The sequence below is a fragment of the Streptomyces zagrosensis genome, from assembly GCF_014203645.1.
GTDB classification, from domain to species: Bacteria; Actinomycetota; Actinomycetes; order Streptomycetales; family Streptomycetaceae; genus Streptomyces; species Streptomyces zagrosensis.
Window position 1 is genome coordinate 403,701 of the sequence record NZ_JACHJL010000005.1, and the last position, 53,574, is coordinate 457,274.

The 53,574-nt window shown below is 70.6% G+C and carries 44 protein-coding genes and 1 pseudogene (1 of these 45 cut by a window edge); 17 read left to right on the plus strand and 28 right to left on the minus strand.

All coding sequences use genetic code 11. From position 1 onward, the window contains the following. Positions 1 to 689: the end of a serine/threonine protein kinase gene (locus FHS42_RS13015; protein WP_184572264.1), read on the plus strand. The gene continues 949 nt to the left of window position 1, outside the view; the window shows 689 of its 1,638 coding nt (coding positions 950-1,638); its start codon lies off the left edge, out of view; it ends in the stop codon at positions 687 to 689. Positions 690 to 703: 14 nt separating this feature from the next. Further along, a complete protein-coding gene (locus FHS42_RS13020) occupies positions 704 to 979 on the plus strand; it encodes an FXYD domain-containing ion transport regulator (protein WP_246494613.1) in 276 nt (91 codons plus the stop codon). 127 nt (positions 980 to 1,106) lie between these two features. Here the strand turns inward: FHS42_RS13020 and FHS42_RS13025 are convergent, their stop codons facing one another. From FHS42_RS13025 to FHS42_RS13060, 8 genes and pseudogenes are all read right to left on the minus strand, one after another. Then, entirely contained in the window at positions 1,107 to 1,925 is an 819-nt protein-coding gene (locus FHS42_RS13025) for a TrmH family RNA methyltransferase (RefSeq protein WP_184572268.1), read from the minus strand. A 42-nt stretch (positions 1,926 to 1,967) separates the two neighbouring features. Then, on the minus strand, positions 1,968 to 3,260 hold the full coding sequence (gene cobA / locus FHS42_RS13030; RefSeq protein ID WP_184572270.1) for a uroporphyrinogen-III C-methyltransferase: 1,293 nt from the start codon (positions 3,258 to 3,260) through the stop codon (positions 1,968 to 1,970). A 227-nt stretch (positions 3,261 to 3,487) separates the two neighbouring features. Further along, positions 3,488 to 5,671, minus strand: a pseudogene (gene cobT, locus FHS42_RS39385) (nicotinate-nucleotide--dimethylbenzimidazole phosphoribosyltransferase); the annotation flags it as partial. A gap of 4,824 nt (positions 5,672 to 10,495) precedes the next feature. Then, positions 10,496 to 11,860: a precorrin-6y C5,15-methyltransferase (decarboxylating) subunit CbiE gene (gene cbiE / locus FHS42_RS13040; protein WP_376772577.1), complete on the minus strand. Its 1,365-nt coding sequence runs from the start codon at positions 11,858 to 11,860 to the stop codon at positions 10,496 to 10,498. A gap of 76 nt (positions 11,861 to 11,936) precedes the next feature. Continuing rightward, positions 11,937 to 12,575: a GNAT family N-acetyltransferase gene (locus FHS42_RS13045; protein WP_184572274.1), complete on the minus strand. Its 639-nt coding sequence runs from the start codon at positions 12,573 to 12,575 to the stop codon at positions 11,937 to 11,939. 143 nt (positions 12,576 to 12,718) lie between these two features. Next, a complete protein-coding gene (locus FHS42_RS13050; RefSeq protein WP_184572276.1) occupies positions 12,719 to 13,564 on the minus strand; it encodes a MetQ/NlpA family ABC transporter substrate-binding protein in 846 nt (281 codons plus the stop codon). A gap of 192 nt (positions 13,565 to 13,756) precedes the next feature. Next, on the minus strand, positions 13,757 to 14,551 hold the full coding sequence (locus FHS42_RS13055; protein WP_184572279.1) for a methionine ABC transporter permease: 795 nt from the start codon (positions 14,549 to 14,551) through the stop codon (positions 13,757 to 13,759). Next, the gene (locus FHS42_RS13060) at positions 14,548 to 15,624 is read right to left on the minus strand and encodes a methionine ABC transporter ATP-binding protein (protein ID WP_184572291.1); all 1,077 of its coding nucleotides are present in this window, start codon (positions 15,622 to 15,624) and stop codon (positions 14,548 to 14,550) included. The genes FHS42_RS13055 and FHS42_RS13060 overlap by 4 nt, the downstream gene beginning before the upstream one ends. 665 nt (positions 15,625 to 16,289) lie before the next feature. On the opposite strand from FHS42_RS13060, the gene FHS42_RS13065 reads away from it, so the two are divergent. Then, a complete protein-coding gene (locus FHS42_RS13065; RefSeq protein WP_184572293.1) occupies positions 16,290 to 16,658 on the plus strand; it encodes a hypothetical protein in 369 nt (122 codons plus the stop codon). Positions 16,659 to 16,872: 214 nt separating this feature from the next. Beyond that, positions 16,873 to 17,259, plus strand: a complete 387-nt coding sequence (locus FHS42_RS13070) for a hypothetical protein (RefSeq protein WP_184572396.1) — start codon at positions 16,873 to 16,875, stop codon at positions 17,257 to 17,259. Between the two features lie 198 nt (positions 17,260 to 17,457). Here FHS42_RS13070 and FHS42_RS13075 read toward each other — a convergent pair whose 3' ends face one another. After that, positions 17,458 to 18,051 (minus strand): GNAT family N-acetyltransferase, encoded by a 594-nt coding sequence (locus FHS42_RS13075; protein ID WP_376772578.1) that lies wholly within the window; start codon positions 18,049 to 18,051, stop codon positions 17,458 to 17,460. 955 nt (positions 18,052 to 19,006) lie between these two features. After that, positions 19,007 to 20,152: a glycerophosphodiester phosphodiesterase gene (locus FHS42_RS13080; protein WP_184572297.1), complete on the minus strand. Its 1,146-nt coding sequence runs from the start codon at positions 20,150 to 20,152 to the stop codon at positions 19,007 to 19,009. A 253-nt stretch (positions 20,153 to 20,405) separates the two neighbouring features. On the opposite strand from FHS42_RS13080, the gene FHS42_RS13085 reads away from it, so the two are divergent. Next, positions 20,406 to 21,074, plus strand: coding sequence for a lysophospholipid acyltransferase family protein (locus tag FHS42_RS13085; protein WP_184572299.1), 669 nt, complete (start codon positions 20,406 to 20,408; stop codon positions 21,072 to 21,074). Between the two features lie 166 nt (positions 21,075 to 21,240). Here the strand turns inward: FHS42_RS13085 and FHS42_RS13090 are convergent, their stop codons facing one another. From FHS42_RS13090 to FHS42_RS13105, 4 genes are all read right to left on the minus strand, one after another. Next, a complete protein-coding gene (locus FHS42_RS13090) occupies positions 21,241 to 22,836 on the minus strand; it encodes an MFS transporter (RefSeq protein ID WP_184572301.1) in 1,596 nt (531 codons plus the stop codon). Continuing rightward, a complete protein-coding gene (locus FHS42_RS13095; protein ID WP_184572303.1) occupies positions 22,836 to 23,381 on the minus strand; it encodes a TetR/AcrR family transcriptional regulator in 546 nt (181 codons plus the stop codon). The genes FHS42_RS13090 and FHS42_RS13095 overlap by 1 nt, the downstream gene beginning before the upstream one ends. 175 nt (positions 23,382 to 23,556) lie before the next feature. Then, positions 23,557 to 24,984 carry an argininosuccinate lyase gene (argH, locus tag FHS42_RS13100; RefSeq protein ID WP_184572305.1) on the minus strand — a complete coding sequence of 476 codons (1,428 nt, stop codon included), beginning with the start codon at positions 24,982 to 24,984 and terminating at the stop codon, positions 23,557 to 23,559. Positions 24,985 to 25,093: 109 nt separating this feature from the next. Beyond that, the gene (locus tag FHS42_RS13105; protein WP_184572307.1) at positions 25,094 to 26,287 is read right to left on the minus strand and encodes an argininosuccinate synthase; all 1,194 of its coding nucleotides are present in this window, start codon (positions 26,285 to 26,287) and stop codon (positions 25,094 to 25,096) included. A 212-nt stretch (positions 26,288 to 26,499) separates the two neighbouring features. Here FHS42_RS13105 and FHS42_RS13110 point away from each other — a divergent pair, with 212 nt between their 5' ends. Further along, positions 26,500 to 27,801 (plus strand): MFS transporter, encoded by a 1,302-nt coding sequence (locus tag FHS42_RS13110; RefSeq protein ID WP_184572309.1) that lies wholly within the window; start codon positions 26,500 to 26,502, stop codon positions 27,799 to 27,801. 28 nt (positions 27,802 to 27,829) lie between these two features. On the opposite strand, the gene FHS42_RS13115 is transcribed toward FHS42_RS13110, so the two are convergent. Continuing rightward, positions 27,830 to 28,195, minus strand: coding sequence for a DUF488 domain-containing protein (locus FHS42_RS13115; RefSeq protein ID WP_184572311.1), 366 nt, complete (start codon positions 28,193 to 28,195; stop codon positions 27,830 to 27,832). 50 nt (positions 28,196 to 28,245) lie between these two features. Between FHS42_RS13115 and FHS42_RS13120 the strand changes: the two genes are divergently transcribed. Further along, the gene (locus tag FHS42_RS13120; RefSeq protein ID WP_184572313.1) at positions 28,246 to 28,854 is read left to right on the plus strand and encodes a pyridoxamine 5'-phosphate oxidase family protein; all 609 of its coding nucleotides are present in this window, start codon (positions 28,246 to 28,248) and stop codon (positions 28,852 to 28,854) included. Between the two features lie 165 nt (positions 28,855 to 29,019). On the opposite strand, the gene FHS42_RS13125 is transcribed toward FHS42_RS13120, so the two are convergent. Next, entirely contained in the window at positions 29,020 to 29,421 is a 402-nt protein-coding gene (locus tag FHS42_RS13125; protein ID WP_184572315.1) for a hypothetical protein, read from the minus strand. Positions 29,422 to 29,713: 292 nt separating this feature from the next. After that, positions 29,714 to 30,427 carry a hypothetical protein gene (locus tag FHS42_RS13130; RefSeq protein WP_184572317.1) on the minus strand — a complete coding sequence of 238 codons (714 nt, stop codon included), beginning with the start codon at positions 30,425 to 30,427 and terminating at the stop codon, positions 29,714 to 29,716. 543 nt (positions 30,428 to 30,970) lie between these two features. On the opposite strand from FHS42_RS13130, the gene FHS42_RS13135 reads away from it, so the two are divergent. From FHS42_RS13135 to FHS42_RS13145, 3 genes are all read left to right on the plus strand, one after another. Continuing rightward, a complete protein-coding gene (locus FHS42_RS13135) occupies positions 30,971 to 31,417 on the plus strand; it encodes a nuclear transport factor 2 family protein (RefSeq protein ID WP_184572319.1) in 447 nt (148 codons plus the stop codon). Positions 31,418 to 31,661: 244 nt separating this feature from the next. Further along, complete coding sequence (locus tag FHS42_RS13140; protein ID WP_184572321.1) at positions 31,662 to 31,982, plus strand: nuclear transport factor 2 family protein; 321 nt, start codon at positions 31,662 to 31,664, stop codon at positions 31,980 to 31,982. A gap of 101 nt (positions 31,983 to 32,083) precedes the next feature. Beyond that, positions 32,084 to 35,476, plus strand: coding sequence for an AfsR/SARP family transcriptional regulator (locus tag FHS42_RS13145; RefSeq protein WP_184572323.1), 3,393 nt, complete (start codon positions 32,084 to 32,086; stop codon positions 35,474 to 35,476). Positions 35,477 to 35,571: 95 nt separating this feature from the next. Here the strand turns inward: FHS42_RS13145 and FHS42_RS13150 are convergent, their stop codons facing one another. The 11 genes from FHS42_RS13150 to argC all read right to left on the minus strand — a co-directional run bounded on the left by FHS42_RS13150 (position 35,572) and on the right by argC (position 45,342). Beyond that, positions 35,572 to 35,889, minus strand: a complete 318-nt coding sequence (locus FHS42_RS13150; protein WP_184572325.1) for a branched-chain amino acid transport AzlD family protein — start codon at positions 35,887 to 35,889, stop codon at positions 35,572 to 35,574. Beyond that, positions 35,886 to 36,596: an AzlC family ABC transporter permease gene (locus FHS42_RS13155; RefSeq protein ID WP_184572327.1), complete on the minus strand. Its 711-nt coding sequence runs from the start codon at positions 36,594 to 36,596 to the stop codon at positions 35,886 to 35,888. The genes FHS42_RS13150 and FHS42_RS13155 overlap by 4 nt, the downstream gene beginning before the upstream one ends. After that, positions 36,593 to 37,498 carry a branched-chain amino acid aminotransferase gene (locus tag FHS42_RS13160; RefSeq protein WP_312866854.1) on the minus strand — a complete coding sequence of 302 codons (906 nt, stop codon included), beginning with the start codon at positions 37,496 to 37,498 and terminating at the stop codon, positions 36,593 to 36,595. Before FHS42_RS13160 ends, FHS42_RS13155 begins: the two co-directional genes overlap by 4 nt. Beyond that, positions 37,495 to 37,950, minus strand: coding sequence for a nuclear transport factor 2 family protein (locus tag FHS42_RS36985; RefSeq protein ID WP_246494618.1), 456 nt, complete (start codon positions 37,948 to 37,950; stop codon positions 37,495 to 37,497). Before FHS42_RS36985 ends, FHS42_RS13160 begins: the two co-directional genes overlap by 4 nt. After that, entirely contained in the window at positions 37,947 to 39,212 is a 1,266-nt protein-coding gene (locus tag FHS42_RS13165; RefSeq protein ID WP_184572332.1) for a DUF6421 family protein, read from the minus strand. The genes FHS42_RS36985 and FHS42_RS13165 overlap by 4 nt, the downstream gene beginning before the upstream one ends. Beyond that, positions 39,209 to 39,778, minus strand: coding sequence for a type 2 periplasmic-binding domain-containing protein (locus FHS42_RS13170; RefSeq protein ID WP_184572334.1), 570 nt, complete (start codon positions 39,776 to 39,778; stop codon positions 39,209 to 39,211). The genes FHS42_RS13165 and FHS42_RS13170 overlap by 4 nt, the downstream gene beginning before the upstream one ends. Before the next feature lie 330 nt (positions 39,779 to 40,108). After that, positions 40,109 to 40,666 (minus strand): arginine repressor, encoded by a 558-nt coding sequence (locus tag FHS42_RS13175; protein ID WP_184572336.1) that lies wholly within the window; start codon positions 40,664 to 40,666, stop codon positions 40,109 to 40,111. Positions 40,667 to 40,687: 21 nt separating this feature from the next. Beyond that, complete coding sequence (locus FHS42_RS13180) at positions 40,688 to 41,893, minus strand: acetylornithine transaminase (protein WP_184572338.1); 1,206 nt, start codon at positions 41,891 to 41,893, stop codon at positions 40,688 to 40,690. Beyond that, positions 41,890 to 42,936, minus strand: coding sequence for an acetylglutamate kinase (gene argB, locus FHS42_RS13185; protein WP_184572340.1), 1,047 nt, complete (start codon positions 42,934 to 42,936; stop codon positions 41,890 to 41,892). Before argB ends, FHS42_RS13180 begins: the two co-directional genes overlap by 4 nt. Beyond that, positions 42,933 to 44,153, minus strand: coding sequence for a bifunctional glutamate N-acetyltransferase/amino-acid acetyltransferase ArgJ (gene argJ, locus FHS42_RS13190; RefSeq protein ID WP_184572342.1), 1,221 nt, complete (start codon positions 44,151 to 44,153; stop codon positions 42,933 to 42,935). The genes argB and argJ overlap by 4 nt, the downstream gene beginning before the upstream one ends. 160 nt (positions 44,154 to 44,313) lie before the next feature. Further along, positions 44,314 to 45,342 carry an N-acetyl-gamma-glutamyl-phosphate reductase gene (argC, locus tag FHS42_RS13195; protein WP_184572344.1) on the minus strand — a complete coding sequence of 343 codons (1,029 nt, stop codon included), beginning with the start codon at positions 45,340 to 45,342 and terminating at the stop codon, positions 44,314 to 44,316. Between the two features lie 231 nt (positions 45,343 to 45,573). On the opposite strand from argC, the gene FHS42_RS13200 reads away from it, so the two are divergent. The 7 genes from FHS42_RS13200 to FHS42_RS13230 all read left to right on the plus strand — a co-directional run bounded on the left by FHS42_RS13200 (position 45,574) and on the right by FHS42_RS13230 (position 53,234). After that, complete coding sequence (locus FHS42_RS13200) at positions 45,574 to 46,416, plus strand: TnsA-like heteromeric transposase endonuclease subunit (RefSeq protein WP_184572346.1); 843 nt, start codon at positions 45,574 to 45,576, stop codon at positions 46,414 to 46,416. Next, positions 46,416 to 47,249 carry a hypothetical protein gene (locus tag FHS42_RS13205; RefSeq protein WP_184572347.1) on the plus strand — a complete coding sequence of 278 codons (834 nt, stop codon included), beginning with the start codon at positions 46,416 to 46,418 and terminating at the stop codon, positions 47,247 to 47,249. Before FHS42_RS13200 ends, FHS42_RS13205 begins: the two co-directional genes overlap by 1 nt. 9 nt (positions 47,250 to 47,258) lie before the next feature. Beyond that, positions 47,259 to 48,452 (plus strand): DDE-type integrase/transposase/recombinase, encoded by a 1,194-nt coding sequence (locus tag FHS42_RS13210; RefSeq protein ID WP_184572349.1) that lies wholly within the window; start codon positions 47,259 to 47,261, stop codon positions 48,450 to 48,452. Further along, positions 48,449 to 49,693: a TniB family NTP-binding protein gene (locus FHS42_RS13215; RefSeq protein ID WP_184572350.1), complete on the plus strand. Its 1,245-nt coding sequence runs from the start codon at positions 48,449 to 48,451 to the stop codon at positions 49,691 to 49,693. The genes FHS42_RS13210 and FHS42_RS13215 overlap by 4 nt, the downstream gene beginning before the upstream one ends. Before the next feature lie 12 nt (positions 49,694 to 49,705). Continuing rightward, complete coding sequence (locus FHS42_RS13220; protein WP_184572352.1) at positions 49,706 to 51,562, plus strand: TniQ family protein; 1,857 nt, start codon at positions 49,706 to 49,708, stop codon at positions 51,560 to 51,562. Between the two features lie 91 nt (positions 51,563 to 51,653). Continuing rightward, positions 51,654 to 52,169 carry a putative immunity protein gene (locus FHS42_RS13225; RefSeq protein WP_184572353.1) on the plus strand — a complete coding sequence of 172 codons (516 nt, stop codon included), beginning with the start codon at positions 51,654 to 51,656 and terminating at the stop codon, positions 52,167 to 52,169. Between the two features lie 174 nt (positions 52,170 to 52,343). Next, on the plus strand, positions 52,344 to 53,234 hold the full coding sequence (locus FHS42_RS13230; RefSeq protein WP_246494620.1) for a GNAT family N-acetyltransferase: 891 nt from the start codon (positions 52,344 to 52,346) through the stop codon (positions 53,232 to 53,234). Positions 53,235 to 53,574 lie beyond the last annotated feature (340 nt).

The following is a 53,574-nucleotide window of genomic DNA, read 5'->3' on the forward strand; positions in this document are numbered from 1 at the left end:
AGCCCCGCAGGCCCGCCACCCGGGGCGACGCCCCTCGGGGGGCCGGGGCACGTGGTCCCGGAGCGCGGACGGGGCCGGGCCCGGTCGCGGGCCCTGCGCGCGGCGGCTCGCCGTCTCGTACGGGTTCGCCCGTACGCCCCGGCGCTCGCGCGAAAGGCACCACCGCGTCCCGTACCGGAAGCAGCACCGCGCCCCGAACCGGGGGCGGGTCGGCCGCGCGCGCCGGCGGTGGGACCCGGCAGTCCGCGGCCCGGTCTGCGAGCGGCCCCGGTGCGCGGGCGAGTGGCGAGGGCGGGACGCGTTCGGGCGGCCGGGGGCCCGACGCGCGGGGCGCGGGGCGGCCCGGCTCGCGCGGCGGCAGGCCAGCGGGGCGCGGCACGTCCACCGGGCGTCGTCCTGGGCCGAGCCGCCGCATGATGCGTCAGCGACTTATCGTTTTTGTCGTGGTGACGCTGCTGGTGGCGCTTGGTATCGCCGCAGCGCAGGGTTGTCAGGGGCCCGCCCATGGGCTCGCCCCGACCGGCGCCGTACCCGTCTCATCGACCCCGGCCAGCGCACGGCAGGACGCCCCGCCGACGCTGCCGTACGAAGCGCCGCAGGGCGACGGGGCGAACCGTTCCGGCGCGCCTTCGGCCGCTGCTGGCGCCCCCGATCGCGCCGGCGCTGCCCAGCGCGCCGAACGGTCATGAACCGGAAAACGCCCGTGCCACGTGACGAGCACGACCCGTTAGACGAGCACCCGCAGGCGCCGTGGTGGTGGGGCATCGGCCCAGTTGGGGCCGCCCTTTTGTGCATCGCCGGGATCGCCTGGGCGCTGTGGGAATTCCTTGGGTCCGGCGCCGCGGACGACTCTGCGGCCGGCTATCAGGGGAGCAAAGTCGTCGCCATCGGGCTCGTGCTCCTCGGCGCGGCCGTCCTGAAACGCCTTCGCAGCCGTCGTTCGCGTGCGCACGAGGCAACGGACCGGCAGCACAGCTAGGCCGTTTCGTTGAGGTCATCGGGTGGGCCCCACAGGCCGCTGGGAGCGCCACCGGGTAGCGGGCCGTCCCCTCTTCCACGCCCTCGGCGGCTCCCGCACGCCCTCGGCGGCGTACGAGCGCCGGGCGTCAGCCGGCCGGGCGGCCCGTGGCGACCGCGTAGAACGCGACGGCCGCCGCGGCTCCCACATTCAGCGAGTCCACACCGTGCGCCATCGGGATGCGGACCCAGGCGTCAGCGGCTGCCAGGGCGTGCCGGGTCAGCCCTGCGCCCTCGGCGCCGAGCAGCAGGGCTGCGCGGTCGAGCCGGTGTGGCGCCGCCTCATCGATCGAGGTGGCCTTCTCGTCCGGGGTGAGCGCGAGGAGTCTGAAACCCGCCTCGCGCACCGCCGTCAGATCGCGCGGCCAGCTCTCCAACCTGGCGTACGGCACGGAGAACACGGCGCCCATGGACACCTTGACGGACCGCCGGTACAGCGGATCGGCACAGTCGGGCGACAGCAGCACCGCATCCATGCCCAAGGCCGCAGCGCTGCGAAATATCGCGCCGGTGTTGGTGTGATCGTTTACAGATTCCAGGATGGCCACTCGGCGTGCGGTCGCCAGCAGTTCGGCGGCGGACGGCAGTGGCTTGCGGGCCATGGAGGCGAGGGCGCCGCGGTGTACGTGATAGCCCGTCACCTGCTCGGCGAGCGCGGGATCGACCGCGTACACCGGGGCCGGAATCTCGTCGATGATGTCGCGCATGGCATCGATCCACTTGGCCGACAGCAGCATCGAGCGCATCGCGTAACCGGCTTGCAGGGCGCGCCGAATAACCTTTTCGCCCTCGGCGATGAACAGCCCTTCGGCGGGCTCGCGTCTGCGGCGCAGCTCGACGTCGGTCAGTCCGGTGTAGTCGGCGAGGCGCGGATCGGCTGGGTCGTCGATGGTGAGGAGTTCGGCCACGGGGAGATATTGCCTTGTCTGGTCCGGTGACGGGCTTTCGTGTTACGTCAGGCGTGCGGGGCCGACCGCGACCACATTTCCGATGACGATGACGGCCGGGGGCCGCACGCCCTCGGCCTTGGCCCGTTCGCCCACGGTGCCCAGCGTGGCATCGACACGGCGCTGGGCGGCCATGGTGCCCTCCTGGACGATGGCGACCGGAGTGTCGGCGGGGCGGCCGTGGGCGACGAGCGCAGCCGCGATCGCGCCGATCTTCTCGACGGCCATCAACAGCACCAGGGTGCCGCGCAATCTGGCGAGCGCGGCCCAGTCCACGAGCGACCGCGGGTCGTCGGGGGCAACATGGCCGCTGACCACGGTGAACTCATGAGCTACACCACGGTGGGTGACCGGTATGCCAGCCGCGCCTGGAACGCTGATGGAGCTGGAGATGCCGGGCACCACCGTGCACGGAATGCCAGCCTCCGCCAGTGCCTCGGCCTCTTCCATACCCCGCCCGAAGACGAACGGGTCGCCGCCTTTGAGCCGGACCACCGCCTTGCCCGCCTTGGCGTGCTCGATCAACGCCTGGTTGATGGCCTCTTGCGCCATAAAGCGGCCGTACGGGATCTTCGCCGCGTCGATCACCTCGACGTGCGGCGGCAATTCGTCCAACAGGTCGCGCGGCCCCAGCCGGTCGGCGATGACCACGTCCGCCGCAGCCAGCAGCCGACGTCCGCGCACGGTGATGAGATCCGGGTCGCCGGGGCCACCTCCCACCAGCGCCACGCCGGGCAGCGCCGCTTCCGCCGACCCGGAGCCCGCCATACCCGCCGTGCTCGCCGCACCGGGCGTCGTTGCGCGGCCAGCGGCCGGCCGGTGGCGCGGGGCGGCCAAGGTGCCATCGCGTAGGCCCTCGATGACCGCGTCCCGCACGGCGGCAGAGCGGCGCGGGTCACGTCCGGTGAGGACGGCGACAGTGACTCCGTCGCTGCGTCCGGTAGCGGGAGTCCAGGCGGTGGCAGCCTCGGCGTCGTCGCTGCGTACGCACCACACCCGGCGGGCCTCGGCCTCGGCGGATGCCGCCGTGTTGGCCACCGGGTCGTCGGTGGCGATCAGCGCGTACCAGGCGCCGGCGAGGTCGCCGTCCTGGTAGCGGCGCCGCTCCCAGCGGATCTCACCTCCGTCAGCCATGGCCTCGACGGAGGGAGTGGCCGACGAGGAGATGAGGGTGATGTCCGCGCCCGCTGCAATGAGCGCCGGGAGGCGGCGCTGTGCCACCTGGCCGCCGCCGATGACGACGACGCGCCGTCCGCTCAGTCGCAGCCCTACGGGATAAGCGGGGTTCTCGGACATGACGGTACGGCTCCTCGTACGGCGGCGGGCGCCGCTACTGCGCTGAAGCGGCTGGTCAGGGTGGGCGCGGGCCCTGCGCACACCTTACGGGGGTGTACGGGCGCCCGCGTGGGCGACGGTTGCGGTACAGGTCAGGGGCGAGGGCGGGGCGGACACATCAGACGTTCCAGGGAGCGCGCGGCCCTGCGACGTATCAGGAGTCGCGCGGCATCCGGCCGCACCCTCGATCAGTTCTTCTCCGTCACACCCGCCGCGTCGAACGTCGCCACCTCGTTCATGGCCCGTGCGGCGCTTTGCACCACCGGCAGGGCCAGCAGTGCCCCGGTTCCCTCGCCAAGACGCAGGTCGAGATCGACGAGCGGGCGCAGCCCCAGCTTGGTGAGGGCCGCGACGTGCCCGGGCTCCGCGCTGCGGTGGCCCGCGATGCACGCCGCCAGCGCCTCGGGGGCGATGGCCCGAGCGACCAGCGCCGCAGCGCCCGCGCTCACCCCGTCGAGGATGACCGGCGTACGCAGCGACGCGCCACCGAGCAGGAAGCCCACGAGCGCGGCGTGCTCAAGACCGCCAACCGCCGAGAGCACACCGATCGGGTCAGTGGGATCCGGCTGGTGCAGTTCGATGGCGCGGCGTACGACGTCCACCTTGCGGGCCAGCGTCTCGTCGTTGATACCGGTGCCGCGGCCGGTGATCTCAGCCGGGTCGGAGTCGGTGTAGACGGCGATGAGGGCGGCGGACGCGGTGGTGTTGGCGATGCCCATCTCGCCTGTGAGCAAAGCCTTGTTGCCCGCAGCGACCAGGTCCCGGGCCGTCTCGATACCCACTTCGATGGCGCGCAGCACCTCCTCGCGGGACATGGCGGGCCCGGTGGTGAAGTCGGCCGTGCCCGGTCGCACCTTGCGCGGCAGCAGCCCCGGAGAGTTGGGGAGTTCGGAGGCCACCCCGACGTCCACCACGCAGACCTCGGCGCCCACCTGGTTGGCGAACGCGTTACACACCGCGCCGCCGCCCAGGAAGTTGGCCACCATCTGCGCCGTCACCTCCTGCGGCCATGCGGTGACGCCCTGGGCGTGCACCCCGTGGTCCCCCGCGAAGATCGCCACGGCGGCGGGCTCCGGGATCGGCGGCGGGCACTTCCGGGACAACCCGCACAACTGCGCCGAAATGATCTCCAGCATGCCGAGCGCGCCCGATGGCTTGGTCATGCGCTTCTGGCGTTCCCACGCCTCGCCCAGCGCCTTGGCGTCCAACGGCCGGATGCCGCGCAGCGTCTCCTGGAGCAGGTCGTGCGGCTGCTCACCGGGCAGCGCGCGGCGGCCGTACGTCTCCTCGTGGACGACCCACGACAGCGGTCGCCGCTTGGACCAGCCGGCCTGCATGAGCTCGGGCTCGGCCGGGAACTCATCGACGTAACCGACGCACAGGTACGCCACGATCTCCAGGTGCTCGGGCAGCCCGAGGGCACGCACCATTTCGCGCTCGTCGAAGAAGCTCACCCAACCCACGCCCAGGCCCTCGGCCCGCGCGGCGAGCCACAGGTTCTCGACCGCGAGCGCGGAGGAATACGGCGCCATCTGCGGCTGGGTATGCCGCCCGAGGGTATGCCGCCCGCCGCGGGTGGGATCGGCGGTCACCACGATGTTGACCGGGGTGTCGAGGATCGCCTCGATCTTCAGTTCCTTGAACTGCTTGGCGCGCGCCTTCGGAAGCGACTTCGCGTACGCATCACGCTGCCGCACCGCCAACTCGTGCATCGCGCGCCGAGTCTCGGCCGACCTGATGACAACGAAGTCCCACGGCTGGGAGTGGCCAACGCTGGGCGCGGTGTGCGCGGCCTCCAGGACACGCAGCAGCACCTCATGCGGAATGGGATCGGTACGGAACCCGTTGCGGATGTCCCGGCGTTCCCGCATGACCCGATGCACGGCGGCCCGCTCGGCCTCGGCATACCCCGCGGCGGCGGGCCGCGGCGGCGCACCAGTGGCCACGTCGTTCTTTATGGGTTCCACGGGCTCTACGGGCTCCGCCGGCTCTACGGGCTCCGCCGGCATCAACTCGGTCGTGCCCTCCGCCTGCTCCACCAACTCCTCGGCGGCATCGGGGTCGGAGGCGGGATGCGGCAACGCCACGGCGGGGCCCACCGGGGCGGGGGCCCCATCGGCCACGGGAGCAGGCGCGGCAGCGGCCGGGCTGGCGGCGGACTGCGCCGTTTCGGGCTGGGCCGTTTCGGACTGCGCGGGGGCGGGGGCCGTGGGAGCGGTGACGGTGGACGCCACGGCAACCACTGTGGTGGCCGCCGGGGCGGGCCCCGTGGCGGTGACCGGAGCGGGGCCGGTGGGAGCGGCCGGGGCGGTGGCCACCGGGACCGCGCCTGGCGTGCCATCGGGGCTGCCCGCCTGGGCGGCGGCCCCGGCGTTGGCAGCCCGCGCGACGGGGATACCGCCCTGCACCGCGGCGACGGGGGCGCCCGCTGCGCCAGGAGCCGCTTCCGCACCGGACATCGGGCCCTGGCCGGGGGGCGTGCTGGGACTGAGGGTCGGGTCCGTGGCGGGGGCTGTGTCCGTAGCGGGAGCTGTGTCCACGCCAGGCGTCGGGTCCGTACTAGGCACCGGGACCGGTTCGGGGTGCGGGTGGGCGCCGCCGGTCGCCTCGATGTCTTGCGGGGCGGTGGTTACCTGAGCGGCGGCGGAGTCCGGTGCCGCAGCCGATTCCTGCGGCGCGGCGGTCATCTGCGGTGTGCCTGCGGTCTGCGGCGTACCGGCGGTGCTTTGGGCGGTGGGGGCAGCGAGAGCCGGCCCGGCCGGGGCCGCTGCGGGCTGGGCCACGGACGACTCCTTGGCCTGGGGGGTGCCCGGGGCCTGCGGAGCCGTCGGGGCCTGCTCGCCCCCCTGCGTCCTCGGTTGCGCCGGGGCGCTGCCGCCGGCAGGAGTGGCGCCCGCGGCCTGGTGGCCCGCGGGGGGCTGCGCATCGTTCGGCGCGCCCTCCCCAGTTTGCGGGGGTTGCGAGGTGTGTGGTGCCTGCATGGCCTGTGCTCCGTCCGTAGCAGCCGGTGTGTCGGAGCCCGAGGGCGCGGCGCTGTTCTGCGCCCCGCTCTGGGCCGATGGCTGCTGGCCAGCAGGCTGGGGCGCGGGGGCGCCCGCCGCGACACCTGCCGTGGCCTGATCTGAAGTTGCTGGTTCTGGCGCCCCCGCCGGGTGGGCTGGGGCCGTGGTGCCGGAGGCTGCGGTGTCCGCGACGGCCGGAGCGTCCACGCCCGGCTGCGCAGCGGGAGCCGCTGCCTGCCCCGCAGGCGCCACGGTCCGTACCGCGGTGGCCGCGGCCGGCTGGTCCTGCGCGACAGCCTGGGCACCCCCGGGCGCGGGCGGCGCGGCCTTCGGCGCAGCCACCTTCCCCTCGCTGGGCGCGTTCTGCGAGCCCTTGGCCCCGGTCGTCGGAGCGTCCGCCGTTGCGGGCGCAGCGGCCATGGCCACCTTGCCGCCCGTCGCACGCGTGGCAGTCGGGCCGCCCTTGCCTGGCTTACGGCCATCGCCCACCGGGCCGGACGCGGCCGGACGCGCCGCCGGTACGGCCGAGCCGTTTTGGCCCGCGCTCGTCTCGCCAGCGCTCCCAGCTGCGGCCGTTACCTCGGCAGCCTGTTCACCCGTGGCCGCGTCGCCGGCACTGTGCACAGCGCTCTCAGCAGGAACATTCGGCGCGGCGCTCGCGTCCGCAACGCCTCGACCCGCGGTCACCTCCGCGGCGTTCTGGGCAGCGCCCGGCTCGGTGGCCTCGGCGGAGGTGGCCTGCGGCTGACCCACGGTCGTGGCGGGACTGGCTTCGGGCTGCCGCTCGGCTGCCTGCGGCTGTCGCTCGGCAGCGGACGGCACGCTCTCGGCCGGTGCGCCCGCGGCCGGTTGGTCCTGCGCCGGTGCCACGGGTACGGGAGGCGTCTCGGCGGTGGGCTTCGCCGGCGCAGCGGCGGGCTTGGCTCCCGTAGCGGTCCGTCGAGGCTTCGCCACGATAGACCGGCCCTTCACCACGGGCCGCGCCGCCGGCACGGCCTTGACCAGTACCGGGGGCGCCTCCTGCTGCTGCCCGAGTTCCCCGGGCTTCGCTGACGCTGCGTCGGCGCCCTGCACATCGGCGGTGCCCTCAGCGGCCTGGACCGGCGCCGGGCCCGCGGGCGCGGCGCCATTGGCGACGGCTGCCGTCGCGTCGGAGGGTGCGCTGTGCTCGGACTGGGGTGCGTTCTCGGCAGGCAGTGGTGCGTCCTGTTCGGGCTGAGCGGGCTGAGCGGCTGGGGTTGGTCCAGGCTGGGCGGCGGTCGCCTGGCCTACGGCCGGGTCGGCGGCGGTTTCACCAGGCGTTGCGGCCTGCTGCGCCGGGGCGCTTGGGCCCGCCGAAACGACCGCTTCCGCCGAAACGACCCCGTCCGCCGGGGTGATCTCTTCCGCCGGGGCGGCCGAGGGCGCGCCGGCTGCCTGGCTGTTGGTGGCCATCGGCTGCGGAGCAGCGCCGGCCTCGCCGGGCGCCGCATCAGCGGGAGCGTCCGGTTCGGCGGCTGATGACTCGGCGGTGGTCGGCTGAGCGGCGGCCGGCTCGGCGGGGGCAGGCTGCCGTACGGGCCCTGTGGGGCTGTGTACGGCCGGCGAGTTAGCGGGCGTCGGCTGCGCGCCGGTAGTGGCTCGCGTTACGCCGCCCGTACCCGCATCGGCGTGGCCATCGGTATCCAGGGGCGCGCCCGGCCCGGCGGCAGCGGCGTCGGCGCGTACCTGAGTGGCGGGGTCGGCGGGCGCCGCGGTTGCGGCGGCAGCCTCGGCAGCGGCCTGTGGCTCTGTGGTCGGTGATGGTTCCGCGGGGGCCTGGGGCTCGGCGGCGATTGGCTGGCCCGCAGGGGTCTTCACGACCTTGCGCCGCCTCCCCGTACCCGAGGGCACGTCGCTGGCGTCAACCGGGCCAGCCACGGTCTCGACCGTGGCCGCACGCCGCGGCCTGCGCCGGCTCCCGGTCGCCCCACCCGACTGTTCCTCTGGTCCAAAAACCGCCTCGTCGCCCACGGCCGCCTGCGGCGCGCCGGTGGGCTGAACCTCGGATTGACCGGTGGCCGCCTGGGCGGTGACCGGCTGAGCGGTGACCGGCTGGGCCGCATCGGCGCTCGGGGCTGCGGGCGTCGCCAAGGCGTCAGCATCCGAGGTCTCTTCAGCAGGGGTCGCGCCGTCCTCGGGAGTGTTCTCCGTCTTCGGTGGCGGGGTGGCAGCGGCGGCCTGCGGCTGAGCTGCCGCGTCGGCGGCCTTCGCGGGCCCGTCCGTCGTCCGCTCACTCGGCATGGCGGCCGGTGCGGGTGACGACGCCGATACGGGTGCTGCTGCCGATACGGGTGCGGTCGCCGGTACGGGTGACGAAGCGGCAGCGGCGGGCTGCTGTGGGGTCGCGGTGCCATCGGCGACTATCGCGACGCCGGGAGCCGGTTCGAGCGGGGCCGCTGGGCCTTGGGCCTGCCGCGGCTGGCTGGCGGCCTGTTGCCAGGTAGCGCCGCCGTCCAGTGCTACGGGCTGCGCAGCGGACGCCGGCTGAGTCGGTGACGGTGCCTGCGTCGCGCCGGCGGTTGCTGGCGGTTGCGCTCCGGTCGCCTGCGCCGGTACGAAAACGGCAGCCCCGCCCGGCCCCCGGGCAGGGGTCGGCTCCGTGGTGGCGGCCTCCTCCGGCTGCGTACCCTGCGCGGCCTCCACCTCGGCGGCTTCTGTCACCGGCGAGCCACCGGTCGGCCCGGCGCTCTGCGCTGTGACGGGTGCTTCAACGGTCATGGGCTCATGCGCCACGGCGGGTTGCCCGGCCGCATCGGCGGTGCCGCCGCCGGGGGTGGGCTGCGCCACCGGGCCCGCCACCGGGCCCGCCACCGGGCCAGCGACCGGCGGCCTGCCCACGACGCGCGGCGCCTCGTACCGCGGCGGCTTGGGCCGGCTCTGCGCGGGCAACGGCTGCGCCTGGGGCGGCGTGGCTCGCCCCGTCTGCTGCGCGCCAGCAGCCTGCGGGCGGGCGACCGTTTCTGCTGGGGCATCGGTGCCTGGCTGGGGCTGCGGGTGCCAGGGCGCGGAGAGCTGGGGCCCGGCCACGGCTGCGGGGTGACCAGCGGGCAGTACGGAACCATCGCTGATGCCTGCGACGCCCGCGACATCGAGGTATTCGGGCCCGCTCGCGATCGGCTCTGCCGTCCGCAATGGCCCCGGCTCCGCTGCGGCAGCCGAGCTGGTCGGCGCCCGGCCCGGGGTCTGTGGGCCCGCGTTCGATGCGGGGCCCACGGGGGCGCCCGCAGCCGGGCCCCGGTCGGCGAGTGACCGTACGATGCCGCCGGTCTGTTCCACAACCGGCGGGCCCATGTGGAGGGGGCGCCGCACGGGCCCGGCCTGGCCGGCAGCGACCGGCTCTGCCGAAGGCGCCGGCTGCCCCTGCGAGGCTGGCTGTTCCTGCGGGGCGGGTTGGGCGGGGGGCAACGGCTGTGCGGGCGCGGCGCGCTGCGGGCCGCGCACCTCGCCGTACTCGACCGAGCCGGTATGCCGGCCGCCGTCCTCGTGCGCACCGTGGAACCGCGCGTCGTGCGGCTCCCCCTCATTGTCAGGCAAGCCAGGCGAGCCAGGCGAGCCAGACGCGCCGGGCATGTGCGTACCACTCATCCGTGCATCGCTCATCTCCGTGCCCGGTGCCTGCTGCGTCGTGGGCGTCGGCGCGCCCGCGACCTGCTGTGCGGGCCCCGTTGGCCCAGTGGGGGGCTGGGCCTGGCGATAGCGCGGCTGTTGTTCCATCCAGGCCCCTTGCGCACCAGGCATCAGGAGCAGATCATCGTCCTCACCGTGCTCCCCCTGATCCGGTTGCTCGTCGTGCTCGTCGGCGTGGAAGGAGTAGGCCACGGCCGTCTGTCGGCCCAACTGTGCCGGCTGATTGCCTGGCGCGGAGTCGGCAGGGGCGTGAGCGTCCGCTGAGCGCGGTCGTCCGGGCTGTCCGCCTGCGTTCCCCGACAGTCCCTCACCTGGGATCTCGCCGGTGTCAGTCATGCGTACCCCTCGCCCATCGCTAGTGCTTCTCCCAACCGCTTTCAAGCAAGAACGAGCGTCCGTCCTGTGCGGCACGTGGCGCGTCCCCCGCCCACGTCGCACCGCAGGCCCCGGAAGGGGGTTGCGCCCGGGTCATTGACGAGACAGCGTCACCTACCGGGCGGCGGTACAACGATCTGCCAGCCTACCCCCGGGGCTGCTTCGCGGGGGTCATGGGTGGGGTCGGTGTCCGCAGAGCAAGAAGGCCACCGCGCGGTCGCGTTCCGACCAGGCGCGTGCGTCTATTTCCATGGCCTGCATCATGACGCATTCCACGCCGTAACCGCCGTCCGAGAGCGCCCGGCTGACGGCTTCTGCCTGGTCACGCGTGGCGGCGTGGGTGACGATGCGCTCCGGGCGGCGGGCCGCGCAGGCGGTGACGACCGCCGCTCCCCCACCGCCGATGCGGACCACATCCGGCTCCGGCAGGTCTTCGAGCACCTGTGGCGCCCGGCCGTGCACCACCTGAAGTTGCACCTGAAAACGTCGGGCGACGGCGGCAATCCGGCCGCAGGTGTCCGCATCCTGGTCAACGGCGATGACCGCGGCGCCGAACCGGGCCGCCTCGATGCCAGCGGCACCACTGCCCGCGCCGATGTCCCAGACCAGGTCGCCCACGCGCGGACCCAGTCGGGCGAGTTGAGCGGCGCGCAACCAGGTGGCCTCACCCTCACCGCGGTCGGTGGTGGCTCCGTAGGCGGAGCCGGGCAGCGCCCAGCCGCGGATGGCGGGCGGGTAACCGGGATCGCGGCCGGCGATCCAGCCTCCCCCCTGCGCGCCGGTGGGCGCGGTCACGGGGGCCGAGCCGCCGATGACGATGACGACGTTGGGATCGCGCCAGGTGTGGTCGGCGACCTTGTCGGAGGTGAGGACGGTTGTCTGTTCCTGCTCGGTGCCGAGCGCCTCGCAGATGACGAACGTACGGTGCACGGGGCCGAGCAGCAGGGCGAGTTCGGCGGGCCCGGCGCCGGGCGAGGTGAGGACGGCGACTTTGGGGTGGGCCCGGCAGACGTTCACCGCGCGGCGCAGGTCACGACTGTGCGCGCTGACGACCTGGGCGTCGTCCCAGGGCATGCCGGCGCGGGCAAAGGCGGCGGCGACGGCCGAGACGGCGGGCACCACCTCAACCTCAAGGCCGTGTTCGGGCACGCGCAACGCCCGTACGACGCCGAAGAAGCCGGGATCGCCGTCCGCGAACACCACGGCCGAGCCTCGGTGCTGGGCAATGCGGCGGGCGGCGAGATCGACGCTGCCGAGCCGAATGCGTTCGGCGCCGGGTGGCACTCCCGGCAGCGCCAGATGGTGCGCGGCGCCCGCAACCAGGGTGGCGGCGCCCACGGCGGAGCGGGCCGCGTCCGTCAGGGGGGAGCCATCCCATCCGATCACCGTGACGCGGTCGGCCATCTGTGTCAGTCTCCTGGGCTGTGATCGCGGGTCCCCACAGGGGATGGGGCAAAGCAGTCGGGCGGGAGCGGAACGGCACGGAGGAGAGTCGAGACAAGCGAGGAAAGCGAGGAAAGAAAAGACGGGCCGCATGAGCGGGCCAGGAGGGCCTGGTGTGCGGGGCCCGGTGAGCGTACCCCGACTGGTCCAGACCGGTGGCGTTGGCTGCTCAGCGCCAACTGGGCAGTGCGGCGTAGCCGGAATCGTCGGTGAGCTGCCCGGGGCTGCCGTCGAAGTCCTCGGGCAGCAGGCTCCACACAAGGAGATCGGTGCGGATGTCGGCCCAGCCGCCGTCTTCCGTACGCGAGCGCGCTATCCACGCGTTGCGCAGTACGCCCTCGCTGATGCAGCCGACCTTCTGGGCGACCTGCTGGGCGGCGGTGTTGTCGGCGGCGGTGCGCAGTTCGAGGCGCTCGAACTGCTGGTCGCGAAAGAGCCAGTCGGCGACGGCGAGTACGGCTTCGCTGGCGTACCCCTCTCCCCTGGCCCAGGGCGCGGTGGCGTAGGCGACCTCGGTGGACAGCGTGCGCCAGTCGGTGTGGACGAGGGTGACGATGCCAACCAGGCGCTGGGTGAGGAACTCGGCGACCGCGAAGACGATCCCGCGTCCCTGTGCGCGTTCGGTGGGCGCCCGTCTGGTGACCCAGTCCCGGGCTTGGTCCGCACTGTAGGGGTGGGTCACGGAGGTCCAGGCAACGATCTGCTCGTCATTCATCATCTCGGTCAGCGGGGGGACGTCGGCAGGCTCCAAGGGGCGCAGCTCCAGCCGGTCCGTACTGATGGATACGTCCGGAAAGGTGCGTGTCATGCGCTGCTCCAACGCGGAGAGATGTACGTGCCCGGGGCTGTCTGAGTGCACAAGCATGCAGCATGCGCCCGTGAATGTGCCATGTACGACGGCCCCGCGCACGCCCAGGGGGTGCGCGGGGCCGTAGTGGCGGTTGCCGCGGGTCAGCTCTGCGGGGCTCCGAACGCAGGGATGACGGCGCCTTGGTACTTGTCCTCGATGAACTTCTTGACCTCGGGCGAGTTAAGGAGCTTGGCCAGCTTCTTCACGCGCGGGTCATTCTCCTTGCCCTTCTTGACGGCGAGGAAGTTGGCGTACGGATTGTCCTTGGCCTCTTCCAGGGCGAGCGCGTCCGTGGCGGGCTTGAGCTTGGCGCCGATGGCGAAGTTGCCGTTGATGATCGCGGCCGTTACATCCTTCAGGCGGGCCGGGATCTGCGGGGCCTCAAGCTCCTTGAAGTCCAGGCCCTTCTTGTCCTTGACGTCCTTGAGGGTGGCCCCGCTGCCGACGCCGGGCTTCAGCTCGATCAGGCCGTGGTCGGCGAGCAGCTTGAGCGCGCGTCCCTCGTTGGTGACGTCGTTGGGCAGCGCGATCGAGTCGCCGGGGCCCAGTTCGGCGAGCTTTTTGACCTTCTTGGAGTAGAGGCCGAGCGGCTCGATCTGGACGTTGACGACCGGCACGATGTGGGTCTTGTTCTTCTGGTTGAACTCGTCCAGGAAGGGCTTGTGCTGGAAGAAGTTCGCGCCCACCTCACCGTTCTCGGTGGCGGTGTTGGGGAGGTTGTAGTCGTTGAACTCCTTCACCTTCAGCTTCAAACCTGCCTTCTTCGCCAGCTTGTCCTTGACGAACTTCAGGATGTCGCCGTGCGGTGTGGGGCTGGCGGCGACGAGGAGCGCGGAGTCCTTGTCGTCCCCGTCGTCGGAGTCGGAGGGCGCGCTGCACGCGCTGAGGGCGAGGGCCGCCGCGACAGCGACCGCCGCACTGGCGGTGAACTTGGTGGACTTGCGCACGAAGAGTGCCTCTTTCTTGATGTTCTTGAAGTTCTTGATGTTCTTGACGCTCTTGATGCTTATGCGTCTTTTTACGTTTTTACGTTTTTACGCTTTGACGTTCTTGTGGACTCGCTGCCCCGCGTACGACGCCCGGCAAAGGGTCCGAGCTGATGAGGGCGGTGCGCACTACGGCTCTCAGCCGGTCCGCTGTCAGCCGGTCCCCGCGCGTGCGGATGCGGTGGGCCCGTCGCCGGGCGCCACCTCGGCAGCGGGCCGGGGGGCGAGCTCAGCGATGGGCTTGCGGGGCCCGCGCCGCCGCAGCCAGCTGGAGCCCGCGGGGACGGTGCCGGTGCGGCGGCCGATGATCCGCACCACCACATCGCCGATGAACTGCACGATGGTGACGACGACGACGAGCAGCACGACGGTGACGAGCATCAGCCGGTCGTCCGAGCGCTGGTAGCCGTTGACGATCGCCAGGTTGCCGAGACCGCCGCCGCCGACCGCGCCCGCCATCGCCGAGTAGCTGATGAGCGTGATGATGGTGGTGGTCAAGCCCGCGATGAGAGAGGGCAGCGCCTGCGGCAACAGCACCTTGAACACGATGGTCCAGGTGCCGCCACCCATCGACTGCACGGCCTCCACGAGACCGCCGTCAACCTCGCGTATCGCCGTCTCCACCAGCCGGGCGAAGAACGGAGTAGCGCCGATCGCCAGCGCGACCACCGCGGCCGTGGGCCCGATGGAGGTGCCGACGACGAAGCGGCTGAAGGGAATGAGCGCGACAATCAGGATGATGAACGGCAGCGAACGGCCGATGTTCACCACGGCGCCGACGGTCTTGTTGACGACGATGTTCTGGAGCTGACCGCCTCGATCGGTGAGGACGAGCAGCACGCCGAGCGGCAGCCCGGCCAGCACCGCGTAGACGGTGGACCACCACACCATGTACAGGGTGTCAAGGCCGGCCGTGTTCAGCTCGGGCCACATCTCGGACCAGGTCACTTGGCACCTTCCTTGACCAGGGCGGCGGCGGGCGCGAGTGCGGCAGCGCCCGCGGCGGTGGGAACCGTGCCCGTGGGCGCGATCTCGACGTTCAGGCCCTGCTCGCGCAGGAAACCGATCGGCACCACGTTCTCCTCGAACGGGCCCGGCAGCTCGATGCGCATCCGGCCGACCTGCCGTCCCCCAACGGTGTCCATCGCCGCACCGAGGATGGAAATGTCGATGTTGTACGTACGAGAGAGCTGCGAAATCACCGGCTGACTGGCGGTTTCGCCGAGGAAGGTGACGTCCACAACGGTGCGGTCCGCGCCGGAGGCCTCGCCCCCGACCGGGAAGAGCTCGCGGGCCAGCTCGGAGCCGGGCGTGGCGAGTACCTCGGAGACGGTGCCGGTCTCCACGACCCTGCCGTCCTTCATCAGCGCGGCCGAGTCGCAGACCGTCTTGACGACATCCATCTCGTGTGTGATCAGCAGCACGGTCAGGCCGAGCTGCTGGTTGAGATCGCGGAGGAGTTGCAGGATCGAGCGGGTGGTCTCCGGGTCGAGTGCGGAGGTCGCCTCGTCAGACAGCAGCACCTTGGGGTCGCCCGCCAGCGCGCGGGCGATGCCAACGCGCTGCTTTTGGCCACCGGAGAGCTGCGCCGGATAGGACTTTGCCTTGTCGGCGAGGCCGACGAGGCCGAGCAACTCGATCGCCTTGCGTGAGCGCTCCTTGCCGGAGACGCCGAGGATCTCCAAGGGAAGCTCGACGTTGCCCTGCACGGTGCGCGAGGAGAGCAGGTTGAAGTGCTGGAAGACCATGCCGATGCGGCTGCGGGCTCGGCGTAGCGCGGCGTTGGCGCGCTGGCCGTTTCCTGCGAGCGCGGTCAGGTCGGTTCCGGCCACGGTGACCGTGCCGGAGCTGGGGCGCTCCAGGAGGTTCACGCAGCGGATGAGGGTGGACTTGCCGGCGCCGCTCTGGCCGACGACGCCGAACACCTCGCCCTCGCGGACGTGTAGATCGACGCCGTCGAGTGCGGTGACCTCGCGGCCTCGCGAGCGGTAGACCTTCGTCAGGCCCGTCGTGGTGATCACAGGGGGTTTCCGTCACTGTCGAGTGCGCGGCGGGTGAGGTGCCGGCACGGGGCATTCATTGCGGAACGCGGCATGCGGAGTTCTCCGGCGAGTCCGGTCGGGTTTCCGTCCGGCTCGGCTTCCGGCGCCGCGGGGCACGTCTCACGTCGTACAGGGCGTACGGACGTAAGGCGGCGCACGGTCTCGCTTCGGGGCGCGAGGCTCCGGCAGGGGCCCTCAGCGGTCACACATTCGACACATACAACGAGCACCGGGCGACATGTTCGCCTCGGTCGCAAGGGCGCGGCTGCTCGTGGTGGTCATGGGCGCAAGTAAACCAGACACACATACGACCCGATCAAGCCTGTCCGCATAGCGGACTTCTCCGATCAGTACGTGGACGGGCCGTGGCTGCGGTCACTCGCGTACGAGTAGTTCCACCCTGCCGCTCGTGGCCTGGACCGACACCTGCGACAGGACCTTCATCACCACATCGGCCTCAAGATCGTCGGCGGGCGTGGTTGTGGTCAACGCCACGGTCCGCAGCACGGCGGCGCGTACCGGAAAGATGACCTGTTGCGGTCAGGGGGCGCGGGTCAGGCCCGGCGCGGGGGCGATTAAAGTCGTCGCATGGCTGTCAATCCCTGTGTGCGCCGCCTCACGCGCACCCCCCAGCGGAGGTGCCGGTGTTCGACGCGCTGACGTGGGCGGTCAGTCTGACCGCACTGGCCCTCGCCGCGTGGTGCGGCCACGCCGCCTACCGTGACCAGCCGACCAAGGACTGGCACTTCATCGGCATGGCCGTGGTGACGGTGCTGGCGCTCGTGCAACTCGTGGTCGGCATCGTACGGCTGGCCCAGGGTGATAAGCCCGCCGACAGCGCGACGATCTTCGTGTCCTATCTGATCGGCTCCGCCTGCGCCATTCCGGCCGCGGGATTCATGTCGCTCACGGAACGGACCCGCTGGGGCTCGGTGACCGTGGCCGCTGGCGCGGTGGTGCTCGCGGTGCTTGAGGTGCGGCTGTGGGATGTCTGGGGAGGCGGTCATGCCTGAGCCCGAAAGCGGCCAGCCCCCTAGCGGCCGAGCCGAAAGCGACCGGCCCGACAGCGACCGATCCGACCGTGCCACACCTGGCGGCGCCTGCTCTGGCGGCGCCACGCACGTACCGCAGGGTTCGCCCCCCGAGTTCTCCGCCCAGGAGCCCGCCCCGCTAAAGGACCCCGCGAGGACACCGGGGTGGGCGGACCGCGTCGGCAAGGAACGGCGGCTGGGGATCGGCTCGGGGCCCGGACGGCTGCTGATCCTCGTCTACGGGGTGTTCACGGTCGCCGCGGCCTCCCGCTCGCTGTACCAGCTCATCGCCCAGTACGAGGATGCGCCGCTGGCCTATGTGCTCTCGGCCGTCTCGGCGCTGGTCTACGCGTTCATCACGCTCGCCCTGGTACGCGGCGGCGAGGGCGCCCGGCGGGCGGCCCTGCTGTGCTGCGCGGCCGAACTGGTCGGCGTGCTCGTCGTGGGGACCTGGACCTTGGTTGAGCCCGCCGCCTTCCCCGACGAGACGGTGTGGTCCGACTACGGGATGGGCTATCTCTTCATCCCGATCTTTCTGCCGGTGACGGGCCTGCTCTGGCTACGGCGGGCGTCGCGCGCCTAGCCCGCGCCGCCGGCTAGCCAAACGCCGGACCGGCTGGAATGTCACCAGCCGATCCGGCGCTTGACCACTGTGCCCCGCTCCCGCGCACATCGCAGGCGTGCGGTTTCTGCTACCCGGACCGCAGGCGCACGGTTTTCGCTACGCGGGGTCTACGCACGAACTTCGCTCCACGACGGGTGCGCAGCTCTTGCCCGGGCCTCACGCACTCGCGGCGAACGCCTCCGCCGACGCCCTTTTCTCCAGTGTGACGACGCTCAACGAGCGGCTGATCTGCTCGGTGCCGATCTGCGCGTAGCCGCACTTGCGGTACAGCCGCAGATTGCCCTCGCTGCGGTGGCCGGTGCTGAGCCGGTACCGCTTGACCCGCTCCGCCGCGAGGCGAGCCTCGATCGCGGCGAGCAGCCTGCCGCCGAGGCCGTGCCGCTGCATCCGCGGGTGGACGATCAGCTTGGCGATCGCGGCGGTGCCATCCTCGTGCACAGCGCCGCGTACCGACCCGACGACCTCCTCGCCGAGCCGGGCCACCAGCACCCAGCCGTTGCCCAGTTCGGCACGGAGGTCGTCGAAGGTTTGGGTCAGCGGCTCGATGGAGTAGTCGCCGTACAGCTCGGCCTCGCTTTGATAGCAGAGGTATTGGAGCTTCAGGATCTGCTCGGCGTCCTGCGCGGTCGCCGGAGAGATGGTCACGCTCATGCCCATGTGCGCATGCCTCCTCTGTGAGTGCTGCCGCCGCGATGAGGGTGACGTTGCGGCGGAGCGTGGGTGCCCTGACAAGAGTCGCCGCGGGTTCAACGTCGTCTCCGTGGCGCCGATTGTCTACCGCTCCATTCCCCATGGTTCAAGAGCCGCAACCTCCGCCGTCAGCATTCTGCGCAGGCATCCAAGGCAACGGGAACGTACGGGCCCTAGACTCCCCTGTGAGATTCCCAACTCGCCGGCGATTTCACGGTAGGTCGGGTCCTGCGGCGACATCATCGCGGACAGCACACTCGGACACCTACCGGGCAGTCTGCGCACCGCCGCCCGCACTCGGCGTACCTCGTCTGCGGCCAGCGTCATCCGTTCGGTGCCCAGCGCCGCGGGGTGTGCGGGGCCGCCTCCTTCCACGGCGTCGTACGGCACCTCCCTGCGGACCCGCCGCCGCGCGTCCTTGGCCTCGGCCCGTACGGCAGCGCGTACCCAACCCGCCCAGCAGCCCGCGGGCCGCGCCGGCAGGTCGCCGACCGAGGGGCGCTCCAAAAGCCGCAGCCAGACACCCTGTTCGAGGTCGGCCGGGTCACATCCGGACCCATGCGCCTCGGCCGCCGCCTCCGCCACAAGCAGCGGACGCAGCACCTCCATCAACTGCTCGCTCTCCCTGCCGCCCTCGGGCCCCGCCCCAGCGGCCGGGCCTGCGGGGCTGCCGGTACTGGGGCTCGCAGCGGGGCTGCCGGTGCTGGCTTCGGCTGGCGTGCGAGGCGGGCGGGGCGGAGCAGGCGTACGAGGGCTCACTCGGGAGGGCGGGAGGCAGACGGGTGCGGCGGTGCGCGGACTGACGGCGGAAGGCGCAAGGCAGCCGGGCACGGCGGTTCGGGGCTCCATGCCGCGCTAGACAGCCCCTTGTTGGCGCCCGGTTGCCGGTCGGGCCCCGCGTCACCCGACCGGGCGTGAGCCCCGCGCCGCTTGACGCGGCAGGGCGCGGGCCGCGCCGCGCGCTCCTACGGAGCCAGCTACCTGTTCAACGGCGGCCGACCCCGTAACCCGTCGGCTACTTACGCACGAAGTCGGCGCGGGCGAGGAGAGCCGTGTCGGGGTTGTCGGAGAAGATCCCGTCGATGCCCTGCTCGAAGTAGACCTGGAAGGCGCCGAAGGCGTCCCCGTACGCGGTGGGGTCGGTGCCCTTGCGGAAGTCGAGCGGCAGGAAGGTGTTCTCGTTACGCATGGTGTACGGGTGCACGATGAGCTTCTTGGCGTGCGCGTCCTTCACCAACGTGGTGGGCGTGCCGAGCTTGCCGCTCTTGTCGCGCGGGATGATCAGCGACAGGTCCGGGCCGATGCCGCGCGCGAAGCCGGCGATCCACGCCAGGCCCTTGGGGGTGACCAGATCGGCCACGGTGCGCGGGTCCCCCGACTCGACGAAGTCCCAGGGGCGCGACGAGGCGTTGGACAGCAGCACCACGCCAGGGCAACTGACCAGCTTGCGCAGCCGCTCGATGCTGCTGGGCTCGAAGGACTGCACGAAGTTCGGGGAGTTTTGCCGATGCCGCCCGTACGCGCGCAGCAGCTTGGCGAGACGCGGCTCCAGCGCGAGGCCAAGGCCCCGGAAATAGCTGGGGTGCTTGGTCTCGATGTGTAGCCAGATGCGGCGTCCGCGCCGCTTGCCCTCGCGCTCGGCCCACTCAAGGACCTCTTCGAGGGTGGGCACCTCCCAGCGGCCGTCGTAGAGCGTGTTCTCCTGCCGGGTGCCGGGGATGCGCTCCTTGGCCCGCAGGGTCTTCAGCTCGGCGAGCGTGAAGTCCTCGGTGAACCAGCCGGTCAGCTTGGCGCCATCAACGGTCTTGGTTGTCTTGCGATCCGCGAACTCGGGGTGCGCTGCCACATCGGTGGTCCCGGTGATGTCGTTCTCGTGCCGGCACACCAGGTGCCCGTCCTTCGTCGGCACCACGTCCTGCTCGATGACATGGGCGCCCATGTCGAGGGCGAGCTGGTAGGAGCCCAGGGTGTGCTCGGGCCGGTAGCCGCTGGCGCCCCGGTGGGCGACGACCGTGGGCACCGGCAGCTCGTTGCCACCGTGGTGGCCGTGGCCGCGCCCCACGGCAGCGGCCGTGCCGGCCCCGGACAGCGCCATCGCTCCGGCGCCGATGGCCGCGGCCCCCAGTAGGGTCCGTCGCCCGGGCCGCTGCTCCTGCTCCATACGTACTCCTCGTCTCGGTTTGGCAGGGCTGATCGTAGGCAGGCGCACCTTTCGTATGGTGGGCATCGGGCCCAACGTGACGCGAACAGCCGTCAACCTCGTGTCCCGACTGCCGGGCCCAATGTGCAAGCGCACGGTACCCGCGAGTATCGTCCTCACCTGCGCGGGTGTCCGGCGAGTCAGCGACGGGCGAGTTTGCGTACCGCGGGGCGTACCACGCGCCGCATCCGACCACCATTGACCGGAGGGTCCGTTGTCCCGCATCGTGCTGAAGGCGTTTCTCGGAGTGCTCATGCGCGTCCTGTTCCGCCCGAAGGTGGAGGGAGCGGAGCGCATCCCGGGGGACGGGCCGGTGATTTTGGCCGGTAACCACGTCACGTTCATCGACTCGATGTTTGTCAGCCTGATCGTCAAGCGGCCGATCTTCTTCATCGGCAAGGACGAGTACGTCAAGGGCACGGGGCTCAAGGGCAAGGTGATGGCTTGGTTCTTCAGCACCGGCGGCATGATTCCGGTGGACCGCGACGGCGGGCACGGCGGCGTCGCGGCGCTGATGACCGGCCGCCGAGTGCTCGAAGAGGGCAAGGTGTTCGCCATCTACCCCGAGGGCACCCGCTCCCCTGACGGCCGCCTCTATCGGGGCCGTACCGGCGTCGCCCGGCTCGCGCTCATGACCGGCGCCACCGTGGTCCCGTTCGCGATGATCGGCACGGACAAGGTGCAGCCCGGCGGCAAGGGCCGGCTGCACATCGCCCCGGTGACCGTCTGCTTCGGCCAGCCGCTGGACTTCTCCCGCTACGAGGGCATGGAGCGCGACCGCTATGTGCTGAGGGCGCTGACCGACGAGGTCATGAGCGAGGTCATGCGGCTCTCGGGCCAGGAGTACGTGGACATCTACGCGACGAAGGCCAAGGCCGCGTAGCGCCCTTCGCAGCACTGGGCCGCGCACCGCGCTGGGCTCCGCACCACTGGCCCTCTTGCCGCGCACCGCCCGCAGCCGTTCCGCACCGCCCGCCAGTTGAGTGACAACTGGCGGGCGGCACGCGTTGCACGCGCGGGTGCGGGTGACGGGCGCGGGTGGCGAGAGATCACTGGCGGCCGGGGCGCTTGCCCGCTTCCGCCAGGTCCTCCGCCTCGGCGGCGGTATTCGCCAGGCGCTGGCCGCGGAGCAGGAACCAGGCGACGACCGCCGTAGCGAGCAGCACGACCGCGCCCACCGACGCCGCGATCCGCAACCCGTCCACGAACGCTTCCTGCGCCGCGGTCAGCAGCGCCCCACCCTGCTCCGGTGGGAGCTCATCCGCTGCCTCGACCGCGCCCCCCAGTGACTCATGCGCATCGGATACCGCCTGCTGCGGAGTGCCGCTGGGGGGCGTGAAACCGCGGTAGATGCCGGTGACGATGGAGCCGAGCAGCGCGATGCCCAGGGCCGCGCCGAGTTCGTACGCCGTCTCCGAGACCGCCGACGCAGCACCCGCCTGTTCCTTGGGCACGCTGGAGAGGATTACATCGGCGGTGACGGTGAAGGAGAAGCCGGCCCCGACGCCGACGACCAGCAGCACCGCGCCGAGCAGCGGGTAGCCCGTGTTGGACTCCAGCCAGGACAGTGCGGCCAGCGCGAGGCCAACGGCGGCAAGGCCGCCGGAGACCACGATCCGCACCGAGAACCGGCGGGCGACCAGGCCCGCCATCAGCCCGGCGGAGACCGCGCCGACCGCGGCGGGCAGCTCGGCGAGCCCGGCCTCAAGCGGCTCTCGACCCTGCACCAGCTGGAGGTACTGGGAGAGGAAAAAGACCAGCCCGGACAGGCCAAGAATGGTCAACAGGTCGGCCAGCACCGCACCGGAAAAGCCCCGATGGTGGAACAGCCGCATGTCGAGCAGCGGTGACGGCAAGGTGAGCTGCCGCCGCACGAAATACGCCAGCGCCGCCGCACCCGCCACCCCGGCGGCGGCGACGTCCCAGCTCATGCCGTGCGTCGCCGCTTCCTTGATGGTGTAGACGATGCCGATCATGCCGACCAGGGACAGCACCACGCTGAGCAGGTCCCAGGGCCCCGGGGATGGGTCGCGCGATTCGGGCAGGAGCCGGATTCCGACGAGGACGAGCACCGCCATCACCGGCAGGTTGATCAAAAACACGGAACCCCACCAGAAGTGTTCCAGCAGGAACCCGCCCACGACCGGTCCAACGGCCGCGCCCGCCGATGCCATGGCTCCCCAGATGCCGACGGCGAAGCTGCGCTCTTTCGGGTCATGGAAGAGGTTGCGGATCAGGGCGAGGGTGGCGGGCATCAGCGTCGCGCCCGCCACGCCGAGCAGCGCACGGGCGACGATCATCATCTCCGGGCTGGTCGCGTACGCGTTGAGTACGGAGACCGCGCCGAAGGCCACCGAACCGATCAGCAAGAGCTTCTTACGGCCGATCCGGTCCCCGAGGCTGCCCATGGAGACCAGAAGGCCCGCGATGACGAAGGAGTAGACGTCACCGATCCACAGCAACTGAGTGCCGGACGGGCGCAGGTCCTCGCTGAGGAACGGGGTGGCCAGGCCCAGCACGGTGGCATCCACGGCGACCAAAAGCACCGCGAGCACGAGGACGGCCAGCGCCAGCCAGCGCCCCGGCCGTGGGGCCTCCACGCTGGGGTGTGCACCAGGGCCCGTTGTCGCTATCCGACTGCTCATTACTCCATGCTCCGTCGTACGCCGCCCAGCAGCAGCTCGGCGATCATCTGCTCCATGTCATTGGGCGCGATGCGCCCGGCGTGGACAGCCCAGGCACCCGCCCCGATCAGGCCGTACAGCGCCTCGGCGAACCAGGTGGCGGTCAGGTCCACCCGGAATTCGCCGCTCTCTTGCCCGCGCTGGAAAAGGCCGGTCATCCGGGCGTCCAGACGGTCCCAGCCCTGGTGCATCTCGCCCTCGAAGAGCTGGTTCTCGGTGGTGAGGAAGGCGAGCAGCGGGGCTTCTGGCCTGATCTGGGCGACCAGCCTGCGCAATGCTTCCTCCGCGCCGCCCGCATCGATATCGGCGGCATCCAGTGCCGCCTCGAAGCGCGCTAGGCCCAGGTCCTCCAGCGCCTTGATCAGCGCGTCGCGACCGGCGAAGTGGCGGTGCAGCGTGGCGCGGCTGATGCCGGCAGCCTTGGCGATCTCGTCCATGGAGGACGTCGCTTTGCGGGTGAGCAGGGTCGCCGCCGCACGCAGCACCTGGCTTCTGTCCACAGTCATGAGACGAGCGTACCTCGTATGAGACAACAACGTCTCACGGCGTCCCGTGGCTCGCGGGGCCGGCGTACGGCCCGGCGCGCCCCGGGCGCACAAAGGCCGGACAGGGAACAGCACGCCCCCTGCCCGGCCTGTCACACCACGCGCGCGTAGCGCCACGTACGCACGACGAACGGCGTTACCGCTTGGCGTCGGCCCACTCCCGCTGTACCGCCACGTCCGCCTTGATCTCGGCCAGTTGAACGGCGACAGCAGACGGCGCGGTGCCACCGCGGCCATCGCGCGAGGCCAGCGCGCCGGTAACGCTCAGCACAGAGCGCACCTCCGGCGTCAGATGCGGCGAGATGGCGGCGAACTGCTCGTCGGTGAGCTGGTCGAGTTCGATGCCCGCCGCCTCGCATACCTTCACGCACTCGCCTGCGACCTCGTGCGCGACCCGGAACGGCACGCCCTGCCTGACCAGCCACTCGGCAATGTCGGTAGCCAGCGAGAAGCCGGCCGGGGCCAGCTCCGCCATCCGCTCCTCGTGCACCGTGAGGGTCGCCATCATGCCGGTGAACGCGGGCAGGAGTACCTCAAGCTGCTCGCACGAGTCGAAGACGGGCTCCTTGTCCTCTTGGAGGTCCCGGTTGTACGCCAGCGGCAACGCCTTGAGCGTGGCCAGCAGCCCGGTCAGATTGCCGATCAGCCGGCCCGACTTGCCCCGGGCCAGCTCGGCGATGTCCGGGTTCTTCTTCTGCGGCATGATCGACGAGCCGGTGGAAAAGGCGTCGTGCAAGGTCACGAAGGAGAACTCCTTCGTGTTCCAGATGATGATCTCCTCCGCGATCCGGGACACATCGATGCCGATCATCGCGGTGATGAAGGCGAACTCCGCGGCGAAGTCGCGGGAGGCGGTCCCATCGATGGAGTTGCCCGACGAGCCGCCGCCGAAGCCAAGCTCGGCCGCGACCGCCTGCGGATCAAGCCCGAGCGAGGAGCCTGCGAGCGCGCCGGAACCGTACGGGGACACGGCGGTCCGCTCGTCCCACTGCCGCAGCCGCTCCGCGTCCCGGCCGAGTGCTTGGACATGGGCGAGCACATGGTGCGCGAAGAGCACCGGCTGAGCGTGCTGCAAGTGCGTACGCCCCGGCATGGCGGCGTCCGGGTGCGCCTCGGCGAGCGCGACCAGCACCTCCTGAAGGTCGGTGATCAGCCCGCCGACGATCCGGGCATGGTCGCGCAGATACATCCGAAAGAGGGTGGCGATCTGGTCGTTACGGGACCGCCCGGCCCGCAGCTTGCCACCGAGGTCGGGACCGAGCTGCTCCAACAGGCCGCGCTCAAGGGCGGTGTGCACGTCCTCGTCCGCGACGGTCGCCACGAAGGCCCCGGAGGCGACATCGGCTTCGAGTCGGTCGAGCCCGGTGAGCATGCGGCTCAGCTCGTCCTGCGTGAGTAGCCCCGCGGTATGCAGGGCGCGCGCGTGGGCGCGGGAGCCTGCGATGTCGTACGGGGCCAGCCGCCAGTCGAAGTGGACGGACGCCGAGAGGGCGGCCAGGGCCTCGGCAGGCCCGTCGGCGAACCGGGCGCCCCACAGCCGGACGTCACCGCTGTTGCTGCTCAACTGCTGCTCCTCGAAGGGTCGTGAAGGTGCGACCGCCTCCCCGCCGTGAGGGCGAGGAGGCGGTGAGTTGCTGGGGTTGCTGGGGTTGCTGCGCTAGCGAGGCTAGCGCTTAGGCCAGGTCGCGCTTGGCGGCGATCTTCGATGACATTCCGAAGATCTCGATGAAGCCCTTGGACAGCGACTGGTCGAAGGTGTCGCCGGTGTCGTAGGTGGCCAGGTTGAAGTCATACAGCGACTGCTCGGAGCGCCGCCCGGTGGCGACCGCGCGACCACCGTGCAAGGTCATCCGGACCTCGCCGGACACCTGCTGGTTGGCCTCGGCGATGAAGCCGTCCAGGGCCCGCTTGAGCGGCGAGAACCACAGGCCGTCGTAGACCAGTTCGCTCCACCGCTGCTCGACCTGGCGCTTGTAGCGGGCCAGTTCGCGTTCGACGGTGACGCTCTCCAACTCCTGGTGCGCGGTGATCAGCGCCATGGCACCGGGCGCCTCGTAGACCTCCCGGGACTTGATGCCCACCAGCCGGTCCTCGACCATGTCGATCCGGCCGACGCCCTGCGCCCCGGCCCGCTCGTTGAGCTGCTGAATCGCCTGAAGGACGGTGACCGGCTTGCCGTCGATGGCGACCGGCGCGCCCTCCTTGAAGGTGATGATGACCTCGTCGGCCTCGCGCGCCGTGGCCGGGTTCGATGTGTAGTCGTAGACGTCCTCGATCGGCGCGTTCCAGATGTCCTCCAGGAAGCCGGTTTCCACGGCCCGCCCGAAGACGTTCTGGTCGATGGAGTACGGCGACTTCTTGCTGGTGGCGATCGGGAGGTTCTTCTCCTCGCAGAAGGCGATGGCCTTGTCCCGGGTCATCGCGTAGTCCCGGACCGGCGCGATGCACCTCAGGTCGGGCGCGAGCGAGGAGATGCCCGCCTCGAACCGCACCTGGTCGTTGCCCTTGCCGGTGCAACCGTGCGCCACGGTGCTCGCGCCGTGCTTGTTGGCGGCGGCTACCAGGTGCTTGACGATGGTCGGCCGAGAGAGCGCGGAGACCAGCGGGTAGCGGTCCATGTACAGCGCGTTGGCCTTGATCGCCGGGAGGCAGTACTCGTCGGCGAACTCGTCCTTGGCGTCGGCGACCTCCGCCTCCACTGCACCGCAGGCGAGCGCGCGCTTGCGGATGACGTCCAGGTCCTCGCCACCCTGCCCGACATCCACGGCCACGGCGATGACCTCGGCGCCCGTCTCCTCGGCGATCCAGCCGATGCAGACGGAGGTGTCAAGGCCGCCTGAGTAGGCGAGTACGACGCGCTCGGTCACGGGTTTCTCCTTACGGTGCATTCACTGACTGGCATAAGTATGCATCGCTCCGTATGTTTCGTCAACGCGACAACGCGGCCGGCCGTACACAACCAGCCACCCGCGGACCCTGTAGTAGAACTACAGATAACCTGGAGAACTTTTCACTTGTTCTGCCATATTCGGTCGGGCAGGGTGACATACCTCCAGGCCCACCACCGGACGAACGGACCATGAGACCCGACTCCCCCTGGCAGGCAGCCGACTTCCGCACCCTGTTCACGGCGTCCGCACTCAGTCAGTTCGGCACCAACGTCGGCTACGTCTCCATCCCGCTGATCGCCGTCTCCGCGCTCAGCGCGACGCCGGGGCAGGTCGGCGCCCTCGCCACGCTGAGCACGATCGCCTTCCTGCTCATCGGGTTGCCCGCCGGGGCCTGGGTGGATCGGATGCGGCACCGGCGGATACTGATCACCGCGGACCTGGCCCGGGCGGTGCTGTTCGCCTCGGTCCCGGTGGCCTGGTGGCTGGACGCCCTCACCCTCGGGCAGTTGTACGTGGTCGTGCTGCTGAACGGCTGCGCCACCGTCTTCTTCGACGTCGGGTCACAGAGCGTGCTGCCGCAACTCGTGGGGCGAAAGAGCCTGGTGCGGGCCAACGCCGTGGTCGTGAGCCTGATGGCGGTCGCCAATGTGGCCGGACGCGGCGCGGGCGGCGGCCTGGTACAGCTTTTGACCGCACCCATCGCCGTGGCCTGCACCGCCGTGAGCTATCTGGCCTCGGCGCTGCGACTGACCGCCATCCGGCACACCCCGGCACCCCCACAGCCCATGCGCCCCACCCGACTCGGAGCGCAGATAGCGGAGGGCCTACGGCACGTCTTCGGCAACAGGGAACTCCGAGCCCTCGCACTCACCGCGGCGCTCAGCAACCTCGGCGGCCAGCTCATCAACACCATGCTCCCGGTGCTGTTCATCCGGGACCTCGACTACCCGGCGGGCATGCTGGGCCTGTTCTGGGCGGCGGGCGGAGTCGGACTCCTCCTTGGTGCGCGCTGCGCCCGCCGCGTCGCCGGCCTGCTCGGTTACGGGCGCACCCTGGGCCTCGTGGGCCTGTGCATGGCGCCCGCTGGGCTCCTGGTGCCGCTCATCGACCGGGGCCCGTGGCTGTGGTTGGCCGGAACCGGCTGGCTGCTGATCATGTTCAAGACCGGCATGGACAACGTGCTCGGCGTCAGCCTGCGGCAGCAGATGACCTCGGACTCGTTGCTCGGCCGCATGAACGCCACCTTTCGGTTCGTGCTCACCGGTGCGCTCGCCATCGGCGCCGCGGCGGCGGGCCTGCTGGGCGAGCTGACCGGGGTACGCACCACGCTCTGGGTGGGCGGCGCCTTCCTCGCAACGGCCTTCCTCCCCGTCTTCCTCTCCCCGCTTCGCACCCGCCGCGAGCTTCCGACCCTCCACGAGGAACCCATCACCGGCGGCCCGACCCCCGCCCTAGAGCAGCCACCCTCGCCGCCTGCGGCGCAGGTGTGAGGAACCCAACCCGTTCGGGCCCTGCATCTCACCGCCGTTCGCGCACGGCCTCGGCCAGTACCGTCACATGGCTGAGGTCGAGATCCTTCGTTGCGGTCAGCAGGGTGAGCGTGCCGTGGGCGGCCCGTTCCCTGAGCCCGGCCAGCGCGGCGTTGGCCGCAGGTTCGGCCAGTTCTGCTTGATAGCGGCTGGTGAACTCCGCGTACCGCTCGGCGTCGTGGCCGTACCAGCGGCGTAGCTCCGTGGACGGCGCCGCATCCTTGCACCACTCGTCCAGGTGAGCATCGGCCTTCGCAAGACCGCGTGGCCAGACGCGGTCCGCCAACACCCGGGCGCCGTCCTGTGGCTCCGGCGCCTCGTACACCCTTCGCACCCGCACCTCGGCAGCTCGCATCGTGATCGCCTCCAGCCGTCATCCAGGCCCCCCTCCCCATAATGCGAGGTATGGGAAAGACATACGAACGCATCGAGGGACGGCTGCGTACCTTCATCGAAGAGCAGAAGATCTTCTTCACCGCCACCGCGCCACTCACCGGCGATGGCACCGTCAACCTCTCACCCAAGGGCGTGTCCGGGTCGTTCGCCGTGCTGGACGAGATGACCATCGGTTACCTCGACTTCGCTGGAAGCAACGCGGAAACCATCGCTCATGTACGGGAAAACGGCCGCATCACGCTGATGTGGTGCGCCTTCGACGGGCCGCCCAACATCGTGCGCATCCACGGACAGGGCGAGGCCGTGTTCCGTGACGATCCGCGCTGGGCCGAGTTGTTGCAGCATTTTCCCGCAGTGAACCCGGAGCCGCACGGGTTGCGGGCCATCATCCTTGTCACGGCCGAGCTCATCCGGGACACCTGCGGGTACGCCGTACCGCTCATGGACTACCGCGAGGACCGAACGTTGCACGCGCAGCGCTTCGGGCGCGAGGACGACGCGTCGCTCAGCGCGTACTTCCAAAAAAAGGAACACGTCGGCACGAGCATCGACGGCCTCCCCGGCCTGCCGCTGCCGCTACCTCCCAGCGCTCACCAGGACGTACCGCAGGGCACATAGACGCAGTGCCGCGGGGCCCGGGGTGCCGCTCCCGGGGCGCAGGGGTGCCGGTGGGCTGATCTTCGCGTGCGCTCCGGTATGGACATCGGCCGCGCCAGCGCCGTCGATGGCACGCACGGCGGCTCACGGTCGGCATCAGCCGAGTTCCCGGCCGAACCAACAAGGTCAGGCGGCCCGCGGCCGGCCCGCCAGTTGGCACCCGAGCGCGAGGAGGAGCACGAATACGGCAGCCGCCGCGGCGCTGAGCCAGCCCACGAGCAGTGCGCAGGCCGCGACGAGGACCTGAGCCGCGCCCGCGGCCAGCAACGGCCGGGCCGGCGGCGCCCCGTGGCGCATCGAGCGGAGGATGCCTCGCCAGGCCAGGACGTCGAGCAGCACGATGACGCCGCCGAGACCTATGGATGCGGCGCCCGTGCGGTTGGCGGAGCCGCTGGTGGTTTCGTCCTCCGGACCGATGCCGTCCGCGAAGGTGGGGAAGAACCAGAAGCCGTAGACGGACACGGCGAGGATCTGGGCGCCGAGCAGCGCGAGGAGCGTGCACTGTGCCAGTCGGTAAACGGCGCTCATGTTCCTTCGTCCCTCGTCGGCGCAGCGGGCCCGCATGCAGGGTGGACACATGGGTATGCGGTAGGGACAGCGAGCCACCTGGCGACGTGCTGCGCAAAACCCCTTGCCCCCGGTATCGCCTTTCGGCTCCTTTGTATCCGCTTCACGCTAGCTCAACGACCCCGCTCCCCACGGCAGTTCAAGCCAAGGGTTGATCATGCAGGCGACTGGCTCAGAAGCGTGCCAGGCACTGGCCGGCCGTCAGCAGGTACGCGGACCGAGCCGAGGGCGTGGGCCTTCGCCAGGCGCGGCCTCAGCCTTTGCCCCAAGCCCGGCGCAGCGCGCCGATCTCCTGCGGACTGCTCTCTCGTGCGATGTAGGGGATGTCCAGCAGGTGCCGGGTGTGTTCCTCGCCCATCCGGGCGCGTACTACGGAGGCGTCCGCGAGGACCTGGGCGTACAGCGCTGCGCCGTCCATGCAGAACACGTCGATCACCGTGACCCGGCCGTCCACGGCGCGCCGCACGTTGCCCTCGTTCAGGTCGATGCCGTCCCACCAGGGCATGGCGGTGCGGTACTCCGCGTCCACCTGGTGCGCGACCTGGCGCACCAGCTCGAAGGCGGGGTCGGCCGGCTGGCCATCGGCGCGGGGCGCCCACTGCGTCCAGCGGCGCTGTACGGCGGCGGCTACCGCCTCTTCCACCGGTGCCAGAAACTCCATGACCGTCAAGGTGCCGCCGCCATCGAGCGCGTCGGCGCGTTCTATGCGCGGCAAATACGGGTTGCCCGCACAGCGTCGGCACAGGTCGATGAAGGCCACGTACGCCGGGTCGAAGGGGCAAACCCGGGCCGCCAGGAGGCCGCTCGGGGAGCGAAGGCCCACCGCCCAGTCACCGACTCCGCAGGGCGTCCACCCGAGCTGGACCAGGCGGGCCGTCACATCGCGGTGCGTGCCCTGTGCCCACGGGGGGCCGACGAGTGGGGCGAGGTCGGCGGCGAGTGACACCTCGTGATCAAAGATCGGCATCCGGGCAGCCTAGGAGCCGTCGCATGGTGCGGACACTGGTTTTCTGCCGTGCTCCGTGACCGCCCGGCGATCGTCCCAACTGCCTGGCGACCGAGCGGCGTAGCGCACCGGGGGCTGTGTCCAAGGGGGGTCGGCGGCTCGACCCGCGCCTCGGACACAGCCATCCGCAGCCCGGTCCGCGGTCCGAAGAAGCGGCCAGCGGCCCTGCGCGCCCGGTGTCTACCCGGAAGATGCCGTCCGTATCCGCAGTATCCGCCGTATTCACCGCATCCACGGTTTTCGCCGTATTCACAGTATTCGCCGAATTCACCGTATTCACCGTATTCGCAGTAATCACGGTATTCGCCGTATCCGACGAGCGCCCGAGCGCACCGCCTACGCTCCGGGCGCGGCGGTCATGGCGCGACACGGCGTAACCCGACGAGTAGTTGTCCGCGCCGTGGTGGTCCGGTGGAGGTGAACTTGTGGGAAGGTGTCGCGGTGCTGGGGGAAGAGTGCGAGCCTGGAACACGCTGACAAGCGCGTGCATAAGGAGCCGACGAGATGTCCACAGAGAGCACCCGCGCCATCATCGACGCTTATCTGGCCAAGACCCGAGCCCGTGATCTGGATGGCGCGGTAGCGCTGTTCTCCGAAGACGTCGCCTGGGATGCCCCTGGCTCCGGCGCGGCTCCGTGGTCGGGCCGGCGTTCCTCGCGGGCCGAGGTGGCGGAGTTTTTCAGGCTGTTGCACGACCATCTCACACCCGAGGAGTTCACCGTCACGCACATCGTGGTCGAGGGCGCCCACGGCGTGATCATCGGTCATCTCCGGGACACGGTGAAGGCCACCGGCGCAACCCTGACCACGCCGTTCGCCGCCCATGTCACCGTCGCCGACGAGCAGATCACCGGCTACCGCCTCTTTGAGGACACCCACGCTTTGGCCCAGGCCCTGAGCGGTCCGGCGAGCCCGCCGGACACGAGCGAGGCCTCCGCTTCCGCGGGTTGAGTGGCGTCCCTACATATCGGCACACCACTCACCCGGAAGTACCGGCGTACCACCCACACCGACGACGTATCGGCGCACCTCCCGGACCGGCCCAGCACCGCCGCATGCTGGCCGGCAACCCCCCGCACCCGGCGCGCCGACCCCACACCCCTCGCATCACGACCCGGCGCTCCGCCCCTGCGCGGAACGCGCCGACCGGCAACCGCCCCGACCGGCAACCGGAGCACCAGGAAAGGCCAGCCCAATGAGCCTGAACAACAAGCTGTCCCAACCAGCGGTGCGCGCCTTCGTCGCCGCCGTGAACGCCACTGACCGCAAGGCCCTCTGGGCCACGCTTACCCCCGACGCGTCCATGTCCGACGACAACATGGACCACAACCTTGTCGAATGGGCCGAGCGGGAGATCTTCGGCTCGCACCCCCGCATGGACGTCGAGTGGGAGTCCGACGACGGGCTGTCCCTCCGCGCCCGCTACCACAACGACATTTGGGGCGACCTCTCCTCCGCATGGACGTTCACGCTCACCGACGGGAAGATCAGCCACTTCGAGGCAGGGCCGGGCTAAGCGATCGGGCGGCCCATGGATCGCCCCCGCGAACACCCTTACCGACCCGCCACCGACGTCTCAGCGGCATACGTGGCGATGGGCCTGACGAGAGGAGCCGGGTGAGCCACCCTCCGGGGGGAGCAGCGAACACGGCAGGGGGCGCAACGGTACGCCTGCGGCTGCTTGGCCCGGTGGGCGTCGATGTTGACGGCCACGGCGTCAGCCTCGGGCCGCAGCAGTGTGCCCTGTTGGCCCTCCTGGCGCTCGCGGGTGGGCGAGCCGTCAGCACCTCGCGGATCGTGGATGCGCTGTGGGAGGGCGGCGCTCCGCGGGGTGCGGTGACCACGCTGCGGACCCACATCCTGCATCTACGCCGCATTTTGGAGCCGGACCGCCGAGCCAGGGACGGCTTCAACGTGCTGGTCAGCTCGGGTGGTAGGAGTAACACGAACTACGCGCTGCGGCTTGCGGACCGGCACGTTGACGCGATGTGGTTCCTCCGGCTCGCTCAGCTCGCACGAGGCGCATTCGCCGATGGTGATGCCAAGCGAGCCGTCGAGCACTGGGACGAGGCCCTGGCCCTGTGGTCGGGTCCTGCGCTGGACGGCGTGAGCGACCGGAGCTTCGCGCTGTCCGAGGCGGAACGGCTCACCGAGATGCAGGTGGTGGCCAGGGAGGAGCGCGTGGACGCGCTGCTTGGCCTGGGCCGCAACGAGGAGGCAATTGGCGAACTCGGCACCCTGACCGAGGAGCACCCGCTGCGGGAACGGCCCCACTCGCAGCTCATCCTCGCCCTCTACCGGGCGGGGCGGCAGGCCGACGCGCTGGCTGCCTATCGGGACGTACGCCGGGTTCTGGACGACGAGTTGGGCATTCAACCGGGGCGGGCGCTCCAGGAGCTCCACCACAAGGTTCTCCGTGCGGACCCCTCCCTCCATCTCGAACCCCCGGCCGGTGCGGAGTCCACCGCGTCGACCGGCACCGATTCCGTACCGGATGCCGCGCCAGCGCTGTTGCCGCCGGTCCCCCGGCAGCTCCCCACGGACGTGGCCGCGTTCACCGGGCGGGCCGACTGTCTGCGGGAGTTGGATGCCCAGTTGGCCGCCCGGGCCCAGGCGTCCGAGCAGACCGTGGTGATCTCCGCGGTCTCCGGGATGGCCGGGGTGGGCAAGACGTCGCTGGCCGTGCACTGGATGCACCGGGTGGCGGACAGGTTTCCGGACGGGCAGTTCTACATCAACCTGCGCGGGTACGCCTCGGGCGCTCCCCTGGCGCCCGACGAGGCGTTGGGGCAGTTGCTACGCGCCCTCGGGGTGTCGCGGGGGCACCTGCCCGAGCAGTCGGACGAGAAGGCCGCCCTGTACCGGTCGTTGCTCGCCGGCAAGCGTGCCCTCATCTTGCTGGACGACGCCGCCGCGCTCGAACAGGTCCGGCCGTTGCTGCCCGGCTCTCCGACCTGCTGCGTCGTCGTCACCAGTCGTAATGACCTGCGGGGCCTGACCGCCTTCCACGACGCCCATCACATCGATCTCGGCACCTTCCAGGAGGAGGAGTCATTGTCGCTGCTCGCCCGCATCATCGGCGAGGGGCGCGTACGCGAGGAGCCCGAGGCCGCGGCCGAGGTGACGCACCTGTGCGGCCATCTCCCCTTGGCCATCCGCATCGTCGCGGCCAATCTGCTGGGCAGCCGGGTGCGCAACGTCGCCGATGTGGCGCGCGATCTGCGGGAGGGTGACCGGCTGGCGGAACTGTCCATCGGCGAGTCGTGGGACACGGCCGTCCGGGCCCCGTTCGACCTGTCCTACCTGGCGTTGCCGGAACCGGAGCAGCGGCTGTTTCGGTTCCTCGGTCTGATGCCGGGTACCGACTTCTCCACCCGGGCCGCCGCCGTACTCGCCGGTTTGTCGGAGGCGGAGGTCGCCAAGGGGCTTGACCGCCTGTGCTCCCGGAGCCTGCTGGAAACCTTTCGGCCCGGCCGCTTCCACCTGCACGAGCTGCTACGCCTTTACGGGCGGGAGCGGGCTCTGCGAGAGACCGACAGCGCGGATCGCGAGGCCGCCACGGGGCGGCTGTTCACCTGGTATCTGTCCACGGCCGACAGCGCGGCGCAGAGCCTGTACGGGACGTTCTACTCGTGGTTCGCCGAGCCGGCGCCTCGCTCCGATGATCCGCTGGCCGCGCCACTGATCTTCGCGGGCGAGCGCCCGGCCCTGGGCTGGCTGGAGACTGAGCGGGCCAACTTGCTGGCCTGCATCGAGCACGCCTCCCAGCGTGGCCCGTACACCATCGCCTGGCGGCTGTCCCTGGTGCTACACGGCTACTTGATGGCGCACGGCCAGCGCACCGACTGGCTGCGCGCCGCCGAGGCCGGGCTACGCGGGGCCGACGCCGATGAGGACGGCTACGGCCAGGCGGTCATGCACTGGAGCCTGGGCTATGTGCATTGGGAACTGGCCCGGCACGATGAGGCGCTGCGGCACAGCGCGCGGGCCGAGGCACTGTACGAGGAGGGCGGGCTGCTGGCCGAGAAGGGTGGGGCGCTGCTCGGTCTGGCCGCGGCCAGCAGGGAGCGGGGGCAGCTCGATGCCGCGCGCGGGCACGCGCTGCGGGCGCTTGAGGTCTACCGTGCGGTGGCACAGCCGGCCGGTGTGGTCTGGGCATTGGCGCTGCTCGGCTTCTGCTCCCTGGACCGGGGGCGATTTGACGAGGCTCACGCGTACTTCTCCGAGGGCCAAGACCTGGGCCGAGAGTCCACCGACCCGCACGCGGCGGCCCTGCCTCAGTGGGGGCTTGGCGCCACGCTGCACGGGCTGGGGCGGTACGAGGAGGCCGGCCCGCTCCTACGGGACGTGTTGGCGGGAGATGACCGGCTGCCGTCCACATACGCAGGGGAGGGCGTGCTGTGCTGCCTGGCCATGCTCTGCCGCGACACCGGCGATCCCCGGATGGCGCTCAAGTACGCGTCCGACGCCCTGCACACCACCCAGCGCACCCATCGCCGCCTGGTGGAACCCGACGCGCTCAACGCCTTGGGCACGACGCTGCTCAGCATGGACGATGTCGCCGGCGCGCTGGACCGGCACGGGCGTGCGCTGCGGCTGGCCACCGAGGCGGGCTGCCGCAGGGCCGAGGTGGCCGCGCGCCTGGGGATCGCCGCCGCCTACCGATCGCGCGGGAGCTACCGCGAGGCAATGTCGCACACGCGAACCGCGCTGACCATGGCGCGGCAGGCGGGGTTCCGGGTCGCCGAGGGTGAGGCCCTGACGGAACTCGCGTGCGTACGGCAGGCATTGCGCCATCACGAGAAGGCGCGGGAGGCCGTGGAACACGCCCTGGTCATCCACCGGGAGACCGGCTACCGGCTCGGTCTTGCCCGCGCCCTGGACGTCGCGGGCGGGCTGCGGCAGGCGCGCAGCACCCGCACGGCGCAGCGGTATCGGCGGGAGGCCGCGGAGTTATACGAGGACATGGGCCTGACCCGGCCGGGCGGGGTGCGAGCTGAGTCGAGCTGAGCTGCGTTGAGTTGAGCTGCGTTGAGTTGAGTTGCGTTGAGCTGGGTGTTTGGGAGTGCCGCAATCGCGGCCGGCCTCGGCAGCAGACAGCAGGGTCACAGCAGGGCGCGGGTGGCGGCTGTGACCGCCGCCGCGACGAGGACGACCAGCGGCACCGGGGCCTTGAGCCGCCAGGCGGCCAGCGCCGCCGCGAACCCGGCGATCCGGGCGTCGAAGGCCAAGCCGTCCGCGTCGGATGAGCCCACGAGCTGGGTGACGACCAGCACGGCCAGCAGCGCCGGAGTCAGATATTCGACAAAGCGCGGAAACCAGCTCGGCAGCTCCCGGTCCCCCATGACCAGCGACCCGGCCCCCTTGAGCAGAAAGGTGGTCACCACCAGGGCGCCGACGACGAGCCAGGGCGTGTGGTTCATCGGGCCCTCCCCCTCCAGGTCCATCCGACGGCGATGAGGCAGGCCACGGCAATGGCAATGTCGGGCACGCCGAGACCGGTGAGCAGCAGGGCGCTGCCGGCCGCGGCGAGCGCCGCGGTGCGCCGGCGCGCGGTGCCCAAGTGGGGGGCGATGAGCAGGAAGAAGAGCACCGGGGAGACGGCGTCCAGGCCAAGGCGCAGGATGTCCACCGCCTTGATCGGGCCCACTGCGCCGACCAGGGTGCCCGCGACCCAGCCGAGCCAGAGCACGACGCCGGAGGACAGCAGACGGACCCGGTCGAAGCGGCCGTCCGTGTCGCTGGCGATGGCCCAGGACTCCTCGATCACCAGTTGCGACTCGACGGCGCGGCGGGCCCGGCCACCGCGCAGGGCGGGCAAGATGGCGAAGCCCATGACGAGGTAGCGCAGGTTGAGCAGGGTTCCGGCGACGGCAGCCGCCACCCAGCCGCCGCCGTTGACCAGCACGGATACGGCGGCGAACTGGGAGGAGCCCACGAAGACGAGCCCGGACATCGTGGCGGCGGCCAGCGCCGAGAACTCGGCGCCCTTGGCGAGCACCCCAAAGGAGATGCCGAAGGCGAAGAGCGCCACGGTGAAAGGAAGCGCCGCCCTCGCCCCTGCGACGTAGGCGGCGCGCCGACCGGCCGTGGGGTCGCCCGGGTGCGGCGCGGGTTCGGTGCCGCTCACGCGCCCGTGCTCCGTGCGGTGGCCGCAACCGTGTGCTGGTAGTCCTTCAACAGCGCCATGCCGATGTCGCCGACCGTGAACTCCCGGTCGTCGATGCAGCGGATGGGCTGCACCTCGTACGCGGTGCCGGTGAGGAACGCCTCGGTGGCCGCCGCGAGCTCGGCGGGCGCCATGGGCCGCTCCACGACGGGTATGCCCAGGCGGCGGGCGGCTGCGATGACCGTGCGGCGGGTGATGCCGTCCAAGAAACAGTCGGGCACCGGAGTGTGCAGCGCGCCGTCGATGACGAGGAAGAGGTTGGCGCCGGTGGCCTCGGCCAGCAGGCCCCGGTGGTCAAGAAGCAGCGCATCGTCGTAGCCCGCGCTTTCGGCCTCCTGCCGGGCCAGGGCGCCGATGGCGTACAACGCGCCGCCCTTGGCGCGTACCGGAGCGGTGTTCGGCGCGGGCCGGCGCCAGCGTGCGGTGGCAAGGCGGATGCCCTGCTGCTGCGCCGCGGGGGTGAACACGTGCGGCCAGGGCCAGGCCGCGATGGCGACGTGCACGTGGGCCTGCCGGGGCGAGACGCTCATCGTCTCGGTGCCGCACCAGGCCACCGGCCGTACGTAGCCGTCGTGAATGTCCAGGGCCTGGATCAGCTCCCGGGTGGCGACATCCAACTCGGCCGCGCTCCAGGGCACTTCGAAGCCCATTTCGCGGCCGGATGCCAGGAGCCGTTCGCTGTGCTCGCGGAGCTTGAACACCGCTCCCGCATAGGCGCGTTCGCCCTCGAAGACGCTGGTGGCGTAGTGCAGGCCATGGCTGAGCACATGCAGCCGCGCAGCACGCCAGGGGACGAACTCACCGTCCAGCCAGATGACGCCGTCGCGGTCGTCGAAGGGCCGGTTCGGGAGGTCGTCGCTCACGTGGCGAACCCCCGCTCCGCGTACGGGTAGCCCTCCAGCTCGTTGGCCGAGACCGTGTCGTCGCGGCGTGCTGCGTAGTAGATGCGGACCTCGTCGATGAGGCCCGCCTCGTTGAAGCGGTAGACCTCCGTGCCACGCAGCACCGTGCCCAAACCGGGCTTGAAGCTGGTCCATTCGCACACGGCCGTACGCGTGCGCTCGTCCGCGTACACGCCGTCCACCACCCAGGACGAGGAATTCGCTGCAACATCGGCGCCCCAGCGCTCGACCACGGGGTCAATTCCTCGGATGGGCCCGTGCATTCCCACGGCGAGATAGTGCACCACGTCCTCGGCCAGGCATTGGGCGAACAGGGCACGGTCCACCTTGTTGCACGCCTGGAAATAGCACAGGACGGCCGCTTCCAGCTGGTCCCTGGTGAGGTCGCCTCGATGCCGTTCGGTGGGGCTCATGATTCTCCCGGTACGAAGTGGAGCGGGGGAAGGGACGCCAGGTGTTCGCGCGCCCGCAAAAGAATGCGCTGATCTTCGGTGAAACGGTAACGGTCGCCGGGTTCGCCCGCGGGCAGAAATCGCCGCACGAATGCGGTGGCCGCGGCCCGGTATTCCGCAGCCGTCGTGACGTGGGATTCCAGCTGTGTGATGGCGGTGACCAGTTCACGTAATGCCGTCAGCAGCCTTGCCCGGTCGAGCGATAGCCGCTCGCCGCGCTGGGTGAGCGCGCCCGCTGAACGCAGCCAGGAGTAGAGGAAGACGCCGGTTCCCGCATCGAAGTTGCGTACGGCGTCATCGGCCAGCGGATAGCGGAACATGCGTTCCAAGAGGATCATGTCGATCTGTTCAGCGGCGTGCGGAACGTCACCCTCCGCGCAGGCGAGTGCCGTCTGGGCGTCCACCTTGGTCTCTTCGAGCAACCCCACGAACCAGTTCATCTTGAGCTTGATGTGCTGGTCCAGGGGCCAGGCGCCCTGGTGGTGGAAGTAGTCGTGCAGATATCCCCACAGCGAGCGGGCCTGGTAGCAGGTGTGGGGGTCGAGCCCGCTGGAGGCGCGCGGCACCGAGTTGGCCGTGAGCACGGCCTCGGCGGACGGCAGGGCGTAGGTCTCGTGGATCTTACGGAACTTGCTGAAGGTGAAGATCGCGTACGCCTGTGCGGTGACTCGGTCGTGAGCGGCCACGTTCTCCGGGAAGAAGACGATGCAGTTGCCCCGAGCGAAGCCCGCGCTGCCCGCCAGGAGGACGGTGGCCTGGCAGTTGTTCTTGGGATGTGGGTAGCGCGCGGCCAACTGGTTGAGCGCGGCCGGCTCCTGCCGCCGGACCAAGAAGAACTCCATCCGCTGCCCCACCGGAGGGGCGCTGTTGGTGGTGCGTACCGGCGCGAGGAACGCCGCCCAACCGCCATCGGCGGGTGCGGCCAGCGCGTCGCGGGAGCGCGCGAAGTGGGGCGGGGTGTCCAGCCCGGCGGCCAGCCAGTCGGTGGCGTCCGCCACCAGGGCATCGGCCTGCCGGTGCCGACCGTGTCGCGCGAACCAGCGCGCGGCGTCGTCGGCCAGCGAGCGCAGCGCCCGCGCATCCGGTGCACCCGGCTCGCTGACGGTGCCGTCGTCTCGCTGCCGCGCCCTGAAGGCGTCCACCCGGGGAATCAGCGTGCGGGTGAGGGTGTCCGCCTCCGCGCGCATGCCGTCAGCCTGGGCGTACCGAATCTCCCCGCTCATCGTGCGGCCTCGATGACCTGGTGCAGGGTGAAAACCATGGGTACGGAGCCGAAGTTGTGGACGATCCGTAGGCCCTGGATATCGGCTGCCACCACCGTGGTGATGCAGCCGTCAACTGCGCCGCTCGCGCAGTCGATGGCAGCTTGCGCATTGCTCAGGGCCGTGCGCTGTTCGCAATAGGGCGGTACCAGTCCGGCCGGGGCTGGGTGCGTGGCCACGGTGCGCAGCTTTTCGGGAGCGGCAGCCGATGCGGCGAGCACCATGTCATGGGTCGGCATCAGGAAACTATCGACCATGCGGCAGGTGTGGAGGTTGCCGAAAACCAGGGTATGCAATGCCGGATAGACGGCACAGGCGACCAGCGCGTGTTCGCCCGTACGCGGGGCACTATCGAGCGCGGATTCCAACGAGGGGTGCAATACGACGGTTCCGGACTCGGCAAGTCCGCGGCGATGCAGCCACTGCCGGGCCGCGGCCTCCAAATTGGTGCCGGGCGGGCCGAGCGTATGCAGCGTACGAATCGCGTCGATTGGGGCGGGTGCTGCGGACGCTATGTCTTCCGGCATATCTCCCCCAAGTGCCCCTCGCTTGCGCTTGGCACAAGTGCGGGCTCGGTGGTGTGGAAATGCAGATGCGAAGACAGCGCATCGAATCAGGCCACACAAGCACTGGCCGAAACGCTGACCCGGTACTGGAGCGGCCTCACGCTACCGCGGCACCCTTGGGGTGTCGAGGATGACCAATCGGTCCACGCCACCTGCCCGTTCGACCGTCATCGGGGGCGAACGAACAGGTGGCGGGGGCGGCTGGGGTGACTGGGCTGACTGGGGGGTCGGGCGAGACAGCCGGTGATGCCGGTGGCGCCGGTGATGCTGGTGTCGCCGGTGGTGCCGGGTTCAGCGGGCGCCCTGGGCCAGCCGCATCAGATGGTCGGCCAGGGCCTGGCCGCCGTGCGGGTCCCGACTGATCAGCAGCAGCGTGTCATCACCGGCGATGGTGCCGATGATGTCGTGCAGCTCGGCCGTGTCGATGGCCGAGGCGAGGAACTGAGCCGCGCCCGGCGGAGTGCGCAGCACCACGAGGTTGGCGGACGCCTCCGCCGAGATCAGCAGCTCACCCGCGAGCCGGCCCATCCGTCCCTCGCTGGCCGACTCGCCGAGCGGGGCCCGCGGCGTGCGGTCCCCGCCCTCGCTGGGCACGGCGTAGATCAGCTCACCACCGGTGTTACGGATCTTCACCGCGCCCAACTCGTCCAGGTCGCGCGAGAGCGTCGCCTGGGTGACGGTCAGGCCGTCATCGGCGAGCAGCTTGGCGAGCTGGCTTTGGGAGCGGACCGGATGCCGGCCCAGGATGTCCACGATCCGCCGGTGGCGGGCGGTGCGGGTCTGCGGCACGGTGGGCCCGGCATGCGGCTGCTCCGTGCTGGTGCCCTCGGTGTCCTGGGCCTCGGTCATCGTGTGTCGCTCTCCGGATCGTCATTCCCCATCGAACGCACTGGTCCCATGGGGCGCGGGTACCCCGTCAAGGACGGCGGGCAGTGCCCGGAGGAACGTGTCGATCTCCTCGTCCGTGACGATGAGCGGCGGCGCGAGCCGGATCACATCCGACGCGACCGCGTTCACCAGGAGCCCGGCGTCCTGAGCCGCCTGCTGCACCCGCTGCGCGAGCGGCTCGTGCAGCACGATACCCAGCAGCAGGCCCGCGCCACGGATCTGGGCGATATGCGGGTGGCCCAGCGCCTCGATTCCCTTGCGCAGCCGCTGGCCGGCTCGCTCCACGTGGTCGAGGATTCCCTCGGTCTCGATGGTGTCCAATACGGCGAGCGCCGCGGCGCAGGCGACCGGGTTGCCGCCGAACGTAGAACCGTGCTGGCCGGGCGTCAGGAGCTCGGCCGCGGCGCCGAATGCGACGGTGGCCCCGATGGGCAGCCCACCACCGAGCCCCTTGGCCAAGGTGACGACATCCGGCTCGACGCCCTGGGCCTGGCACGCGAGCCAGTGCCCGGTGCGGCCGATGCCGGTCTGTACCTCGTCCAGGACCAGCAGCGTGCCGGTGGCGCGGGTGATCTCGCGGGCGGCGGCCAGATAGCCGGCGGGCGGCACGATCACCCCGCTCTCGCCCTGCACCGGCTCGATGATCACGAACGCGGTGTCGGTGGTGACGGCCGCGCGCAGCGCCTCAGCATCCCCGTATGGCACGTGCGTGACGACGCCTGGCAGCGGTAGGAAGGGTTCTTGCTTGGCGGGCTGGCCGGTGAGCGCGAGGGCGCCCATGGTGCGGCCGTGGAAGCCGCCTGCGGTGGCGACCATGTGGGTACGCCCCGTACGCCGCCCGATCTTGAACGCGGCCTCGACCGCCTCCGCGCCCGAGTTGCAGAAGTAGACCCGGCCCGGCCGCTCGAAGAGGCGCAGCAGTCGCTCGGCGAGGGCGACCGGGGGTTCGGCGACGAACAAATTGGAGACGTGGCCGAGGGTGGCGATCTGGTCGGAGACGGCGCGTACGACCGCCGGATGGCCGTGGCCAAGGGCGTTGACCGCGATGCCGCCGACGAAGTCCAGATACTCCCTGCCGTTCGCGTCCCACACGCGGGCGCCCACGCCGTGGGTGAGCGGGATGCGCGGGGTGCCGTAGTTGTCCATCAGCGCGCCCTGCCAGCGCTGGGTCAGTTCGGAGTTACTCAACGGTGCTCCTCGTCCGGCACGACCATGGTGCCGATCCCCTCGTCGGTGAAAATCTCCAGCAAGATGGAGTGCGGTACCCGGCCGTCGATGACGCGCGCGGTGTTCACCCCGCCCCGTACCGCGTGCAGACAGCCCTCCATCTTGGGCACCATGCCGCTGGCCAGTTCGGGCAGCAGTCTCTCCAGCTCGGATGCGGTGAGCTGGCTGATCACCTCGTCGCTGTGCGGCCAGTTCGCGTACAGGCCCTCGACGTCGGTGAGGACCATCAGCGTCTCGGCGCCCAGCGCTGCGGCGAGGGCCGCCGCGGCGGTGTCGGCGTTGACGTTGAAGACGCCGGCTCCGGCGTCGTCCTCATCGCCGCTGCGGGCGATGGAGGAGATCACCGGGATGCGGCCGTCATCGAGAAGGGCCTGGATGGCGCCGGCGTTGATGTGGGTGATGTCGCCGACCCGACCGAGGTCAACGGGCTCACCGGCCACGTGGGCGTAGCGCTTGGTGGCGGTCATGGTGTGCGCGTCCTCGCCGGTCATCCCCACGGCGAAGGGGCCGTGCTGGTTGAGCAGCCCGACCAGTTCCCGCTGCACCTGGCCGGCCAGGACCATGCGTACGACGTCCATCGCCTCGGGCGTGGTGACGCGTAGGCCCGCCGTGAACTCCGATTTCAGGCCGAGCCGGTCGAGCTGGGCGCTGATTTGCGGACCGCCGCCGTGGACGACCACGGGGCGCAGCCCGGCGTGCCGCAGGAAGACGACGTCCTGGGCGAAGGCGGCCTTGAGGTCATCGTCCACCATGGCGTTTCCGCCGAACTTGATGACCACGCACTTGCCGTGGTGCCGCGTCAGCCACGGCAGTGCCTCGATGAGCGTGCGCGCCTTGGGCAACGCGGTGTGCTTGCGGGTGGCGGCGGTGCCCGGGTGCGCGGGGTCCGGCACGGCGGGGGCCGCCGATCCCGGTTGGGCCGGCACTTCGGGTGGCGCTGGCGCCGCAGCGCCGGCGGACGGGGGCGTGGGCTGGCTCGCGGGGCGGGGTGCGGTCTGGCTCATGAGGAGTACGCGCTGTTCTCGTGGACGTAGTCGGCGGTGAGGTCGTTGGACCAGATGACCGCGGACTCCTGACCGGCTGCCAGGTCGGCGGTGATGGCCACCTCGCGGTAGCGCATGTCCACCAGCTCGCGGTCCTCGCCGACCGAGCCGGCTTTGCAGACCCAGACGCCGTTGATGGCCACGTTCAACCGGTCGGGTTCGAAGGTGGCGGACGTGGTGCCGATGGCGGAGAGTACGCGGCCCCAGTTGGGGTCCTCGCCGTGCAGGGCGCACTTGAGGAGGTTGTTACGGGCGATGGAGCGGCCGACCTCGACGGCGTCGTCCTCGCTGGCCGCGCCGACGACCTCGATGCGAATGTCCTTGGAGGCGCCTTCGGCGTCGCCGATCAACTGCCGTGCCAGATCGGCGCATACGGCCCGTACCGCCTCGGCGAACGCCTCGAAGTCCGGGGCGATGCCGGAGGCGCCGGAAGCCAGCAGCAGCACCGTGTCGTTGGTGGACATACAGCCATCGGAGTCCACCCGGTCGAAGGTGGTGCGGGTGGCCTCGCGCAGCGCCTTGTCCAGCGCGGCGGCGTCCAGGTCGGCGTCGGTGGTGAGGACGACGAGCATGGTGGCCAGGCCCGGGGCCAACATGCCCGCACCCTTGGCCATGCCGCCCACGGCCCACCCGCCCGCGGTGGCAGGCCCCGTGCCCAGCTCCGATCCCGTCGCTGGCCCCGGGCCCGACTGAGCTTGGTCGGTGCTGCGTACGACGGCCGTCTTGTGTACGGAGTCGGTCGTCTTGATGGCGATGGCGGCCTTCTCGCCGCCGTCCGGGGAGAGCGCGGCGGCGGCCGTCTCCACGCCGGGCAGCAGCTTGTCCATTGGCAGCCGCAGCCCGATCAGGCCGGTGGAGGCGACGGCGACCTCGCCGGCGCTGTGCCCGAGCACGGCGGCGACCTTCTCGGCCGTGGCGTGGGTGTCCTGGAAGCCGAGCGGCCCGGTGCAAGCGTTGGCGCCACCGGAGTTGAGGACGACGGCCGAGACCGCGCCGCCGGCCAGCACCTGCTCGGACCACAGCACGGGCGCCGCCTTCACCCGGTTGGAGGTGAAGACACCGGCGGCGGCCAGCCGCGGCCCGTGGTTGACCACCAGGGCCAGGTCCGGGTTGCCGTTCTCCTTGATCCCGGCGGCGATGCCCGCCGCGGTGAATCCCTGTGCTGCCGTGACGCTCACTGTGCTGCTCCGTTCGCTTCCATGAGTGCGACCGCGCCCGCGGCTGCTGCCGGGCGGTGGGACGGGGGTTGCCAGGGGTTCGTGGTGTCAGCCACGGCACGGGCTGGGGCAAGGGCGAGGACTGGAGCGCGGACCGGCGTACGGGCCGGGTGCGGCTGGTTCACGGCGCCACCCCTGCGGTGGAAAGGCCCAGCCCCTCGGGGAAGCCGAGGGCGACGTTCATGCTCTGCACGGCCCCACCTGCGGTGCCTTTGGTGAGGTTGTCGATGGCGCTGATGACGATGAGCCGCCCGGCCGCCGGGTCGTGGGCGAGTTGCAAGAGCGCCGTGTTGGCCCCGTAGACGGCGGAGGTGGCGGGCCACTGGCCCTCGGGCAGCAGCCGTACGAACGGCTCGTCGCGCAGCGCCTGCTCATATGCGGCACGCGCGTCGGCTGCGCTGACACCGGGCCTGGTGCGGGCGCTACAGGTGGCGAGGATGCCGCGGGGCATGGGCGCGAGGGTAGGCGTGAACGAGACGCTGACCCGCTCCCCCGCGACGGCCGACAGGTTCTGGATCATCTCGGGGGTGTGCCGATGGACACCGCCGACACCGTACGGGCTCATAGAGCCCATCACCTCGCTGCCGAGCAAGTGCGGCTTGGCCGCCTTGCCCGCACCCGAGGTGCCGGAGGCCGCGACGATCACCGCCTCCGGCTCGACCAGACCGGCGGCGTAGGCGGGAAAGAGGGCCAGCGAGACGGCCGTCGGATAGCAGCCGGGCACCGCGATGCGCTTGCTGCCGCGCAGCGCGTCTCGCCCGCCGGGCAGCTCGGGAAGACCGTACGGCCAGGCGCCCGCGTGCGGTGAGCCGTAGAACGCCTCCCAGTCCGCCTTGTCGCGCAGCCGAAAATCGGCCCCGCAGTCGATCACCGTGACGTCGGGCCCCAGCTCCCTGGCGACCTCGGCGGACTGCCCATGCGGCAGCGCGAGGAACACGACGTCATGCCCGGCCAGCCGCTCGATGCTGGTGGGCGCTAGCACCCGCTCGGCCAGCGCGCGAAGGTGGGGCTGTAGCACCCCGAGCGACTGCCCGGCGTTGGAGTTTCCCGTCAGCTCCCCGATCTCCACCTCGGGATGCCCGAGCAACAGCCGCAGCACCTCCCCACCCGCATACCCGCTGGCCCCGGCCACCGCTGCCCGTACCGTCATCGAACCCTCCTCCGTGAAGGCATGACTATACGGAGCTATGCAGCTTTATGCAATGGAGTGATGTGCGGCACAGGGGCGGGTTGAGACTGAGTTTTTGAGCTGGCCCGTGAGCGGTTGAGTTGGCCCGCTGAGCGCGGAAGGTGGCCCGCAGGGTAGCGGCCACTGCTCTCACCTGCGTCGTTTTCGGCGAAAGCGGTACGCGAGCTCCTTCGGACGGCTTGTTCTGAGGGCATGGAGGTATCGGTCCGTACGCCGCCGGTCGAGGCGGAGCCCGTGTGGTCGCACGACTGCACCCTTGATGATCTCGTCGTGCCGTACGCCCTCGCCCCGGAGGCGACTGCGCGGCTGGAGACAGGGCGCGGGTGGACACGTCGGTGGACAACGGCGTGGAAGGCGTCCCAGGCGAAGGTGGTCTGCCCGGTTCAGAACCTGGCGGACTTTCCCGCGCTAGCTTCGGCGCCGGTGCGCGGTTTCACCTGGCGGGCCGCTCAGCGGCACCGGCCGGGGCTGAAGTTGGTGCTGGTCACGGGCCGGATGCACGGTTTCGAGAGCTTGGAAGAGCGCCGCCTGCTGCTGGCCCTGGACTTTACGGACGGGATGAGCGAGGTGTTGTCCCAGCCGTTCACGCTGAAGTTCACCACCGTCGACGGCGCCGAGGAGCACACCCCGGACTTCCTCGTGCTGCTGCCCGGGACGGCGTTGTTGATCGACGTGAGACCGGGACGCCTGGTCAAGGACAAGGACCTCGTGAAGTTCGCCGCGGCCGAGCGGGCAGCGGCAGCAGCCGGCTGGCGCTACCTGGTGGTGGCTGGCTGGCGCCGCCATGTGACGGCCGGGCTGGACGCGCTGTCCGCGCGGCGTCGGCCGATGGTCGACCGGCTCGGCCTGCACGATGAACTGCTGGATCTATGCGCCGAACGCCCCCGGCAGTTCGGCGAGTTGGTGGACGCCACGTCCCTGCCCGCCGTCGCCCGCACCCATGCCGTCCATCTGCTCTGGCACCGGCGTCTGGCCATGGATCTCGCCCAACCGTTCGGCGACACCGCGTGGATCTATCCGGTGAGGGGTTCGTGATGAGTGAGGAGCGTCAGCGGACAGGGGTCGAAGATCTTCAAGAACACGACCTGACCAGGGCACGGATCAGAGAAGCCCATCTGCTGGAGGTCCAGACCGGCTACCGCAGCGGCAGCCGGCACTGGGCACGGCCGGGCGAGCCCCGGCCTGAGTACGACCCGGCGCACACCACGCTGACCGAGCGGCGCCGGGCGAAGGCGGACGAGTTGAAGGGGCTGGACCGCCAGGAGGCCAAACATCTGGGACTGGAGTGGTTCAGCGAGCGGTCACTGAAGCGCATGGCGGCCCAGTACACCGAGCACGGGCTGATCGGCTTGGCGGACGGACGGTGGACACCGCCGCTACGCGGGCGGCGGGCGGTCACCGAGGAGATCGCCGAGGCGATCCGGGCCGTTCACGCCGAGTGTCTGCACCGCTCGAAGGTGAGCATGAAGACCAAGGAACGGATGATCCACCAGTACGTGACCGAGAAGTTCGGCTCCGAGGTCCACGTTCCGCACTACACCACGTTGATGAAGGTGTGGAAGGAGTGGTTCGACAGCGGCCGCGCACGTCAGCGCTATGTCCGCTCCGCCGCGGCGGTGGAAACGGGGAAGGCGAAGGTCGTGATCACCCGCCCGGGGCAGGTCGTCGCGCTGGACACCACGCCGCTGCCGGTGAAGGTCCTCGACGACGTGTTCGGCACCCCGATCACCGTCCACCTCACTCTCGCTCTGGACGCCTACTCGCACTCCCTGGTCGCATTCCGTCTCACACCGGTGTCGGAGTCGTCGGTGGAGGTGGCGATGCTGCTGCGGGATGTGCTGCGGCCGCTGCCGATGCGGCCGGACTAGGGCGAGGAGATGGAGTGGCCCTACCCGGGCGTCCCGGCCGCGCTGGTCGCCGAGTTCGCCGGGCACAAGGTGGCGGGACTGCCGTTCTTCGCCCCGGAGACTGTGACCAGCGATCACGGCAGCGTCTACAAGAACCATCACATCGTCTCCGTCGCCCGCCGGCTGGGGATCGACCTGCTGCCGGCCCGCGCGATGCGGCCGACCGACAAGGCTGCCTGCGAGCGCGCGTTCGCCGGGGTCCAGTCGCTGCTGCTGAAACTGCTGCTCGGCTATCGGGGCGTCGATGTCGCCGATCGGGGCGTCGATCCGGAGGGCGACGCGGTCTGGACGCTGTCGCAGATGGAGCATCTGCTGGCGACGTGGATTGTCTCGGTGTGGCAAAACCGCAGGCTGGAGCAGTGCGCGCCTGCCTGGGATCCGGGTGGGCGGCACAGTCCGAACACGCTGTTCGCCGCGGCGGCGGCCCGCGACGGAATCAGCTTAGAGATGCCCGAGCCGGAGTTGTACTACGAGTTGCTGCCCGCCCACTTCGGGAAGATCGACCGCAGGCGCGGGATGAAGATCGGCGGACTTTGGTACGGCGGCACCGACCCGGTGCTCGACCCCTACCGCGGCCAGCGCTCGAACCGCAGTGGCCGGCACGCGGGCAAATGGGTCGTGCGGCGCGACCCGCGCGACTGCCGTCAGGTTTTCTTCGAGAACCCTTCGCAGCCCGGATGCTGGCATGCCCTGGACTGGAACGGCCTGCCGCCCGGAGACGACGTCCCGGCCTTCAGCGACACACGCGTACACGAAGTCCTCGCTGAGGCGGCCCGCACCGGGCTCAAGCCGCAAGGTGAGGGTGAACTGCTGCCGGTGTTGCTGAAACTCCTGGCCGCGCGGACACCAGTGACCGAGTGGCCCACCCAGCTGACGGCCCAGCAGAAGACCGAACGGGCCCGCGAGCTGGCCAGAGCCCACGAGGCCGCCACGGACCGGCCGCCTGCCCCGTTCGCCGCGCTTTCCGAGCCGGCCCGGCCCGCCGAACTGGCTGCCTCCACCCGCCGGGCGGTGACCACGGACAGGCAGCGCAGGCGTGAGGCGGCCCTCTCCACGCGTCCGCCGACGCCGCCGCCCCTTCTCGGCGAGGCCCTGCGGGAGCGAAACTTCTTCTTGGTGTCCGGCGATCAGGACGACGACCCGCCGAAGGCGGGGCCCGCATGAGCGGGCCGGAGCCGCCCGGGTTTCTCATGCCCGGCTCGCCGCCCATGCGGGACACGGTCGCGGGCTGGCGGCAGTGGGTGGCCACCCGAGGCGACTTCACTCCGGCGCCGCGGCTGAGCCTGGCCCAGTGGCGTCTGCTGAGTCCGAAGGACAAGTCGCTGCGTGATCTGCACCGCGCGGTCACCCATGCCAACCTGCCGCTGCTGCAGACCCCGATGAGCCTGGCCGTCACCAAGCTGCTGCGCGGACGCATCACGAGCAACGCGGCCAAGCGGAAGCCGACCACGCTGTCGGGTGTGATGGTCACCGGCGGCGGTTACCAGGGCAAGACCGAGACGGCCTGCGAGTGCCTGGCCGCCTTCGAAGAGGGCTGGCTCCAACTGCACCGCTACCTCAACCCCGAGGCCGTTTCCGGCACCCGTGACCTGCATGTCCCCGTCGCCTACGTGCAGACGCCGGTGACCGCGAAACCCAAGAGCCTGTGCAAGGCGATCCTCAACTTCTATGGCGCCCCGCTCAGTTCGCGGATGGACCTGCCCGACCTGATCCGCCAGGTCGCCCTGACCCTGCACGAAAACGGCACCAAGGCCCTGCTGCTGGACGACATCACGAGACTTCGCATGCACCGTGCCGATGATCAGGACACTCTCGACCTGATTCGCGCGTTCATGAACATGCACGTCACCCTCGTCCTGGTCGGCGTCGACATCCCGCGCTCCGGACTGCTGCGGGAGGGCCGCCACGACCCGGGCAGCGGCCAGGTCCACTTCCCTCCCTCCCGGCACGCGGTGAACGGCGCGGAGCCGACGCAGACCGAGCGGCGCTTCGACCTGGTCGAACTTGACCGCTTCCACTACGACACCGACGAGGAGATCACGGCCTGGACCGACCATCTCGCCGGCGTCGAGTCCCAGCTCCGCCTCATAAAAGCCGAGCCAGGCATGCTCACCGAAGGCGTCATGCCCGAGTACCTCTTCGAGCGCACGGACGGCGTGGTCGGCCTGCTGGAACGCCTCCTCGAAGACGGCTGCCGGGAAGCCATCGACTCCGGCACCGAGTGCCTGACCGAACCGCTGCTGAACAACATTGCCATCACCCCCGGCCCTCCAGGGCGCGATCGCACCACCGGGGAGATCCCCGACATCCCCGCCCCGAGGCGTCCTGCGAGGAAGGCCAGCGGTCGGCGTCCCCGCAACACCGTCCTGGATGACCAGGGCCCCGCAGCGGCCACAGGAAGCTGAAGGACGCGACGGATGCCGCCGCCTCTTCCGCGCAGTCTCGACCCGCTGCCCGGGGAGGGGTTGCCCGGCTACCTGCTACGACTCGCCCACCGGCTCGACCTCTCACCCGCCGATCTGGCCCGACGCACCGGACTGCTGCCCGCGGGCAGGGACAGCCTCTTTCACCTGCGCCACCATCTGCTCATCGATCCGCCCCCGGACGACCTCGCCGCCTTCGCCGACGCGACCCGTCTGACCCACGAGGAAGCGGACGCGCGCACGCTGCGCGGGCTGCGCGACCACTACCCGCCCCTGGCCCGCAGTCTGGAGCAGGCCCCCGGCACCGGACGCCGCCGCATCGACGGCTGGCTGTTCACCGGCTTTTCCCGCTTCTGCCCGAAGTGCCTGGCCGGGGACGGCTCGCCCATCCAGCAGGCCCACGGCGGTCCTTGGAAGAAGGAATGGCACCTGGCGGTCGTCTTCGCCTGCCCCGAGCACGAATGCTTCCTGCAGCACCAGTGCCCCACCTGCCATCGCCCCGACCGGCGTCTCGCCGACCCCCTGGTGATCCGGCCCGGAGCCCGTCACCTGCACCCCACCCAGTGCCGCTTCCCCGCCCCCGATTCCGGACGCGGCATGCACGGCAGGCCCTGCGGCGCCCGGATCGAGCTCGCCGGCAACCCCATCCGGCCCAGCCCCAGGCTCCTCGATGTCCAGCGCGACCTCCTGGACGAACTCGACCCGAACCTGCCCCAGGCCCTCACCGCCGAGAGCTTGACCGACCTGCGGCTGGTCACCGGCTTCATCGCGGCCGCCTGGCCACAGTCCCGGCACCTGCTCGACTCCGACCTCGTCGACCCTGTGAACGCGTACTTCCAGGCGAACAAGGAGAACCATCCGGGCAAGCTCCGTGGCCACCACGTGAAGTCCCTGGACAAGGCTCCGCGGGACGCCGTGGTCTTCGGCGCACTGATCGGCATCGCTGATGAGCTGCTGTTCGCCGACAACGTCCAACAGCGGATCACCGGCCTTTTCGACGCCGCTTTCCACACCCGGGAGAGCCGCACGTCCTGGGCGCGGTTCTTCGCGCACCACGAACGCACCTGCTCAACCCGAATGCGGGACATCATGCGATCCCTGATCAGCGCATATCCCGGAATCATCGGCCGCCGCATTGCCCCCTTCCGCGGCTCGGGCATGGGCTTCGCCCCGCACCAGATCCCCGCGTTCCTGGAGCAGGACTGGTACGAGCGCTTCATCCGACCCACCAGGTTCCCCGTCGATGAACGGCGCGTCCGCCGCACCGCCGCCGCCCACCTCGTCTGCCGGGCCGCACAGTGCACCCTCCGTGAAGCCACACACATTCTGGGCATCCCCGAAGGCTCGGTCCGCGACGATGTCAACGACGACGCCTTCTGGACAGGAGCCAAGGACGCCCCGATCGACTTCCGCCTCGCCGTGGTCGAACTCGGCACACATCTGCACGAGATCGCCGATCAGCTTCCCGACTACCAGCGGCGCCGCGACATCCTGAGCGACTGGGTACTCCCGGAGGAGACATGGAGGAAGCTGACCTCCGACCTCCCCGAAATCTCCGGGAAGCGTCCCGTCCTCGACGACCGGAAGCGCCAGGTCGCCTCCATCTTCATCTGGACGCGCGTCACCGCTGGCGAGCACCTCTTCGCTCCCCGGCCTCTCGAACAGGCCCAGCCCGAACAGATCCGCCAGGCATGGGCAGCGCGCCGTCCCACCACCTGGCACCAACTCGCCGGCCGCCACGACCCGGGTCCGCACTACGCCGCCCTGCGCCAGCTCCTCACCGAGTACGCAGGCAAACTGGCCAAGGAGATCGATGCTGGGGACCCGCTCGCCAACGGCGCGGTTACATAAGATGCGTTGCCCTTTGTCAGAAGCTGCGTCAGCCGGTCGTGGGTGCGCGCCCTCGGGCGTGGAGCGGATACCAGCAGAAGGAGTACCAGTCATGATCCTCCCGAAGGTCCGGGACCCTCGTTTCGTGACGATCCGCCGCGGCGGGACGCTCACTGACACGGATCATCATCTCCTCGCCCTGTGGGCGGCATCGTGCGCGGAGCACGTCCTGGACCTCTTCGAGTCGGTTCGGCCCGAGGATCCACGACCGCGTCAAGCGATCGAGCATGCCCGCGCCTGGGTGCGTGGCGAGGTCAAGATGATGCAAGCTCGCGCGGCGGGAGGCCATGCGATGGGCGCTGCCCGTGACCTGCGTGGCGCAGCACGGCATGCCGCATACGCCGCCGGCCAGGCCGGGGTCGTCGCGCACGTCGCCGCCCACGAGCTGGGTGCGGCTGCCTATGCGATCAAGGCTGCACGTGCTGCCGCGCAGGAAGACGAGGGCGAAGCAGCTGGGCGACTTGAGTGCCAGTGGCAGCGTGACCAGCTTCCGGAAGCGATCCGTGAGCTCGTACTTGACGATCAGCGATTGCGGAACGACATCTGCTGGTCGGTGTTCGACTGCTGAGCGTGAGACGGGGCACCAGCTACCCCGGCGCCTTCCGCTACTACCTCTTCACCGGCGGCTTCGAGCGCACAGCGGATGAGACGTTGCGCTTGAGTTGGTGGGTTGTGCGTGATGACTGGCGGGCAGCCGGAAAACCGGGTGCGGCATGGTCTGACTCTTCCTTACGCTGAAGTGATGGACTCTGTGCAGGTCAGGCCGATGCAAGAGAACGATCTCCCGTCGGCCGAACGGGCTTCGGCGGTGACGTTCTTCGAGGCGGAGCGGGCCACCAGGCGGGTCAGCGACCCGGAAGTCGAGCCACGTCCGGCGGTCACCTCGAAACAGTGGATCGACCGGATGCGCTTCTTCCTGAACGCCGACCCAGGAGGATGCTGGGTCGCGATGGAGGCGGATGCAGGTACCGAAAGTGCAGTCGGGTTCGCCATCTCGCAGAACCGCGGCCGTCTTTGGTTTCTTGCTACCTACGGCGTGCTGCCTGGCCATCAGGGTCGGGGCATCGGCAAGCGCCTGATGGACGCCGCGCTCGCCCACGCCGACGGGCGCCCCGGCATCTTCTCCTCCAGCGTCCACCCCGGGGCGACCCGCCGATACCGGCTGGCGGGATTCTCGCTCCACCCGCAGATGAGGATGGTCGGTACCGTCGACCGGTCTACCCTCCCCGCAGTCGACGGCTTGCGGGAGGGCCGGTCCGACGACTTCGAGTGGATGGACCGGCTGGACCGGGATCTGCGTGTCGCGGGCCACGGCCCCGACCACGGTTACATGCTCAACACCCTCCGGCTGGTCGTGTCCGCAGACCGGGCCAGGCCGGGATACGTCTACATCGATGACCGAGGACAGGCATCGCTGCTGGCTGCCGCGCACCCGGAAACCGCGCAGAGACTGTTGTGGGAGGCCCTGGCCTCGTCACAGGGAAGGACCCTGGTCAACTGCATCACCGCCCCCAATGAGTGGGCGGTCGATGTGGGTCTGGCCGCCCGTCTCGACATCGGCCAGGAGGGCTACATCGCCGTCCGCGGCATGCCAGTTCCGGCGCCCTACCTCGCCAGTGGGCATTTCCTCTGACCTGGTAGAGGCCGTTAGCGGCAGTTCTGCCCGCACGTCTGCTGGACCGGCTGTCCGTGACGCCCTGGCTGCCGCCGGGGCCTCCATCAGGGCGATGCCGTAATGCCCTCCGCGTGTCTGTGCCTGAAGCGCAACGTCTCAGCGGAGGACGTCCAAGACCCCGTGCGCTGAGCCGCGGGCCACCCGACGCTCACACAGGCCAACTCAACCGCTCACGGGCCAGCTCAAGAACTCAGTCTCAGTGTTGTGGTCGGGTAGCCGGAGACCATTGCTGGTCCCCGGCCCCCTCAGAACCGGACGTGCGAGCTTTCCCCGCATCCGGCTCAAGCAAGCCACGAGG

Bases quoted from the DNA above. Each gene is read 5' to 3' on its own strand.
- cobA (WP_184572270.1), bottom strand. From the start codon at position 3,260: ATGTCCGAGAACCCCGCTTATCCCGTAGGGCTGCGACTGAGCGGACGG.
- cbiE (WP_376772577.1), bottom strand. From the start codon at position 11,860: ATGCGGCCCGTCTTTTCTTTCCTCGCTTTCCTCGCTTGTCTCGACTCT.
- FHS42_RS13045 (WP_184572274.1), bottom strand. From the start codon at position 12,575: ATGACACGCACCTTTCCGGACGTATCCATCAGTACGGACCGGCTGGAG.
- FHS42_RS13080 (WP_184572297.1), bottom strand. From the start codon at position 20,152: ATGGAGCAGGAGCAGCGGCCCGGGCGACGGACCCTACTGGGGGCCGCG.
- FHS42_RS13090 (WP_184572301.1), bottom strand. From the start codon at position 22,836: ATGAGCAGTCGGATAGCGACAACGGGCCCTGGTGCACACCCCAGCGTG.
- FHS42_RS13095 (WP_184572303.1), bottom strand. From the start codon at position 23,381: ATGACTGTGGACAGAAGCCAGGTGCTGCGTGCGGCGGCGACCCTGCTC.
- FHS42_RS13110 (WP_184572309.1), top strand. From the start codon at position 26,500: ATGAGACCCGACTCCCCCTGGCAGGCAGCCGACTTCCGCACCCTGTTC.
- FHS42_RS13115 (WP_184572311.1), bottom strand. From the start codon at position 28,195: ATGCGAGCTGCCGAGGTGCGGGTGCGAAGGGTGTACGAGGCGCCGGAG.
- FHS42_RS13120 (WP_184572313.1), top strand. From the start codon at position 28,246: ATGGGAAAGACATACGAACGCATCGAGGGACGGCTGCGTACCTTCATC.
- FHS42_RS13125 (WP_184572315.1), bottom strand. From the start codon at position 29,421: ATGAGCGCCGTTTACCGACTGGCACAGTGCACGCTCCTCGCGCTGCTC.
- FHS42_RS13130 (WP_184572317.1), bottom strand. From the start codon at position 30,427: ATGCCGATCTTTGATCACGAGGTGTCACTCGCCGCCGACCTCGCCCCA.
- FHS42_RS13135 (WP_184572319.1), top strand. From the start codon at position 30,971: ATGTCCACAGAGAGCACCCGCGCCATCATCGACGCTTATCTGGCCAAG.
- FHS42_RS13140 (WP_184572321.1), top strand. From the start codon at position 31,662: ATGAGCCTGAACAACAAGCTGTCCCAACCAGCGGTGCGCGCCTTCGTC.
- FHS42_RS13150 (WP_184572325.1), bottom strand. From the start codon at position 35,889: ATGAACCACACGCCCTGGCTCGTCGTCGGCGCCCTGGTGGTGACCACC.
- FHS42_RS36985 (WP_246494618.1), bottom strand. From the start codon at position 37,950: ATGAGCCCCACCGAACGGCATCGAGGCGACCTCACCAGGGACCAGCTG.
- FHS42_RS13165 (WP_184572332.1), bottom strand. From the start codon at position 39,212: ATGAGCGGGGAGATTCGGTACGCCCAGGCTGACGGCATGCGCGCGGAG.
- FHS42_RS13170 (WP_184572334.1), bottom strand. From the start codon at position 39,778: ATGCCGGAAGACATAGCGTCCGCAGCACCCGCCCCAATCGACGCGATT.
- FHS42_RS13175 (WP_184572336.1), bottom strand. From the start codon at position 40,666: ATGACCGAGGCCCAGGACACCGAGGGCACCAGCACGGAGCAGCCGCAT.
- argB (WP_184572340.1), bottom strand. From the start codon at position 42,936: ATGAGCCAGACCGCACCCCGCCCCGCGAGCCAGCCCACGCCCCCGTCC.
- argC (WP_184572344.1), bottom strand. From the start codon at position 45,342: ATGACGGTACGGGCAGCGGTGGCCGGGGCCAGCGGGTATGCGGGTGGG.
- FHS42_RS13200 (WP_184572346.1), top strand. From the start codon at position 45,574: ATGGAGGTATCGGTCCGTACGCCGCCGGTCGAGGCGGAGCCCGTGTGG.
- FHS42_RS13205 (WP_184572347.1), top strand. From the start codon at position 46,416: ATGAGTGAGGAGCGTCAGCGGACAGGGGTCGAAGATCTTCAAGAACAC.
- FHS42_RS13210 (WP_184572349.1), top strand. From the start codon at position 47,259: ATGGAGTGGCCCTACCCGGGCGTCCCGGCCGCGCTGGTCGCCGAGTTC.
- FHS42_RS13215 (WP_184572350.1), top strand. From the start codon at position 48,449: ATGAGCGGGCCGGAGCCGCCCGGGTTTCTCATGCCCGGCTCGCCGCCC.
- FHS42_RS13220 (WP_184572352.1), top strand. From the start codon at position 49,706: ATGCCGCCGCCTCTTCCGCGCAGTCTCGACCCGCTGCCCGGGGAGGGG.
- FHS42_RS13225 (WP_184572353.1), top strand. From the start codon at position 51,654: ATGATCCTCCCGAAGGTCCGGGACCCTCGTTTCGTGACGATCCGCCGC.
- FHS42_RS13230 (WP_246494620.1), top strand. From the start codon at position 52,344: ATGGACTCTGTGCAGGTCAGGCCGATGCAAGAGAACGATCTCCCGTCG.